This is a genomic window from Nocardia sp. NPDC051832, from assembly GCF_040681285.1.
GTDB lineage: Bacteria > Actinomycetota > Actinomycetes > Mycobacteriales > Mycobacteriaceae > Nocardia.
Genome location: NZ_JBFAYL010000006.1, coordinates 287,104 through 344,774 on the forward strand (window position 1 = coordinate 287,104; position 57,671 = coordinate 344,774).

27 protein-coding genes (2 of these 27 only partly in view) are annotated in these 57,671 nt (G+C 67.1%); 9 read left to right on the forward strand and 18 right to left on the reverse strand.

All coding sequences use genetic code 11. The annotated features are described in order from the left end of the window. A protein-coding gene (locus tag AB0M14_RS33755; protein WP_365002804.1) for a LuxR family transcriptional regulator crosses the window boundary here: on the forward strand, positions 1 to 970 show its final stretch. 1,811 nt of this gene lie to the left of the window's left edge; the window shows 970 of its 2,781 coding nt (coding positions 1,812-2,781); its start codon lies off the left edge, out of view; its stop codon occupies positions 968 to 970. Here the strand turns inward: AB0M14_RS33755 and AB0M14_RS33760 are convergent. The 3 genes from AB0M14_RS33760 to AB0M14_RS33770 are packed head-to-tail and all read right to left on the reverse strand — an operon-like array spanning position 946 to position 11,967. Beyond that, positions 946 to 2,484, reverse strand: a complete 1,539-nt coding sequence (locus AB0M14_RS33760) for a PfaD family polyunsaturated fatty acid/polyketide biosynthesis protein (protein WP_365002807.1) — start codon at positions 2,482 to 2,484, stop codon at positions 946 to 948. The genes AB0M14_RS33755 and AB0M14_RS33760 overlap by 25 nt on opposite strands. After that, complete coding sequence (locus AB0M14_RS33765) at positions 2,481 to 10,775, reverse strand: SDR family NAD(P)-dependent oxidoreductase (RefSeq protein WP_365002810.1); 8,295 nt, start codon at positions 10,773 to 10,775, stop codon at positions 2,481 to 2,483. Before AB0M14_RS33765 ends, AB0M14_RS33760 begins: the two co-directional genes overlap by 4 nt. Before the next feature lie 28 nt (positions 10,776 to 10,803). Then, entirely contained in the window at positions 10,804 to 11,967 is a 1,164-nt protein-coding gene (locus AB0M14_RS33770; RefSeq protein WP_365002813.1) for a pyridoxal phosphate-dependent aminotransferase family protein, read from the reverse strand. A 160-nt stretch (positions 11,968 to 12,127) separates the two neighbouring features. Between AB0M14_RS33770 and AB0M14_RS33775 the strand changes: the two genes are divergently transcribed. After that, positions 12,128 to 12,922: a phytanoyl-CoA dioxygenase family protein gene (locus AB0M14_RS33775; RefSeq protein ID WP_365002816.1), complete on the forward strand. Its 795-nt coding sequence runs from the start codon at positions 12,128 to 12,130 to the stop codon at positions 12,920 to 12,922. A gap of 8 nt (positions 12,923 to 12,930) precedes the next feature. Here the strand turns inward: AB0M14_RS33775 and AB0M14_RS33780 are convergent, their stop codons facing one another. Continuing rightward, positions 12,931 to 14,181 (reverse strand): cation:proton antiporter, encoded by a 1,251-nt coding sequence (locus tag AB0M14_RS33780; protein ID WP_365002819.1) that lies wholly within the window; start codon positions 14,179 to 14,181, stop codon positions 12,931 to 12,933. Between the two features lie 447 nt (positions 14,182 to 14,628). Between AB0M14_RS33780 and AB0M14_RS33785 the strand changes: the two genes are divergently transcribed. Continuing rightward, positions 14,629 to 14,958: a hypothetical protein gene (locus tag AB0M14_RS33785; RefSeq protein ID WP_365002822.1), complete on the forward strand. Its 330-nt coding sequence runs from the start codon at positions 14,629 to 14,631 to the stop codon at positions 14,956 to 14,958. Between the two features lie 24 nt (positions 14,959 to 14,982). Here the strand turns inward: AB0M14_RS33785 and AB0M14_RS33790 are convergent, their stop codons facing one another. After that, positions 14,983 to 17,226, reverse strand: a complete 2,244-nt coding sequence (locus tag AB0M14_RS33790) for an excinuclease ABC subunit UvrA (RefSeq protein ID WP_365002825.1) — start codon at positions 17,224 to 17,226, stop codon at positions 14,983 to 14,985. A 62-nt stretch (positions 17,227 to 17,288) separates the two neighbouring features. Between AB0M14_RS33790 and AB0M14_RS33795 the strand changes: the two genes are divergently transcribed. After that, positions 17,289 to 18,257 carry a YafY family protein gene (locus AB0M14_RS33795; protein WP_365002828.1) on the forward strand — a complete coding sequence of 323 codons (969 nt, stop codon included), beginning with the start codon at positions 17,289 to 17,291 and terminating at the stop codon, positions 18,255 to 18,257. A 14-nt stretch (positions 18,258 to 18,271) separates the two neighbouring features. Here AB0M14_RS33795 and AB0M14_RS33800 read toward each other — a convergent pair whose 3' ends face one another. The 6 genes from AB0M14_RS33800 to AB0M14_RS33825 form a co-directional block, all read right to left on the reverse strand. Beyond that, entirely contained in the window at positions 18,272 to 19,651 is a 1,380-nt protein-coding gene (locus tag AB0M14_RS33800; protein WP_365002830.1) for an alpha/beta hydrolase, read from the reverse strand. 7 nt (positions 19,652 to 19,658) lie between these two features. Further along, positions 19,659 to 20,240 (reverse strand): helix-turn-helix domain-containing protein, encoded by a 582-nt coding sequence (locus tag AB0M14_RS33805; RefSeq protein ID WP_365002832.1) that lies wholly within the window; start codon positions 20,238 to 20,240, stop codon positions 19,659 to 19,661. Positions 20,241 to 20,306: 66 nt separating this feature from the next. Then, entirely contained in the window at positions 20,307 to 21,125 is an 819-nt protein-coding gene (locus tag AB0M14_RS33810; protein ID WP_365002835.1) for an MBL fold metallo-hydrolase, read from the reverse strand. 56 nt (positions 21,126 to 21,181) lie between these two features. Next, complete coding sequence (locus AB0M14_RS33815; protein ID WP_365002838.1) at positions 21,182 to 21,709, reverse strand: hypothetical protein; 528 nt, start codon at positions 21,707 to 21,709, stop codon at positions 21,182 to 21,184. 192 nt (positions 21,710 to 21,901) lie between these two features. After that, a complete protein-coding gene (locus tag AB0M14_RS33820; protein ID WP_365002841.1) occupies positions 21,902 to 22,801 on the reverse strand; it encodes an aminoglycoside phosphotransferase family protein in 900 nt (299 codons plus the stop codon). A gap of 11 nt (positions 22,802 to 22,812) precedes the next feature. After that, complete coding sequence (locus tag AB0M14_RS33825) at positions 22,813 to 24,222, reverse strand: hypothetical protein (RefSeq protein WP_365002844.1); 1,410 nt, start codon at positions 24,220 to 24,222, stop codon at positions 22,813 to 22,815. Between the two features lie 162 nt (positions 24,223 to 24,384). Between AB0M14_RS33825 and AB0M14_RS33830 the strand changes: the two genes are divergently transcribed. The 5 genes from AB0M14_RS33830 (at position 24,385) to AB0M14_RS33850 (ending at position 28,858) form a co-directional block, all read left to right on the forward strand. Next, complete coding sequence (locus tag AB0M14_RS33830) at positions 24,385 to 25,278, forward strand: helix-turn-helix transcriptional regulator (RefSeq protein WP_365002847.1); 894 nt, start codon at positions 24,385 to 24,387, stop codon at positions 25,276 to 25,278. Between the two features lie 33 nt (positions 25,279 to 25,311). Beyond that, complete coding sequence (locus AB0M14_RS33835) at positions 25,312 to 26,136, forward strand: SAM-dependent methyltransferase (RefSeq protein ID WP_365002850.1); 825 nt, start codon at positions 25,312 to 25,314, stop codon at positions 26,134 to 26,136. Between the two features lie 62 nt (positions 26,137 to 26,198). Beyond that, positions 26,199 to 26,621: a hypothetical protein gene (locus tag AB0M14_RS33840; protein ID WP_365002853.1), complete on the forward strand. Its 423-nt coding sequence runs from the start codon at positions 26,199 to 26,201 to the stop codon at positions 26,619 to 26,621. Positions 26,622 to 26,701: 80 nt separating this feature from the next. Beyond that, positions 26,702 to 27,331 carry a DUF5753 domain-containing protein gene (locus tag AB0M14_RS33845; RefSeq protein ID WP_365002856.1) on the forward strand — a complete coding sequence of 210 codons (630 nt, stop codon included), beginning with the start codon at positions 26,702 to 26,704 and terminating at the stop codon, positions 27,329 to 27,331. 162 nt (positions 27,332 to 27,493) lie between these two features. Beyond that, complete coding sequence (locus tag AB0M14_RS33850) at positions 27,494 to 28,858, forward strand: DoxX family protein (protein WP_365002859.1); 1,365 nt, start codon at positions 27,494 to 27,496, stop codon at positions 28,856 to 28,858. Between the two features lie 12 nt (positions 28,859 to 28,870). On the opposite strand, the gene AB0M14_RS33855 is transcribed toward AB0M14_RS33850, so the two are convergent. The 7 genes from AB0M14_RS33855 to AB0M14_RS33885 all read right to left on the reverse strand — a co-directional run. Beyond that, positions 28,871 to 30,061: an NADH:flavin oxidoreductase/NADH oxidase family protein gene (locus AB0M14_RS33855; RefSeq protein WP_365002862.1), complete on the reverse strand. Its 1,191-nt coding sequence runs from the start codon at positions 30,059 to 30,061 to the stop codon at positions 28,871 to 28,873. A gap of 130 nt (positions 30,062 to 30,191) precedes the next feature. Further along, complete coding sequence (locus AB0M14_RS33860) at positions 30,192 to 31,730, reverse strand: NAD(P)/FAD-dependent oxidoreductase (RefSeq protein ID WP_365002865.1); 1,539 nt, start codon at positions 31,728 to 31,730, stop codon at positions 30,192 to 30,194. Positions 31,731 to 31,749: 19 nt separating this feature from the next. Continuing rightward, positions 31,750 to 37,962: an SDR family NAD(P)-dependent oxidoreductase gene (locus tag AB0M14_RS33865; RefSeq protein ID WP_365002868.1), complete on the reverse strand. Its 6,213-nt coding sequence runs from the start codon at positions 37,960 to 37,962 to the stop codon at positions 31,750 to 31,752. Positions 37,963 to 37,973: 11 nt separating this feature from the next. Next, positions 37,974 to 38,930, reverse strand: a complete 957-nt coding sequence (locus AB0M14_RS33870) for a thioesterase domain-containing protein (protein ID WP_365002871.1) — start codon at positions 38,928 to 38,930, stop codon at positions 37,974 to 37,976. Positions 38,931 to 39,364: 434 nt separating this feature from the next. Then, the gene (locus AB0M14_RS33875) at positions 39,365 to 40,756 is read right to left on the reverse strand and encodes a cytochrome P450 (RefSeq protein WP_365002874.1); all 1,392 of its coding nucleotides are present in this window, start codon (positions 40,754 to 40,756) and stop codon (positions 39,365 to 39,367) included. Further along, positions 40,753 to 51,186, reverse strand: a complete 10,434-nt coding sequence (locus tag AB0M14_RS33880) for a type I polyketide synthase (protein ID WP_365002877.1) — start codon at positions 51,184 to 51,186, stop codon at positions 40,753 to 40,755. Before AB0M14_RS33880 ends, AB0M14_RS33875 begins: the two co-directional genes overlap by 4 nt. A gap of 1 nt (position 51,187) precedes the next feature. Then, on the reverse strand, positions 51,188 to 57,671 hold the end of the coding sequence (locus AB0M14_RS33885) for a type I polyketide synthase (protein ID WP_365002880.1). 6,566 nt of this gene lie beyond the right edge of the window; 6,484 of the gene's 13,050 nt are visible here — the last part of the coding sequence; the start codon falls outside the window, past its right edge; it ends in the stop codon at positions 51,188 to 51,190.

The following is a 57,671-nucleotide window of genomic DNA, read 5'->3' on the forward strand; positions in this document are numbered from 1 at the left end:
GCAGTTGGACGCGGCGTACGCGGCCGCCGAGGAATCGGCGCGGCTGGGCCTGGAAACCGGAAATCCGCTGTGGCACTATCGCGGCGCGTCCGTAGTGGCATTCGTGCGGGCGCTGCGGGGTGAGGAGACCGAATGCCGCGAGGCTGCCGCCGCCGCCCGCGACCTGGGCGCAGCGATGGGGAGCACCTCGGGTCGCTATATCGCCGAAGCTCTTGCGACCCTGGAGTTCTCGCTCGGGAACGGCGACGCGGCCCTCGAACACGCCATGGCCGTCGGCGATTTTCAGCAGTGCTCCTCGGCGGTGCTGCTGAGCTTGCCGGTGGCCGTGGATATCGCCGAGGCGCAGCTCAAGGGCGTCGCTCAGTTGCCGCCGGCGCTGGCCGCCGCGCTGGACCGGACCCTGGCCACCGAGATCGCGGCCGAATTGCCCGGGCAGGCCGCGGGATTGGCCCGGCTGCGCGCGCTGGTCTGCGAAGACGCCGACGAGGCCGAGAAACTCTTCGGATACGCCGTCGACTGCTACACCGCCGCCGGCCTGGCGCTCGACGCGGCGCGAACCCTGCTCTCCTGGGGTGAATGGCTGCGCAGGCACGGCCGGCCGGCCGCCGCCCGCACCCGGTTGCGCGCTGCCTGGACCGCTTTGGCGGGGATGGGCGCCCGGCTCTGGGCCGCCCGCGCCCTGGCCGAATTGCGGGCGACAGGTGCGAAGAACCTGCCCACCGCGGCGCCGGACGCCCCGTCGCTGACTCCGCAGGAGTTGCAGGTCGCCTTGACCGTGGCGAACGGGGCGACCAATCGGGAGACCGCCGGGGCGCTGTTCCTGAGTACCAAGACCGTGGAGATGCACCTCACCCAGGTGTATCGCAAGCTCGGCGTGCGCTCCCGCACCGAGTTGGCCCGCAGGTTCGCCGAACGTGGTCCCGCGCACCACATTCGGCGAACCGCTCAGGACAGCGGCGTCGGCCGGTAGTCGGCGTATTCGGACGGGAACCGGGGCCCGGCGCATTCGATCTGATGAATGCGGGTGCTGATCGCGGCGCCGCGCAGGAGGTGATGCGCCACGTCGGTGACGCTCCGATTCTCCGGCGCCGCGAGGTAGGTTCCGCGCACCCACTCGTTGAAGGCCCCCAGCGCGGGCCCGGCCCACACCTGGTAGTCGGCGCGCCGGTCGGGGTCGCCCGCGATCGCCCACCGGGACGACAGTCCCAGATACCACCGGAACATCAGCGCCATCCGGCGCTTCGGATCGTCGACGGCCCGCTGGATCTGCGCGGGGTCACGAGTGCCGAAGAAGGCGACGACCTCGTCCCAGACCTCGCCGACCGGGCGACGGAACACCTTGCGCTCCAGCCAGATCCGGTCCGCGTCGGGCAGATCGTCGATGCCCGGGCAGGTTTCGTAGAGCTGCCGCAGTTTGCGGGCGCGCTGGGGAAACATGGTGCCGCTCTTCAACACCTGCACCTGCGCGCCGAGCTCGAACAGGTAGCCCGAGGGCGCCATGTCGAAATCGCTGATACCGGCGGCGGCGAGCATCCGGCGAGTCACCGCGGCGGTTCCCGCTTCCACACAGGCCTGGTTGACCGACCCGGTCACCACATAGTCCGCGCCGAGCGCGAAGGCCGCCGCGACCGCCTGCGGGGTACCGATGCCGCCGGCCGCGCCCAGCCGGACCGAGGGGAGCTCGGGCCGCTGCCGGCGCACGTCGTCCCGCAGCCGGCGCAGCACCGGCAGCAGCGCCGACAACGGCCGGCGGTCGGTGTGACCGGCGGAGTCCGACTCGACGGTGATGTCGTCGGCCATCGGCATCGCCCGCGACAGGTCCGCCTGCTCGGCGGTCACCTGTCCGCGTGCGACCAGCTCGGCCACCATCGGCTCGGGGGCGGGTAGCAGGAACTGCCGGCAAACCTCGGGCCGGGACACCTTCGCGATCACCCGGTTCGCCGCGTGCGCCCGGCCGCCAGGACTCCGGCGTAGACCGTTGAGGCGGTAGCGCACCAGTTCCGGGGTCAGCTCGAGGTAGGCCGAGGCCTCGACGCAACGCACCCCGTAGCGCAGGCACAGGTCGACGACCGCGCGTTCCAGCGCCGGTTCGTGGGGTGTGTTGAGCAGGTTGACGGCATACGGCGTACCGGGGATCTCGGCCGCCAGCCGTTGCACCGCGGCCTCCACCCGATCCGGCGCGAGACCACCGGCGCCGAATGCCCCGAGGAATCCGGCCCGGGCAGCGGCGACGACCAGCTCCACCGAGGAGATGCCGTTCGCCATGCCGCCGGCCATGTAGGCCGTCCGGACGCCGTGGGCTCGGCGGAAATCGTGCGAGCCCAGGTTCTCCGGCGACAGCGGCCCGGCCGAGGCCAGGACGTGCTGCCCCGGCTCGGGGGCGGCGGTCACGCCGATGCCGCCGGTGTCCCGCACGACATGGACGGGGTGCTCCAGATCGGTCAATAGCCGTTGCACGTCATCGATTTCGATGCTCCGGGTCATGTGCTTTCCTCCCCCACTGCGATATCGGTGAATTCGTAGATGCGCAGGTCGTTGTTCCACAGGTTCGCGTCGGCGATGAGCACGGTGCGTCCCTGCTCGCGCCGGATCTCCTTGACGTGGAAGTCGAAGACGAGTTCGCGGTCGGACGGCAGAATCTGGCCCCGGTAGCGCCAGGTGAACGGGACGTCGACCGGCAGGACGAACTCCGAAGACCCGGGGTCGGCAGGTTCGGTGTGCCGCAAGAAGAGACGCAGCGCTTGCAGAACCGTCTCGACGCCGAGCGAGCCCGGCATGACGGGATCGCCGTGGAAGTGCAGCGGGAAGAACCAGTCACCGGCGTCGATGCGCCGCCGCCCGCGCAGATAGCCCAGCCCGTATCGGCCGCCGTCCCGGACGATCTCGACGTCGTCGATCAGGTCGAATCGGCCCGCGCCGCCGACCGTGATCCGTTCGGCGGTCGCGGCGGCGGTCGTCAACCAGGGCAACACCTTTCGGCCGCCGTCCAAACCGGATTGCTTCGCCAGCGCCTGATCGTTGAAGTACCCGAACAGGGATTCCCCCTCGTAGAACACCGCCCCGTCGGCGGAGAGCCGATAGCGGAAGGACTGGAGAATCGCGCCCGCGGTCCGATGCGTCGACAGCAGCTCGGACTCCTGGCGGATGGTGCGGCCCCGCAGATCGGGCCGGCCGAGCAGGACGGCCCGGCCGTCGAGATTGCGGATCACCAGGTCCTCCTCCGGGGTGAGCAGGCTCGCGCCGAGGTAATAGCCGGTGAGCACCGCGGACTGGAGCGAGGTCTCCATCAGGACGCAATAGGGCATTCCCGGGTTGCCGGTGTAGTACCAGGCGTCCGGCGGCGAGTCGTACTCGGTGATCATCCGCGTCCCGCTCGACTGGCCGTGCGCGCCGGTGAACTCCACCAGGCGGTGCAGAAAACAGAAGTCCCCGTTCGGAATTCGCGGCGCCCGGCGGCCCTGGTAGACGTCGAACTCCGTCCCCATCGCCAGACCCAGGTCGCCCTGCGCCAGATGGGCCATGTGCAGTTCGCCGGCCACGGTCGGTTCGCCGAGGTGGCTGCGCCGCCCCAGAAATCGGCTCGGCCGGCCGTCGCGTTCGATCCGATACGGAGTTCCCGGCTTCTCGCGCACCTGGATGCCGAGGTCGCGCAGGCTCAGGATCGGCATGTCGCCGTCGTAGACGGTGATGTCGGCGATGACGGTGGGTCTGGGCAGCATGGTGATCGAGGTGATCTCGGCGACGTAGCGGAGTTCGCGGTCCGCCGGGGTGACTTGGCCGCGCAGCCGGCAGTGGATGCGGTGTTCGAGCGCCGGCTGGAACTCGGCGTCCGGGAACACCAGATGGAGCCCCAGGTACATGGCGTAGATCTGGATCAGTTGTGCGGCGCCTTCCATCATCATGGTGCCCGGCAGCACCGGGTCGCCGGGGAAGTGGCAGGCGAAGTACCACGCGTCGGGCGTAACCCGTTGCGTCGCAACAAGTCGCCCGAGTCCGGCGGGACCACCGGTCCGGTCGATCTCGTGCACCTGGTCCAGCGCGAGGAGATCGCCGCCGGGCAAACGGATCGACGGGTTGTGGCCGTCGGAGGCGTAAGCCGCCCCGAATACCGTGGCGTCGCCCGCGGTGAGACGTTCGATATCGTTGGGCGACAGGCTGGTTCGCTCGGACCGCGCCAGCGGTGTGAAGGCGGATCCGGTGCTCGGCTCGGGCCGCTCGGCGTCGAGGACGCCCATCGGCTCGGCCAGTTCCGCATCGGTGAACAAGCCCGCACAGCCGTCACGCATCTGGAGAAACAGGGTGTCGCCGCGATAGCCGTCGCACTGGAAGAAGATCAGCGGCAGCGCGCCCTGCCAGACGAACCGGGTGATCTCGACGTGGTAGCGCAACGTCTCACCGGTCCGGGGCAACCCTTCGAAGAAGGTGGCGCTGCCACCCAGCAGCCGGAACCGTCGCTCACCGCCGGTGCGCTCCTCGATCCCCTGGTAGCCGAGCAGGACAAGTGTCGCCTGCGCGATCTCCAGGGTGGGGCCGAAGGACGCCCTGCCGTCCACCGCGAACCAGGCGTCCGCGGGGACGTCGTATTCGACGGTGATGCTTGCTGGTTCGAGTTTCCCGGCCTCGGCGCGCAGTTCGGTGACCCGGGAGATCATCAGGTAGGGCGGGGCGGGGAGGCGCAGCCGGCGGTCCGCGAGTATTCCGGCCGGGCGGGTAACGAGCTCGATTTCCCGGAATACCAGCAGGACGTTGCCGTCGGTATCTCTTGCGATCGCCGAGCACCGCGCGCCGCTTTCTGTGCGCCGGGTGTCCTCGAGCGATACGACGAAAGGGGCGTCGTCGGGCAATGACCGGTGAATCTCGATTTCGCCGATCCTGCTCGGCAAGGTGGCGATGCCCAGGCTGCGATGGGCCCACACCAGGGGAACCTGCAACAGCAGGTCAGCCAGTACGGGACTGTACGTCGATGTGGACCAGCCAGGGATGTTGACATCCTTTAGGGCACAGACGAATACGGTGTCGGTGAGCTGACGGCGGATGCCGCGCAGACCTGGGCCGTGGAACAGTTCACCCGCTGCGTACGGATCGATCGGCTGCCCGCTGTCCCATGGCGGCATGCTGGTGCCGCACGGTTCCGGTGCGGGCTGCTCCCCGATCACAGCCTGATACCGAGGCCGGCCCTGCTCGTCGAGCACGCGCACCTGATCCCCCGAAATCGCCACGGAGAGGGCGGCCGGCTGGTCGCGATCGAACACAACGCCTTTGCACACTGTGAATTCCGTCAGCCGAGCCACTGGCCGCCCCGGCCGGACCTGGCCGACGATATCGAGAATCGCGCCCAGCGCCGCCGAAGCGGGCAGCACCGGCTTCCCGTTCACACAATGATCGGCGAGGATCGGGTCGCGCGCGATCGCGGAAAGATCGCGAACCACCGTTACATCCTTGCCGGACAGACGCTTTGGTCGCGATCCCGACAGCGGAGTGGACGGACCGATCACGCACACGGTGTCGTGACCCCGCTCCCGAGCGAATTGCTCAGCGCACATCCTCGCCCCGACGCCAACCGGAATCAGCGGCACACCACGCGTCTCGAACATCTTGGCCAACTCCGGGGTGACCATGCCTCCGTTCCACGCACCCCAGTTGATCGCCGTAACTCTCGAATCAGGCCGCGCCCGCTTCAACGCAACCGCGACACCGTTCAGCGCCTCATTGGCCACCGCATAGTCGACCTGCCCCTTGTTCCCGAAAAACCCAGCCACAGAAGAGAACAACAAAATGTGCCGCACCCGCTCCTGATCAGTCGCCGCCAGCACCCAATACAGACCGAGCAATTTGGCCCCGAGCACCCGGTCGACATCCCTCGCACGCTTATTGACGATCAACTGATCAGCAAGAACCCCGGCACCGTGCACAATCCCGGTAATCCGCCCCCGATAAGGCCCGAGCACCCCCGCAACCGCTGCCCCATCAGTGACATCAACCCTCAGATAACGAGCCTCAACCCCGATCCGCCCCAACTCCGCCAACGTCCCCGAAATCTCCTCCACCCCAACACTTTCCGACCGCCCCAGCAGCAACACCCCACACCGCCACCGCCGCGCAACCGCAACCGCACACGCCGCGGTCACCCCCCGCCCACCCCCAGTGATCACCAGCAGATCGCCCGCCCCGAACTCCGCGACCTGTGGATCGGCAGCATCACACTCCGCGACCCGCAAGTGAGCCGAGGCGAGCTCCGCGCGGTGCGGATCGGCGGTCCCGTGCGCTGCGGCCGGTGGACTCAGCGGTGGTTCGTCGCTCAGGACATCCGTGTAGCGCGCGCCGGTGCGGTTGTAGCGGACGACGGCGAGATCAGTTCGCGCATCGTGTATTTCGGTTACGGTCAGCTCTGCCGCTGTCGCGGGGTCCATGCCGTGACCGAGTTCGATCGCGCGGCAGAACAGCGCCGGCGCTTCGATCGCCAGGGTCTTCACCAGGCCGCACACACCGCTCAGCGCGGCGGAGGCGAGGTCGGTTCCGGCGGCACTGGTGAGCGTGATGAACGCGGACCTGCCGGTGCGGGCCGCCGATTGCAATGCGCGCTGGGTGCGGGCGGCCAGCAGCACCGCTTCGCGCAGTTGCCTTGCGGCCCCGTGGAAGTCGGCCGGATGACCCGGCACGTACAGGACGAGATCCAGTGTCTCGGGTATCTCCTCGTCCCGGTGGACGGTCCAGCCGTGTGCGGTCAGTACCGCGTCCATCCGCTCGAGCAGGTCCGAACCTTCCCCCGCCAGCAATGCCACCGGCTGCTGGCGGAAGGGCTGGTCCAGACGATCCACCGCGGGAAGCGGGCTCGGTCGCACGTGCCGACGCGCGATACCGAGTCCGCTCTCACCTTTTGGGTGGACATCAGCCTCCTGACCGCCGACTACGAAGTCCACGATGTTGTCCAGGACACGCAGCTCCGCCAGCTCGTCGGCATCCGCGACCGCGGCGGCCGGGAACCGTTCCCGCAACGCCCCCATGATCTCGACCCGCTTGATCGAATCGATCCCGAGATCGGCCTCGATCTCCATATCGCCCTCGAGCGTATCCACCGGGTAACCGGTCTTCGCAGAGACGATTTCAAGCAACTGCCCACGCACAACCGTGGCGTCCATCGCTCCCGAACCAGCCACCGAACCGCCCGATGTCAAGCGCGGTTCCATCCCCGACCCGCGCGGTGGGGGCGACACGCCAAACTCGGCCGTGCCAACCGGCTGAGCAGCATCCGCCGCCGGAGCGACCGCCACTGCGGCGCCTGCCGCGGGAACCATTGCATCCGGAGCGTTCCCACCTGAAGCTACGCCTGCTGATGCAACCACCACTGGACCCCCGACCGCTGAAACAGCCCCTCCCGGCGCGAACACGCCTGGAGCAACAGCCGCCGGAGCAACCCCAGTCGGTGCGAACGGCACCGACCCCTCTGCCACTGGAACCACCCCTGCTGGCGCGAACAAGCCTGGATGCGCCGCCGGAGCAACCTCAGCCGGAGCGACCGCAACCCCTGCCGCGGGATCCACCTTTGCCGGAGTGATCGCGTTGGGAACGACAGTTGGCGACGCTATCGCCGCTGGAGTCACTATTGCCGGAGGCATCATTTCTGGGGCCGTCCTCGGCAGGTAGACCTCGTTCCGGAGGGGCGGCGTCACCATCGCCGGTCCTTCCGATTCGACCGGTGGCAACATGACGCCCGCTTCGAGATGAACCATGCTGCGCACCACCTCGCCGGCCTGGGTGTGGCTGCGTCCGATTGTGCGGCTGTGGTCGGCGATCGCGTTGATGCCGGCGATTACCGAGTCGCGCATGCCGTTTCGGCTTTCGTCGCGCAGGATCGCGACGATCTGCTCGGCCACCCGCGACTGGCTGGCCAGGTACTCGCGGTGGGAGGCCAGGTGTTCGACGGCTATCCGGCGCGCCGAGCTCGCGTCGATCGGCGGTGCCGCGTCAGCGGCGGTGTAGCCGTCGGTCAGTGCTTCTTGGTACGCCCGCTCGCGGTGCGGCGGAACGTGATTGACTCCGGTCAACGTGATCACCATTCCTTTCTTGGTTTTCTGAATGCCCGAATCCGGCTGGGCGGGAGGGAATCCCGTCAGCGGCAGGCCGAGCACGGCCAGCCGGGCGGCGAGCCGTTTGAGGGCGAGATCGCTGTCCTGTCCGGGACCCGGGTCCGCGGCGAGCACGACGACATCGGCGTGGTCGGCGAAGGTCTGGCCGGCCAGACCCGTCAGGACGGATTTGGGCCCGAACTCCACGAAGGTTCGGAAACCCTCGTCATACATTTGCGCCAGTCGCGGTGCGAAGGCCACCGGATGTCGCAATTGCTCGGTGAGCACTCGCCGATTGCGCACCGGGTCCGCGCCGTACTCCGCACCCTCGGTGTCGGCGTAGACCGGGAACCCGAGCTCGCGGATCTCCGTGCCCGCCACAGCCGCCGCGAACTCTTCGGCGGCGTGCTCGACGTACCGGGTGTGGAACGCGGCGGCAACCGGCAATGGTTTGGCGCCAACACCTTTCGCGGCACACCGTGCGATGAACTCGCCCACCGCCGCGCTGCCGCCGCCGACCACCACTTGGTTCGGGGCATTCAGATTGCAGAGGTAGACATCCGTGGCGTCCGCGAGCAGTTCCTCGACCCGTCCCCGATCCGCGTGCACGACCGCCATCGCACCCGGGTCGGACAGTGCTACCGGCCGCCGCGCCATGGCTTCACCCCGCGCCCGGGCCAACCGGAACAGCGCACCGTCATCGAGCCCGCCCGCCGCCCACAGCGCACTCAGTTCGCCGAAACTGTGCCCGAGCGCACCGTCGGGAACGAATCCGAGATCGGCGAGATAGCGGAACTGTCCCGCCGAGATCGCCGCGATGGCCGGTTGCGCGAAGTCCGTGCGGCGCAAGGCATCCGCCTGCGCGGCCCGCGTTTCCTCGTCGAACGCCGAGGGCGGGAACACCACCGGCCCGAGCGGTTCGGCGCCGGCGAACTCGGCCGCGGCGCGGTCGAACGCCGCCTGAACCTGCGGCACGGCCAGCGCGGCGGCCCGGCCCATCCCGGCGTACTGGCTACCCTGACCCGCGAACAGCGCCGCGACCCGTCCGTTCGATCGCGCGCGGCGACGGTAGTACACCCCCGACGGCAGGTCGAACGCCTCGCCCACGGCTTCGGCAGACAGTTTCGCTATCGCCTCGCCCCGCAGCTTCGCCAGTTCACCCGGCCCCCGGGCCACGATCGCCAGCCGCGCGTGCTCCGCGGGGACAGGACCCTCATGCGGAGGACCGTCGAGCGCGGACACCAGTTCTGCCACGTCGCGCGCGTGCCACAGAGAGATCTGAGCCGTCGCATGTCCCGGCCCCGCCGCCGCGCCGTATTCCTCCAGCACGCAATGAAAGTTGGTGCCGCCGAACCCGAACGAGGAGACCCCCGCCCGGCGCACCGGCCGCTGCGGCTGAGCGATCCACGGACTGCTCTCGGTGTTGACATAGAACGGCCCATCCTCGAAGTGCAGTGCCGCCCTGGGCTTTTCCACGTTGATCGTCGGCGGCAGCACCTTGTGATGCAGGCTCAGCGCAAGCTTGATCAAACCGGCCGCACCCGCCGCCGCCTTGGTATGCCCGATCTGGGACTTCACGCTGCCGATCGCGACACTGCGCCGACCGGCGTCCGCGTAGACCGAACGCAGCGCGGTCACCTCGGTCAGGTCCCCGACCGGTGTCCCGGTGCCGTGCGCCTCCAGCAGACCGACCTCGCCCGGACCGAACCCGGCATCCGCGTAGGCCCGCCCCAACGCGACCATCTGTCCTTCCCCACGGGGTGCGTAAATGCTTTTGTGCCGGCCGTCGCTGGAGGAACCGATACCGCGCAGCACGGCATAGATCCGGTCCCCATCGCGTTCGGCATCGGCGAGCCGCTTGAGCGCGAGCATCCCGATCCCCTCACCGATCAGGGTGCCGTCGCCGCCCTCGTCGAACGGCCGGACCCGGCCGCGCTTGGAGAACGCGGGCGTCTTGGAGAAGCACAGGTACATGAGGATCGTGTTGTCGGCGTCGCAGCCACCGGTGATCATCAAATCCGCTCGGCCCGACTGCAGTTCGTCGACCGCCATCCGGACCGCCGCCAGCGAGCTGGCGCAGGCGGCGTCCACCGTGCAGTTGGTGCCGCCGAGATCGAACCGGTTGGCGATGCGCCCGGCGACCACATTGCCGAGCAGCCCGGGGAACGAGTTCTCCTGCCAGGGCGCGAACGCTGCCGCGAACTTCGCGGCGACCGCCTCGGCGTCCTGCCGGGACAGCCCGCACGCGCGGACCGCCTGCTCGACAACCGGAGTCTGGAGACGCGTCGCCAGCGGATAGATGAGCGAATTCGCTCCCGTGACACCGAGAATCACTCCGATGCGCGACCCGTCGAATCGATCGGAGTCCAGACAGCCGGCATCGGCCAGCGTCTGCTTGGCCACCAGCAGGCTGAGCAGTTGCAGCACCCCGGTGACCTCGAGTGTGTTCGGCGGCAGACCGAACTCCAGCGGATCGAACTCGACCGGCGGAATGAATCCGCCACGCTTGCTGTAGGTCTTGTCCGGCGCCGCCGGATCCGGGTCGTAATGATCGGCCACCGACCAGTGCGTGTCCGGGATATCGGTCACCGAGTCCACCCCGGCGACGATGTTGTTCCAGAATTCGTGGACAGTGCGCGCCCCCGGGTACAGCGCCCCCAGCCCGACGATCGCGATGGCCGTCTTTCCAGATTCCGGTGTCGACCGCATCTGTCTCTCCCCTCGTGCGATGAGTTGTTCAGCGGAACAGGTTGTGCGCGGCCGCGACCTCGCGGAGCGCGTCGAGCGCGAAGTCGACGTCCGCGGGCTGCATCGCCGCCGTCAACGTGGCCCGGAATCGGCAGCTGCCTTTCGGGACGCCCGGGAACATGGCGGTGAAGACGTAGACACCGCGGTCGAGCAGGTCCTTGGCCATGCGCAGTGCGGTCATCTCGTCACCGATATGAATGGGCACGATCGGCGTCACGCTGTTCATGACGTCGAATCCGAGGCGGACCAGTCCGGCTTTGAACCGATTCGTGTTGTCCCACAGCTTTTCCAGCCGCCAGGGTTCGCGCTGCACCAGATCCAGCGCCGTCAGCACCCCCGCGATCGTGACCGCGGGCAGGCTGGTGTTGAAGGTGTAGGTGCGCGCCGCGTGCCGGATGTAGTCGATGACATCGGCGTCCCCCGCGACGAACGCGCCGACCCCGGCCAGCGATTTGCTGAACGTCCCCATGACCAGGTCCGGGCGAACGCCGAAATGTTCGCACGCACCCCGGCCGGCGGCGCCCATCACACCGATGCCGTGCGCCTCGTCCACCATCAGCACGGCGTCGTGATCCCCGGCCAGCTTGCTGATCTCCGCGAGCGGGGCGAGGTCGCCGTCCATCGAGTAGACGCCGTCGACCACGATGAAGCGCTTGGCCGCGTCGTGATTGCGCTCGAGAATGCCGGCCAGCTTGCTCGTCGAGTTGTGTGGGAAGAGCTTGACGCGGCCGCCGGACAACCTGCACGCGTCCACGATGCTCATGTGATTGAACTGGTCGGTAATGACCGCCGTTTCGGAGTCGCACATCGCCGAGATCGTGCCGAGGTTGGCCATATAGCCCGAACTGAACGCCACCGCGGCCTCGGTGCCCATCCAGGCCGCCAGCCGCTGTTCCAATTCGAGATGCAGCACCGTCGTCCCGTTGATCAGCCGGGAACCGCAACTGCCCGAACCGAATCGGTCCATCGCGGCCTTCATCGCCTCGGTGATCTCCGGATGCCCCGCCAACCCCAGATAGTTGCTGGTGCTCAACATCAGCACGTCGTCCTGCCCGAGCCGGGCGCGCACGCCCTGCCCGCCGGAGAAGGCCGGCTCGAACGGATAAACCCCACCGTCCCTGATCTGCCGCACCAGCTCCAACATCGGTGACATCGTCTTCTGATATGCCTGCGAAATCATGGCTCCAAGGTTGCCGCCCCCGCGGTAGCGGTCGCTACGGGAGAAACCCTGGGTCTGGGGATTTCAGGGCCCTGACCTGGGCCGGGTCGTCCTTAGGAATCCAGCGGTCCTAATCGGCGGCTAGCGTGGATTCATGACCGATCTGATGAATACCACTACACCGCAGACACTTTCGGCCGAGACGATCGACCGGTACCGGCAGCAGGGCTTCGTGCACATCCCAGGGGTGCTCAGTCAGAACGAGATCGCCGAGTTCCTCGCGGACGCGCAGGATCAACTGCATCGGCACGAGAAGATCTCCTGGGACGAGGAGGGCAACGGCAACGTGATGGACTGGGTGGCCGAACCCGAGGCCAAGAGCGCCGCGATGCGCAGGCTCGCGCTGCACCCCACCATCACGGGGATCGCGGAGAAGCTGGCGGGCCGGCAGCTGCGCCTGTTCAAGAGCGAACTACTGCGCAAGCGCAGCACCGGCGGGACGAAGACCCCACTGCACATCGATGCTCCAGCCTTCCCGATCGGTGGCGACGCGGTGACGTTGACCGCCTGGGTCGCGCTGGTGGATGTGCCGGTCGAACGGGGCTGCATGACCTTCGTACCGGGTTCTCAGGACTGGCCGCACGGAATGGAGCTGTCGTTCGATCCCTTCGAATCCCGCCCCGAGCTGAAGTGGTGGCCACGTGTCACCGTTCCCCTGCGCGCGGGCGACTGCACCTTCCACGACGCCCGGCTCATCCACATGGCGGGCGCCAACGAAACCGACACCGCGCGTATCAGTTTGGCGACGGTGTACATGGACGCCGCCGCGACCTACCACCCGGACCCGAGCCAGCCTTATCAGGACGAAGTCAGCGGTGTCGAGCCCGGTCGGCCATTCGCGACCGACCGCTACCCCCGGGTCGGCGAGATCACCGGGCCGCAGCGCTGACCTGCCGTTCAGCCCCGCTGCATGTCCTGCGGCTGCTCGTCGCGCTTGTCGAGTGAGACAACGATGTCGGCAACCGGTTCCGCGCCCGCGCGGCCCCGTCGTTCCGTCCAGTGCAGGATCGGCTCGACCACCCGCGCGCCGATCGGTCCCACCACGGCCATGATCAGCACGTAGGTCGTTGCCATGGCAGCGAACTCGGCCGGGACCGCGCCCGCGGTCACGGCCAGACCCGCGATGACGATGGAGAACTCGCCGCGCGCGATCAACGCGGTGCCGGCCCGGGCGCGACCGAACTTCGAAGCGCCGGCGCGCTTCGCCGCCCACCAGCCGGTCGCCAGCTTCGTCGCGGTAGTCACCACCGCCAGCACGATGGCCCAGCCCAGCACGGGCGGAATGCTGCGCGGATCGGTACTGAGCCCGAACAGCACGAAGAACATGGCGGCGAACAGATCACGCAGGGGTTCGAGAATCTTGGTCGCGGAATGCGCGGTCGAACCGGAGATCGCGATGCCGAGCAGGAACGCGCCGACCGCCGCCGACACCTGCAGCGACGAGGCGATGCCGGCCACCAGCAGCGCCGAGCCGAGCAGCTTGAGCAGGAAGATCTCCCGATCCTCGCTGTCGACGATCATCGACACGAACCTGCCGTAGCGCAACGCGATCACGAGCACCACGGTGACTGCGGTCAGGGCGATACCCAACGTCTGCAACCCGGCCACGAACCCGACGCCGGCCAGCACCGCGGTGAGCACCGGAAGATACCCGGCCATCACCAGATCCTCGAACACGAGAATCGACAAGATGGTCGGCGTCTCGCGGTTGCCCAGCCGCCCGAGGTCGCCGAGGACCTTCGCGATGATGCCCGAGGACGAGATATAGGTGACGCCCGCCATCGCCACCGCGCCGGTAACGCCCCACCCCAGCATCAGCGCCACAATGACACCCGGCGTGGCGTTCAGCACGATGTCGAGCACACCGGCCGCCCACGAATTCCGCAGCCCGGTAACGAGTTCCTTTGCCGTGTACTCCAACCCGAGCAGCAACAACAGCAGCACGACACCGATTTCACTGGCCAGGTGAATGAAATCATCGACATGATCCAGCTCGACCAACCCACCGGAGCCGAAAACCAAACCGCCGATCAGATACAGCGGAATCGGTGACATACCGATCCTCGCGGCCAACCGCCCCAGCAAACCCAAACCAAAAAAGACCGCGCCCAGCTGTATCAGCGCAAGCGCGGTTTCGTGTGCCACCATCTACTTTCAGCCATCCGTCATAATCTCGGCGGCAGCCGCAAGACCGTCCGCTGTACCTTCTCCGTCGCGTCCAGATTCCAGGTAGAGAGGTACAGCATTGTCGTGTACGCGTGATGCGTGAATGCCATGGGCAGCTCCTTTCGGTTCGATTCGCCATGAAACGGACTCGCGGAGTCAGTTGCCAGCAAGTTCCCGGCTCACCTTGCGAAGGTAATGATTCCGTAAAGAACCCGATATTGCAAACCCATCTACCAGCAGACATGGCCTCTTGCGCAGCCAGATATGTTGTCTCCCAAGGCTTTACATCCTCCTGCCAGACCGTGCCGACTCCCCACGGCTGAGAGCAACGTGCCGCTGTACATCGGTACATTCATAAGCGGTACATCATTCCGTGCGCGACGTTGGAACGAGACAGATCGATGCACGGCACCTCCGAAGGAGAAGATCATGTCTGAGGTTCACGACGTCCGTCCCGGCTTGCGACGAGTCGCAGCGGTCTCGATCACGTGCGCGCTGGCACTGCTACCGGCCCTGGGCGTTCCGGCCCTCGCCCATGCCGATCACGATAACGACGGGCGGGTCGGGGGCGAAACGTCCGAGCGGCGCGGCGGTCACCAGGACCGGCCGGGGTACCACACCCACCTGGGCAAGAACGGCTACGAGATGCACTGGCAGGAAGGGCGCTGGCCGAATACGCGCAGCAAGCAGAGCTTCACGGAGCACGACGGCCACGAAAGCAGTTGGTATATCTGCAAACGCCACGCCGCCTGGTGCTGATCGAGCGCCGGGGACAGCCGGTGCTCAATGCTGTAGTGCGCGGCCGGTTTTCGAATCAGGGAAGGCGGCGAGCTCGTCGGGAGTGCCTTCGAAGACGAGCCGACCGCCGTGGCGTCCGGGACCGGGGCCGAGGTCGATGATGTGGTCGGCGCGGCGGATGACATCGAGATTGTGCTCGATGACGACGAGGGTGTTGCCCTTGTCGACGAGCGTGCCGAGCACGTCGAGGAGGGTGTCGATGTCGGAGAGGTGCAGGCCGGTGGTGGGTTCGTCGAGGATGTAGAGGGTGCTGCCGTTTCGCCGGGTCAGCTCCTTCGCGATTTTGAGGCGCTGGCATTCGCCACCGGAGAGGGTGGTCAGCGACTGGCCGAGCCGCAGATAACCCAGGCCGACTTCCTCCAGGTGCCGCAGTGGCCGTGTGATGGCCGAGTCCTCCAGTCGCGCAGCGGCTTCGGCGATCGTCAGGTCGTCGATGTCGGCGATGGTCAGGCCGTCGACGGTGTACTCGAGCACCTCGGCGGTGAAACGCCGGCCGCCGCAGGTTTCGCACACGCTCTCCTGGCCGTCCATGAAGGCCAGGTCGGTGTAGATGACGCCCAGCCCGCCGCAGGCCGGGCAGGCGCCGGCCGAATTCGCGCTGAAGAGGGTGGGACGCACCCCGTTTCGGGCGGCGAACAGTCGGCGGACGGCGGGCGCGATGCCCGCGTAGGTGATCGGAGTCGAGCGCCGATTCGTGGTGACCGGACGTTGGTCGACGATGGTGGCGGGATACCGATCCGCCAATTCCGCGACCAGGCTGGACTTCCCGGATCCGGCGACGCCGGTGAGCACGGTCAGCACACCCGTCGGCACGTCCACGGTGAGCCCGCGCAGATTGTTGCGAGTGGCGTTGTCGATCCGCAGTTTGCCGGTGGGCGTGCGAGGTGCGCGCGGCGTACGCGGTGCGCGCAGCGCGCGGCCGGTCCGCGTCTCGGCGGTCAGCAGCGCGTCGAAGGGGCCCTCGAACACCACCTCGCCGCCGGCCGTACCCGCCCCCGGCCCGACTTCCACGATCCGGTCGGCGATCCGCAGGACATCGGGATCATGTTCGACGACCAGCACGCTGTTTCCCTTGTCCCGCAATTGTTTCAACAGGTCGGTCAGCGAGCGCACATCGTGTGGATGCAGGCCCATGGTCGGTTCATCGAAGACGTACAGCATTTCGACGAGGCTGCTGCCGAGGTGCCGCACCGTTTTGATGCGCTGCGATTCACCACCGGACAAGGTCCCGGTGGGCCGGGCCAGCGACAGGTAGCCGAGACCGATGGCGGTCAGCGCGGCGAGCCGCTCCCGCAGGGCCGCCACCACCGGTGCGACACTCGGATCCGTCACGCCCGCAATGAGTTCGGCGAGTTCGGCGATCTCCATGCCGCTCATCTCGACAATGGTGTGGTCCAGTACCCGGGCCGAGCGGGCGGCGGCGTGCAGCCGGTCGCCGTGGCAGTCCGGGCAGGTCCGGGAATGCGTGAACTGCCGCAGCACTGCCTGTTTCCGGTCGGAGAGGGAGTCCGAGGTGTGCAGGTAGATCCGTTCGAATCGCTCGATCACGCCCTCGTAGTCCTGGGGTGGCCGCGTGCCCAGCTCCGCCGCGGCGTCCCCGCCGTACAGCAGCGCCTGCCGCTCCCGCTCGGTCCACTCGCGCAGCGGCGTGGTCGCGTCGAAGGATCCGATGTCGGCATACTGCCGATACCAGTATTGGCCGCTGCCGAAACCGGGCAGCCGCACCGCGCCCTGCTCCAGCGATTTGCCCAGATCCAGCACCCGCTCGACGGCCGTGGTCATGGTCTGCCCCAAACCGGAGCAGGTCGGGCACATTCCGGCCGGATCGTTGAAGGAGAAGTAGTTCGACTCCCCCACATGCGGTGTGCTGATCCGCGAGTACAGCAGGCGCAGGTAGCTGTACACATCGGTAATGGTGCCGACCGTGGAGCGGGCGTTGCTGCCGAGCCGCCGCTGGTCGATGACCACGACCGGGGACAGCCCTTCGATGTGGTCCACCTCGGGGCGAGTCCAGCGTGGCAGCCGATTGCGGACGAACGGCGGATAGTTCTCGTTCACCTGGTACCCCGCCTCCGCCGCGATGGTGTCGAAAACCAGCGACGACTTCCCCGATCCGGAGACACCGGCGAAGACCACCAGGCTGTTGCGCGGCACGTCGAGATCGATGCGGCGCAGATTGTTGGTGCGGGCGCCGCGGATGCGGATGGTGCGCTGCTCGGAAGCGGTCATGCACTCGACGCTACCGATAGATGTGGCCGGTTCCTGGCCGCAATTCGAGGCATGATGGAGTGATGGCCGATGTCACCCGCCGCATGCTCGAACTACTGGCCCAGCTCCAGACGGGTCGGCGGTTCAGCGGCGCGGAGCTGGCCGCGCGCCTCGAGATCAGCCCGCGCACGCTGCGCCGCGATGTCGAGCGGCTGCGCGAGTACGGCTATCCGGTCGCCACCCAACCGGGACCCAGCGGTTTCTATCGACTCGCCGCCGGCCAGACCCTGCCACCGCTCGTGCTCGACGACGACGAGGCGGTCGCCACCGTGGTCGGCCTCACCCTGCTCGGCGCCACCGCGCCGCGAGAACCTTTGGACGGCAACGGATTCGCCCCCGCGGCCGACCGCGCCTTCGGCAAACTCGACCAGTTCCTCCCGCATCGCCTGCGCCCCGCCGTCGCCGCGCTGCGCGAAACCATGGAGGCCGCACCGCAAAACGCGCCTACCGTCCGGCCCGAGGCGCTGACCGTCCTCGGCACCGCGGCCGCCCGGCACGAACTCGTCACCTTCGCCTACACCAGCCGATCCGGGCAGACCTCCGACCGCCGCGTCGAGCCCTACCGCGCGGTCCATCTGCATCTACGCTGGTACCTGCTCGCCTGGGACCTCGAGCCCGCCGAGTGGCGCACCTTCCGTCTCGACCGGATCAGCGAGATAACCCGCACCGCAATCCCTTTCACCCCGCGCCCGCTCCCGGCCCGCTCCGGCGCCGACTACCTGCGCGCGGGCCGCACCGCCGCCCGGCACCGTGCCGTCGTCACCATCCACACCGCCGCCGCCACCGTCGCGGACGTCCTGAAATTCCAAGACTGCGAAATCGAATCCCTCGGCCCGGCCCGCTGCCGCCTGACCACCCACGTCGATTCCTTCGAATGGCTGATCCTCCAGGTCGCTCTCACCGGCGCGGACTTCACCATCGACCACCCCACCGAATTCCGGCGCCGCGCGGTGGAACTCGCCCACCGCCTGCACAGAGCGGGCGTGGACTGATCTCGTGGATGCGATTACGGGAGCAGCAGTCCCCAATACGTGGCCCACAGAGCGAATCCGGTTCCGCCGCAGACCAATATCGCCCATCGAGTCCGCGCCCCCCTGGTCGCTCCGGCCAGCGTGCGAGGTCTGCGCACGACGACGAAACCCAGCGCCACCACCGCGCAGACGGCGATCAATTGCAGTGCGAGCCACGGCAGGGTGCGGCCGAACAGCAGGGGCCCGAAAGACGTGCTGCGGGCGATGAGGATGAATCCGAGCTGGGCTATGGCGCCGAGGATTCCGATCGAGGCCGTGACAAGGAGTACTCGCGGAGCGAGCGTCTTCGACGGGCGCCATGCCTTGACGAAGCCGGTCAGGGCGTAGCCCGCGAAGGCGAGCACGATCCCGGCCAGCAGCACCAAGTTCACCGCGGGCGACTCCCACCAGCTCAGCGGCGCGATCTCGCCGACCGGATGCCGTTGTGCCGCAGGTTGATCCGCCCGCGGCGGCGCAGCCGAACCGGGTAGCCCGGCCACCCAGTCACCCATGAGTTCCGCGTAACCCGGCGCCAGGGCGGGCAACCTGTCGAAGCCGTCGGTGGTCTGGTGCGCGGCGTGCTCGGCATGCGGCAGGGTGACCAGCGTGTAGTTCGACTTTCCGACCCGGTCGAACGTGGCCTGGAAACCACGCAAGCTGTCACCCGGCGGGGTCAGCCGATCCAGCTCACCCCAGATGGCCAGCACCGGCTGGGTGATCCGTTCCAGAACCGGAGTCGGATCGTAGTCGGCCTGGGCGAACTGCTCGGCCCCGACCAGCTGGCGAATCCCGTTGCGCGCCAGCACATCGATCATCGATCCACGCACTCCGGCCAGACCGAACCTGGTCTCGTTCGCCCAGTTCTGCTGCGCCGCCGGCGCACCCGAGTTCGCACCGACGGTGATCAGGAAAGCCGCGTCGGCGGACCGCGAAGCCGCCAGCGGCGCGACCCAGCCGCCCTCGGACAACCCCCACAGGCCGACCCGGGCCGGGTCGACCTCCGGCCGATTGCGCAGTGCGGCGACACCGGCCAGCGCGTCCTCGGCGAGTAGCGAGAAGTCGCGGTGCGCGGGCGTATATCCCTCGGTGCGCTTGTCGTAGCGCAGGGCGACGATGCCCGCGCGTGCGAAAGCCTCGGCGACCTGCGTGTACTGCGCAGCCCGGCCCGCACCCGAGCCGTGGACGAGCACGACGCCCGCCCGCCCGGTGGCGCCGGCCGGCGCGTGCACCGTCGCGTTCGTGGTGCTGCCGTCACCACGGGTGACGGTGATGTCCACCGCGGTGGTGCCCGCCTGCGCGGACGCCGACGGCATGCCGGCGCAGACAGCCGCAAACATGGTGGCGCACAGGGCGATACGTCTGACGATCGAAAGCATGGTGGTCCTACTCAGCCGAAGTGGCGCCAGGCGCCGGAAAAGCCAGAAAACGGGTCAGCACGCGCCGGGCGCCCGGCCGGTCCCGGCTATGGGTGGCCTGAAAGTCCTTGAGCAGCCGCAAATAGTCCTCGAAGAACTCCTCCAGTTCCGCGGGCGTCGCATAGACCGCGCCCCGGGAGAACGGCATGACATCCGCCCACTCCCCGAGCTCGGCCCGCTCGGCCTGGAACCGCTGGAACATCTCGACGTCCTCGGCGATGTGCTGCGCGAACAACCCCTCCAGCAGTTCCCGCAACTCCGGCGAGGTTTCCTGATCCATCCGGAACCGCAAGTCCTTCGGCGGCGAACGCCACCACCGCTCTTTCCCCTTGGCCAGCTCCGGCGCCTCCTCGATGAACCCGTGCTCGGCCAGCTGCCGCAAGTGATAGCTGGTAGCCCCGGTGTTCTCCCCCAGCACGGCGCCCAGTGCGGTCGACGTCGCGGGACCGTTCTCGGACAGTGCGCGCAGGATGCGCTGCCGCAGCGGATGCGCGAGCGCGCGGAGCGCGGCGGGATCGGTGATCTGCCTGGGCACTACCTCATCGGCCATAGTTGCAGAATAATCTTTGCAAAGCATTCTTTGCAACTATGATTCTGCAACTACCCGAGCCGCATGTCAGCCGATGGGTGGTGCGAGGTATTCGAGCGCATAACCCGCGCCCGAGGGTGTGATGCGACCGATCCCCGGCGAATCGAGGTGTGCACCGGCGACGAAGTGGTGCGGTCGGGTCAGTTGTTCGAGGAGGGCCGCTCGCGCGGTGCGGGCCTGGGACTGATCGCCGTCGTACTCCCAGGCCACATTCGGCCGATCGAATTGGAGCGCGGGAACGTGCACGGTGTCACCCCACGCGAGCAGCCGGCCGAGGCCGCTGCTGACCTCGTAGACGGTGTGACCGGGCGTGTGCCCCGGCGTCGGAACGGCGGTGAGCCAGTCGTTGATCGCCACCTGCTCGGATACCACCACGACCCGGTCGCGGATCGGCGCGAGCCGCCCCGTGAACACCGAGATGTCCCCCGCGCCGATCCACACGCGCTCTAGTCGGGCGAATGCCTCGGAACCGTCCGGCGCGATCAAGCCGCCCACGTGATCTATATGCCTGTGGGTGATGGCCACATCGGTGATGTGCGCGCGGTCGACCCCCGCTTCAGCCAGGGCATCGTAGATCAAGCCCATGGTGGGGTCGTGCCAAGCGTTGGACCCGCCGGTGTCGACGAGAACCGACCGCGTGCCGTCGGTAACGAAGAAGGCGTTGACCGCCAACCGCAGATTGTCGCCCGTCAGCGGCACGACGGCGGGCAGCTCGGCGAGCGCGCAACCCTCCTCGTCACGCAGACGCGACGGCGGCATGTCGATGTACCCGTCGCGCAACGAAACCACCCGCAGATCGCCGAATTCGAACACGGCGTGGTGCCGGCCACTCGAGATGAACCGCATGAAACCCTCCGTCGTAGCTAGCGCGACGGGCCATTCTCTCAGCACCGCCGAAGGCGTCACTCGGTGGAGCGGATTCCCAGGCGGCCGGCGGGTAGGGCGACGCGCAGGGCCCGGATCTCGTCTACGAGACTGGCGTAGCCTTCCTGGATCTGCGCGAAGCGCAGTGTGGCGTGGTGCTGATCCTGCGCGCTGTCGTTGTGGCGCAAGGTCTGCTGTAGCTGCGCGTAGGTGTCGGCGACGTGGCTGATCACCTCACCGAGGGAGTGGGTGTGGCGGCGGCCGGTCGTCGTGCGCGGGAGGTGGAAGACCGACCATTCGTCGATCAGCCCGATGACCACGGTGATACGGTCGCGCAGACCGGCGTCGTCGAAGTCGGCCGGTCGGCGGATCGGCGCTTCGGACACCGCGTTCAGGGTGGCGTGTAAGTCCGCCAGCTCACGCGCCCAGCCGATCAGCGGGGACGCGCCCTGTAGATTCCCGGCGACGGCCAGAAGTAAGTTCCGTGCTCCCAGGAGACCCTCGGCGGTGTGTGTGCTGTTGTCGGGTGTCATGCGGGCAGTTCCGGTCTGTGTCGTGGCCTTCATTCTCGATCTTCCGGTACTCGCGCGTACAGGGCTGGTCGCTCGCAGGTCGATTCAATCGCTGAATCACCACCGCGGCAATGACATTGGACAGGGCAAAGCAGGGTGCGGACACGGCGGCGGGATGACATCGACCGCGGGATCAGGACATCCCGACTGTCGACCTCGCGGCGAAAAGTGCGACCGGGCTTGACGTCAGGCATAGACCTGCCAAGTCGAGTTCGCCTGCCCGGCACGCAGTGTCGCGAATCGATGCGCGAATTGTGCGGCGACAGTAGGACGGTTGCCCAGGTCGGGCAGGACGCCGGTGACCATCATCAGCTCACGGATCCGCGCCAGCACCGGCCAGCAACTCCGGTTTCGCACATCGCTTCCGTAGGCTCGGACGAACTCGCGATGAAATTCACGCCGCCCGAAACGCACGGCGCCGACCGCCTGCGGCACCAGATCCCAAGCCAGCGGCCCGATTCCGACCTCATCGAGATCGCACAGCACGATCCGACCATCCGCGCGCACCAGCAGATTGCCGGTGTGCGGGTCGCCGTGCACGACTCCTACGGGGAGGTCGGTTTCGCAGTAGCGGTAGGCGTATTCGGCCAGCGCCCACTGCCCGGTCAGCCAGCGCAGGTCCGCGGCCGGCACGGCGGTGACATCCGCGGCCCTGAGGTAGTCGCGGGCGGTCAGGAAGGGATTCCACCGGGGCAGGCCGATGTCGGGCGCCAGCGAGTGCAGCGCCAGCAGCGGGGCCGCCAGATCGGCCGGAGTCCACTCCGGCCGGCGCTCCAGTTCCCGCCAGAAGGTGACCGAATGGCCGCCATCGACGTCCACCGGCTGATCGCAGTCCAGGAGTGCGGCTACGGGCGCGTTTCGCTTGTGCAACCATCGTGCCGTCGCGACCGCGCGATGACCTCGCACCGCCGCGCCCGCACCGCACGCGACGCGCACCACCACGCGCTCCAGCGGCAGCCGGAACACGGCATTGACCGTGTATTTGATCAGCTCGGCGCCCACTGGATTCAAACCCACTCGTGCGCAAGCCAATTCGACGACACGATGCAGATCGGCGATGCGATGGGCCGTGATGTGGGTTGCCACAGCCCCGGGCCCTACGCGGTGGCGAGCTGGTAGTCGGTGGGCGAGCGCCCGGACGCGGTACTCGCGAGCACCCGCCGGATATCGTGGCAGATATCGCGGACGTCGGAGCGCGGCGACGAGAGCGTCGCGACCTCCGCCAAGCGCCCGAGCCGGTCTGCGACTCTACGGCTTTCGACCTTGCTCGTCAGTTTCAGCGAGGCGGTCGCGAAGGACACCGCCTCATCGATCTGACCGAGCCGGAACGCACCGGTCGCGATCGTGATGTTGTCGAACAAGATGCTGCGCTCGGGCCGACCCGACGCGGAAGCCCGCAGCGACGACTGCGCGGCCTCGACGGCGTCGAGGGTGTAGCGCTCGGCCGGTCGGCCGTGCGTCGTCAGCGCGTACTCGTTGAAGATCACCGACTGCATGCCGGTGAATTCACCCGGGCTGAAGAACACCCGGGTCCACGGGTCGATGACCTCGCCGACCCGCCCGATCTCGTCCTCGGCACGGGCCAGCGCGTCGCGCATCCGAAGGGCGTCGCCCATCATGGCGTGCGCCCAGGCCTCATTGGCGTACAGGCGAGCCGACTCACCCCAGCTGGCCGCATCCTGAGCGGGCATCTGCCCGAGCTGGAACATGCGCAGCGCGGTCCGCGGATCCCGCTCGAACAGACTGATCCGGCCCAGGACGTAGAGCGTCGAGGCGACCAGGCTGTCGGCGCCCGCCCGCCGCGCGAAGACGAACGCCATCGTCGCGTACTGGCGAGCGAGGTGCTGGTCACCGACATCGTGGTAAGCCCAGCCGACCAACCGCGCCAAGTCCGCCGAGGCGATGAGCATCGCGTGCTCCTCCGCCTCGTCCGCGCATCGAGCCAGTGGTACGGCGGCCGACCGCAGCAGGTTGGCCGCGGCCTGTGCGACGGCGGAACCGCCGCGGCGTTGATCGATCTCCCGCAATCGGGCGGTGTCGGCACGAACCGACTCCAGACCGGGCAGGGCATTCCGGTCGGGCAGCTCGACGTCGGATCCCTCCGGGGTCGGCAACCAGGGGTTCAGGACCGCGGGCGACCCGACGACGCCCATGGCGAGCGCTTCCAGAAAGGTCGTCTCCGTCGCGCGGGGGGCCGCCGGCGGATCCGGCCGGGCCGGCGAATCCGGTTCCGCCGGTAGGCCTTCCGAGTCCGGCCCGGGCGCTCCGACCGCCGTCAACAGGTGCCGGTAGATCTTGCCCGGCCGCCGGACCTCGCCGAGCTCCCAGCGCGCGATATGCCGTTCCGAGCAGGCGGCGTTGATACCCAGCCGGCGGGCGTGCTCGTTGACCAGCTCGGCGAAATCTCTACGGCTGAGCCGTAATTGGGTGCGCCGATAGGTCCGCAGATGTCGGCCCCAACCCAGCCCGGTGGACCGGTGTCGGCGTTCGGGGGCGGTCGCGTCCATCAGGGACCTCGTCCTTCGTCGGCTCGCTGAAAGCGCTTCTGGCGGTGACGATTCGGCTCGTCGTGCAACGTGTTCACACGATTATCTTGCTGAATAATCTAACCTGATAATCAGATTTTCGATACCCTTGCATCCCGAGGACCGCCCGATACGGTGGGAGCCATGGCGAGAACCGCGCGAAAAGTGCTGCTAGGCCGTGAAATCGACGCCATGCTGCGGCGTGCGCGAACCACGCAGGCGGAGGCAGGCCGGCTGATCGGAGTCAGCCAGTCGCGGATCGCGGCGGCGATCGCCGGCACCGGGAACCTGAGCGCGCAAGCCCTCGACGAACTGGCCCGCAAGCTCGGGATCACCGACGAGACCTACCTGCAGATCCTGCTCGATCTCCAGGTGGACAGCCATCGCCGAGGGTTCTGGAATTCGGGTTACCGGCGCGCCTACATCGAGGAGATCCGGCTATTGGTCGATCTCGAGGACGTGGCGGACCGGCTCCGGGAGACCGGCGCGGAAATCGTGCCCGGCCTGCTCCAGCACCCGAGCTACATTCAGGCCCTGCACGAACCGTTTCAACCCGATCCCGGCGATCCCGACGCGGTGACGGTCGAAGACTACGTGGCAGCCCGCACCGCACGGCAAGAAATCCTGTTCAAGCGTGGCGCGCCCGAGTTCCACGCCATCCTGTCCGAATCCTGCCTGCGCCGGACCTACGGCGGGGACGCGGTCATGCTCGAGCAGATCGGTCACCTCCTAGCCCTGTCCCAGCGCCCGAACATCCAGTTGCAGATCATGCCCTTCACCCATCAAGCACCAGGTGCGGGCATGGAGGACCGCTACATCCTGCTGCGCGCGCCCTCCCCCGGCGCGGCCGGCGACCTCGAAATGGCAGTCGTCGAGGCGCAGGGCGAGATTCGCTACATCGACGACAAAGCCGCCGTCGGCATCCGCGACCGGATCTTCAACCGGCTCGCCATGACGGCGCTGAGCCCCGGCGACTCCCGCCATTTCATGGAACACCTCGTCCGCGGGCTGCGTAGCCGCCCGACCATCCATCCCTAGCTCATCAGCACGCGTATCCGAAGAGGAAAAACGATGTCCAGCAGCGACTTCGAAGCCCGCCCGATCGACACCCACAAGCCCAGCTCCGCGCGCATCTACCATCACATGATCACCGGTGAGGTGATCTTCGAATCGGATCTGCCTTTCATTCACCGCCTCTACGACGAGATCCCGTTCTATCCGCTCTGGGCCCAGCACAATCGGCGATTCCTGGCCCGCGCGGTCCGCTATATGGCGGAGCGGGGAATCCGGCAGTTCCTCGACATCGGATCCGGTTTGCCGACCGGCGGCAACACCCACGAGGTGGCCCGGGAGATCGTCCCGGACGCCCGCGTCGTGTATGTCGACAATGACGAGGAAGCGATCAATCGTGCGCGAGATCTGCTGCGGCAGAACGACATCCTGGACAAGACCACGATGGTCGACGCCGACCTGCGCGATCCGGAACGGATTCTGCGGCACCCGGATACCCAGCGCTTGATCGACTTCTCCGAACCGGTTGGGCTGCTCCTGGTTTCGGTGCTGCCCTGGGTGCCCGAAGCCAACGCGCCGACCAAGCTGATCGCGCAGCTGCGGGAGGCGGTCGTGCCCGGCAGCCACATCGCCATGACCCACGTCTCGCTCGAAGACGCCGGTCCGCGGATCAAAGAGCAGGTCGCCGCGGGCGCCGCGATCTTCAACGGTGCGAGCACCCCGGTCACGCTGCGATCGCGGGCGCAGTTCCAGACCTTCTTCGACGGTTGGGCGATGGTCGAACCCGGTATCACCTACGCCACGGACTGGCATCCCGACCAGGCGGTCGATACCGAGGACTACGCCCGTCCCTGCAACTTCGCCGCTGTCGGAAGTCTTCGGTAGCGGGGAGAAGGCGCCCGGCGGCACCGAGGCCGCCGGGCGCAGTTCGAAAGGATCCAGCCATCATGTCGCCGACACCGACCGCCGGACAATTCCGCAAGGCCAGCGCCAGCTCACCACAACAAGCCTGTGTCATGGTCTTCCGTGACGAGCACCGAACCCTGCTCTGGGATGACAAACTCGCCGATCCCGCCGGTACCTCCGATACCCCGGTACCGCCCGAGCAGTGCTTGACCTTGAACCACGACCAGTTCGAGGCCGTGCAGGCGGCGATCCGCGCGGGCACACCGGTCCGGCGGTTTCTGACGATCATCCGCAAGGCCGACGGGCACTATCTATTCGGCGCATCCCCGCAGGACAGGTCGTCGATCGGAACCGCCGAGCTCTGTTTCGATCACGCCGAATACACGGCGTTCGTGCACGCGGTGTGTCAGCACGAGTTCGACCAGCGGCAACACGAAACAATTCGGCGTTCCTTACAGATGTAATTGCATCTCGTCTCATTCCGAATATTCAAAGCCGTTGTGGCACAATCTGCTACGCGATCATTCCGGTGGCAGGAGGCTCCGTGACGACGGCCGATATCGTGAGTGTTCAGACCGCGGCGGAAAACAGCGCCGAGGATAATCCAGCACACCGCTGGGACACCTATCCGGCAACGGAGGACGCCGCGTCGATGCTGCGTTGCTACACAGCCGGTGTCGTACCCGATCTCTTGCAGACCGCCGCCTACGCACACGCGGTGTCGGCGATAGCTCGTCCCGCATCGACTGCCCGGATCCAACAGCGGGTCGAACACATCATGCGCAGACAGCGGATCCTGGATCGGCCCGATCCGCCGAAACTCTGGGCCGTCATCGAGGAGGCCGTCCTGCGCAGACCATTCGGCGGCACCGAAGTCTGGCGCGACCAACTCGACTTCCTCGCCCGCGCCGCCGACCGCAAACACGTCACCATCCAGATCGTGCCCGACTACGTCGGCGGACCCGCGATCAGCGCCGTCCCCTTCACCCTGCTCCGCTTCGACAGCCCCGACCTCGACGACGTCGTCCACCTGTCGCACGCCACCGATACCCAATTCCTCTGCGAGCGGACGGATCTCGAGGCCTACTACCGGCTCTGGGACCGGCTCTGCGTGCACGCCATGCCGCCCGAGTACACCGGGGAGCTGCTTGCGGCTCGGATCACCGGCCACTGAGACAACCTTCGTCTGCGCGGACCCGCAAACGCGGGAATGCGACGGTGTGTGGAGATTCCGCGGAGATCAGCGGCTGATTCGACGAGCCGTCTTGTGCGCGGAATCCGCACTGCGATTCGATCTGCGGACGGGGAATGGCCCTGGTGGGGAAGGGACCGGCGCATGAGCATTCGAACCATCGAGCAGAGCGTCGATGCCGAGGAGCGGCCGGACAAGGAGCGTTGGCGACCGGCCACCAGGATTCTGGTCCGATTCGGACTGGTGTATTTCGGCCTGTTCGCGCTGCTGTCTCAAGTCATCCTGGAGTTTCCGGGGCTGGCGGTGTGGTGGGGGCCGATCGCCGCGGAATGGCCGCAGCCGGTGGTCGAATGGGTGGGGCGCACGGTTTTCGGCACGGCGGTCGTACACCGGGACTCGGGCAGCGGCGATACGGCTTATGACTGGGTGCTGTCGTTCTGCGTTCTCGTGACGGCGGTGGCCGCCACGGCGATGTGGAGTGTCCTGGACCGCGGCCGCACCGAATACCGCACGGCGGCCGGCTGGCTGCTGGTCTCGCTCCGGGTATGCCTGGCGGGGACGATGCTGAGTTACGGCTTCGTCAAAGCCTTTCCGCTCCAAATGCCGTCGCCGTCACTGACCCGGCTGCTCCAGCCGTTCGGTGATTCCACGCCGATGGGCGTGCTGTGGAGCCAGGTCGGCGTGTCGCCGGTCTACGAGAGCCTGCTCGGGATCGCCGAAATACTCTGCGGCGTACTGCTTCTCGTGCCGCGCACGGCCGTGGCCGGGGCATTGCTGAGCGTGGTCGGCGCGACGCAGGTGTGGATCCTGAACATGACCTACGACGTACCGGTGAAAATTCTGTCGTTCCACGTCCTGCTCATGGCGCTGGTATTGGTCGCTCCCGAGGCGCACCGGATCACGACGGTGCTGCTGGGCGAGGCCGCCGGACCGTCGACCGCCCCGACACCCCGTACCGCCAACGGACGACGGATCGCGGCGCGCCTTCAGGTCGGGCTGCTGATTTGGCTGATCGGAGCGGGCACGGTCAGCAGCGCCGCGTCCTGGCAGCAGCGCGAGTCCAGATCGGAGTTGTACGGGATCTGGGAGGTCAGTGCTTTCCTCCAGGACGGTCAATCGGTACCGGCCGTGCTCGGCGATGAAATTCGCTGGCGTCGAGTGGTCTTCGACCAGCGCACCACCGCGGATGTCCAAACGATGGACGATCGGTTCCGGCCTGTGCGGGCGGAGATCAGCGCCGACACACGGCGACTCACACTGCACTCCTGGAATGCTGCCGAGGCTGTCCTACCGTGGGCGAGCTTCGACGTCGAGCGCGCCGCCCCGAACCAGCTGCGGCTCAACGGCGCAGTGGATGGACATCCGGTAACGATGGAACTGACCCGTTACGAGACGGACCGTTTCACCCTGCGACAAAGCGGATTCCATTGGGTCACCGAGTTTCCCAACAACAGTTGCGTTTCGGGCCGTCCGGCGTGCCCGAGCCCCTCGGCATCGTCGGCGAGGTAGCAGCCCGAGTGCCTAACGGTGGCGGACGGTGCGGCGACGGGCGCGGTAGATGAGGTGATCGGCCATCATCCGGCCCAGTATCGCTCTGGTGATCCGGAAGGTGCCCATGGTCGGATCGGGAGCTAGGCCGCGCCCCATCCGGAACATTTGTGCCATGGCGAAGCCGCCCTCGGCAATGGGATCGGACTTCTTGCTACCCCGCGGTGATACCCAGCCCGCCGAGGTGCCGCGCAGCATCTTGTCGCTGAGCGCGGGGTCCGCGGCGAGCGGACGCCCGAGACCGACGACGTCGACAGCCCGCTCGGCCAGCGCCTGCGCCATCACCGTCGCGGTGCGGAACCCGCCGGTGACCATGAGCGGCACGGTGGTCTCGCGCCGTGCGGTGCGGGCGAAATCGAGAAAATAGGCTTCGCGGTCGCGGGTCCGCTCGGCGGACTCGACCCCCAGCATGGCCTGGGTTTCGTAGGTGCCACCCGAGATCTCGATCAGGTCGATACCCGCGCCCGCCAGCAGCCGCATGACTGCCAGCGCGTCGTCCTCGCCGAAGCCGCCGCGCTGGAAGTCCGCGCTGTTGAGTTTGATCGCTATCGGGAAGTCCGGTCCGACCCGATCGCGGACGGCAACGACGACTTGCCGGGCGAACTCAGCGCGGCGAAGCAACGGACCACCCCACCGGTCGGTGCGCAGATTGGTCAGCGGGGAGAGGAATTGGGCGATCAGGTAACCGTGGGCACCGTGGATCTGGACCCCGGTGAAACCGACCTCGCGAGCCAGCTCGGCGGCACGGGCGTATCGGGCCACGATTCCGATGATTTCGGCGTCGGTCAGCGCGCGGGGCGCGCCGAACCGGCCCATCCGGAAGTTGCGCACAGCGGGAGCCGCCGACGGCCCGACCGGGTTTCGGTTGATCGCACGCGGTGTCTGCCGGCCGGGATGATTGAGTTGCAGCCACAAGTGATTGCCCGCTGCCGTCCCGGCCTCGGCCCAATTCCGGAACGGCTCGAGTGGCACGCCGTCCTCGAGTACGACGTTACGGGCCGCTTCTCTGGACACGTGATCGATCATGACGTTGCCGGTCAGCAGTAGCCCGGAACCGCCGAGCGACCACTGTTCATACAGCCGCGCGAGTTCGGCGCCGGGGGTGAGGTCCCAGTCCGCCATGTGTTCGCTCATCGCGGCCTTGGCCAAGCGGTTCGGCAGCACCGCGCCGCACGGTAGCCGTAGTGGCGTGGCCAACGTGATCGGCGGCTGCTCGGCCGTTGAAGATGCTGTGTGCGTGGACAGTTCGCCCATCATTGCCCCCGTATTGCTCGAAATCGATGGCCGGTGCCCGCTATTTCCGCGGGCCAAGGCGGCTCTGGTTCGCGTCGAAGTGGTAGTCGGAGAACGGGAAATGCCTGCCACGCCACCGTGTTTCGAGAGCACCGGCAGGCCGGAAATACGCCACGTCACCGTGCGAGTTGCGGTAGTAGGTTCGCGTACCCTTGTTCTGCGTCTCGACGTAGTACCGAAGCACCTGACCACGCCGGCGGATCTCGGCATGGTGCGCGGCGTGCGCCTGTTCGCTCACCTCGACAGTCGACGCACGGCGGCGGCGCGCCTCCACTATCGCTCGAATAGCGTGCGAGGCAGTCGTTTCCACCATCCCGTGCCATCCGATATCGGCCATCGTGTACGGTCCGACCAGCATCCAGCGGTTCGGCAGACCGGCCACCGCCACACCCTCATAGGTCTGTACGCCATGGGCTCCGAAGAACCGGCCGAGATCGAATCCGTCCCGCCCGACCACGGCGCCTTCGACGTAACTTTCCGGATCGGTGTACATCTCGTAACCGGTAGCCAGCACGATGATGTCGTATTTGCGCTCGGTGCCATCGGCGGCCAGGATGCCCTGCTCGGTGATCCGCTCGATGTCGTCGGCGACCAGACCGACGTTGTCGCGATTGAACACCGCTGGATATCCGGCCGACAGGGTGACGCGCTTCGCCATGGGTCCATAGTCGGGTGTCAGCGCGGCGGCCGTTTCGGGGTCGTCGATGATCCGCCGGAGATACCGTCGGTAGGCCCGCTTGGCCAAGGAATCGAATGCGGCCATCATCGGTTTCGCCACTGCCAAGGGCATGATCGTGGCCAGTCTGGCAATGGGTTCCAACCCCAGCAACATCATCCCGCGCAGGGCCGCGGCCACGCCTGGCACCCGCAGCGCGGCTTGGAACCAGCGCGGGACCGGCGAGTTGGGTTTGGGCATGCACCACACCGGCGTCCGCTGATAGACATCGAGGTGAGCTACCTCGGGCGCGATCGCGGGCGTGAGTTGCACCGAACTCGCGCCGGTACCGACCACTGCCACGCGCTTACCCGCCAGGTCGAGAGCATGGTCCCAGGTGGCCGGGCGCAGCACCGTGCCGGTGAAATCATCGAGACCGCTGATGCCCTCGGCTTTCGGACGCAGAAAGGCACCGACCGCACTGATCACGAACCTGGCCGTGATGATCTCGTCAGCAGCGGTGTGCAACGTCCATCGACGGTGTTTCTCGTCCCATACTTCGCGGACGATCTCGGTGTGGAACCGCAGATGCCGATAGAGACCGAAGCGGCGCGCGACATCCTGGTGATATGCCTGAACCTCGGCACCTGTCGGGAATGCCGTCGGCCAATCGGCCTTACGAGCGAACGAGTACTGGTAAATGAGCCCGGGTACGTCCACGCTGATCCCCGGATAGGAATTGTCGCGCCAACTGCCGCCGACCTCGCCCGCGCGTTCCAGGATGGTGAACTCTTCGATCCCCGCGCGTTTGAGCAGTACGCCCGCCGCGATACCGCCGGGACCCGCCCCGATCACCACGATCTCGTGATCCGGCTGAGTTGTCATTGTGCTCATCATTACTCTCTCACTGAATAGGTCGGATGCTCAGATGCGTAAGCCATTGGCCGATCAACCGTGCCGTTGCTCCGACCTCGGCACCGCGCAGCGCGACATGCTCCGCATCCACGGTCTGGACCGTCTGCGTGGTTGACCACGCTTCCATCGGCCGGTAATCGATGCCCTGCTGCACCTGGGCCGATCGGGTGCACTCGACGACAAGCGTCGTGCATTCAAGGGGCTTGTGCTCGATCTGCATCGCCAGGTCGAACCACCAGCCGAATGCGGTCAACCGTGTGCTGGCGAGGTCGGGTGTCGTCGCGTCTATTTCGAGCAGATGGCGCCCGCGGCCGTTCAGCTGATATTCATTCGCCACGCGCCCGATAAAGCCGTCGAGGATGACCAGACCCTGCAGCCGGTCATTTCCCTGTTCCACCAACCGAGCTGCCGCCGCGTGGGCTATATTTCCGCCTACCGAGTAACCGCCCAGGACGAATTCGTCCCGGCCCACCGTATCGAGGACCGTCTCGACAATGCTGTCGATAGCGGCATCGAGCGAAGCAGGCAGCGGCTCATCCGGAGCGTATCCCAACAGCGGGATAGCCGAAACACGGCGGTGGCCGCCCAGATCGGCGGCAAGCTCCGTGTACTGAATGGATTCGCCGAGGAATTCCGGGGACGCAATGAATACCAAGTGCGGCAGCACATCCCCGGCACTGTTGCCGGGCGAACCGCCACTGATTCCGATGCCGGTCGACATTCCGCCGGTGAATTGGTCGAACGCCGGACGCAGTTTCGCCGCCGCTCGCAAGAACGCCAAACCGCTGCTGAGCCTATTGCTTTCGATCGCTTGCCGGATGACACCGACCAGACTCTGGTCGGGAGCCACGGGTGCTGCCGCCGGAAGGTCGGTGCCTTCTCGGGTTGCCTCCGGCGACCGCGTCGGCGCGCCCGACGTCGCCCCATGGGACTCGAGTAGTTCGTGCAGTAGGTATCGAGCAAGGGTGGCCGGTGTGGGATGGTCGAAGATCACGGTCGCCGGCAGTCGTAGGCCGGTGAGCGTATTGAGTCGGTTGCGGGCCTCGACCGCGGCCAGCGAATCAAAGCCCAACTCCCGGAAGTTGCCGGCCGGATCGATCGCGTCGGGACCGTCATGGCCGAGCACGATCGCCATCTGTGCTCGCACCACGCCCAGCAGCATCGGCAGTCGCTCGGCTTCCGCCAGCGCTGAAACCCGCTCGCGCACACCTGCCCTCTGCTCCCGCGACAGCTCCGGCACCGAACGACGTCGCGCACTCGAAACCAATTCCCGCAGCATCGGGGTCAATGTCCCCGCCCTGGCCTGCGCATCCAGCGCCGCATGGTGCAGCGGTGCCGCGACCACGCAGGCCCGGTCCTGAACGATCGCAGCGTCGAACATCGCCAGACCTTGCTCCGTCGCGATGGGTGCGAGCCCGGCACGACCCAACCGAGCGGTATCGATATCAGCAAGGCGCTCGGTCATCCCGGTGTCGGAAGCCCACCACCCCCACGCGATCGAAGTCGCGGCCAGTCCACTCGCACGCCGATGCTCGGCCAACCCGTCCAGGAACACATTCGCCGCCGCGTAGTTGCCTTGCCCCGCATTACCCAGCACACCCGCGACCGAGGAATACAGCACGAACAACCCCAGATCCAAATCGCGGGTCAACTCATGCAGATGCCATGCCGCATCAGCCTTGGCCGCCAGCACCGCGTCCATCCGATCCGGTGTCAGTGCGGCGATCATGCCGTCATCGAGCACAGCGGCCGCGTGCACCACACCCGTCAAAGGGAACTGGTCCGGCACCGCCGCCAACGACTCGGCCACACCCTCGCGAGTTGCGACATCACAGGCCACGATCCGCACCTGAGCACCCAGCTCACCCAGCTCCGTCACCAGCAACGGCGCTCCCGGCGCAGCCGCACCACGACGACTCGCCAACACCAGCGACCGCACCCCATGGTTTGTCACCAGATGCCGCGCCACACCCGCACCCAAACCACTGGTGCCGCCGGTAACCAGCACCGTCCCAGCCGACACCACGCCAGTCGCGGCGGGCCTCGACAAGTCGACGGCCGCCGTGCGGGCGATCTTCCCGGTATCTCCGGCTCGAGCGGGTAGCCCGATCAATCGGGCCGCATGGATGACACCAGCACGGATAACAATCTGCGGCTCGCCCGAACTGATCACCGCCGCAAGACTTTCCGCGGTCAGCTCAGCAGTGTCGGTGTCGACCAGCACGATTCGACCCGGAGCCTCCGACTGCGCCGAACGCACCAGACCCCAGACCGCCGATCCTGCCAGATCAGTGACATCTTGCCCGGCCCGGCCGACCGCACCACGAGTAACAACAACCAAAGTGCTTGCCGTGTAACGCAACCCATCAATCCAGGCCTGCAAGACCCGCAACATCTCATGCGTTGCCTCGCGGACACGACTCGGGACATCCGCACCGGCACCGGCCACGCCACGATCGAATACGACGACCGCGGGTACGGGACCTTCCTGGTTCCGCACCCAGCGACCGAATTCTTCACCACTGGTCAAGGTTTCGGCATCAGCGGGCGAGGTAGCCCGCGCCGCTATCGGCGTCCACCGCACTCCATGCAAACCGCCCTGCACCGAGGAAACGTTCAGCTGTGCTGAAGATACCTCCTGCGCAGTCAAGGACTGTGTCGTGAACACCATCCGGCCGGCCGCATCGGCGACCTGGATCGATACTGCACCGATATCGCCAGGCACCGGCGTGATACGCGCCCGCACCAGCGAAACTCCGGTCGCGTGCAAAGCCACCCCCTGCCAGCGGAATGGCAACCTCACCCGCCCCGGGTCGGGATCGACATCGACGAGCTGGCCGTGCAGCACCGACTCCAGCAAGGCCGGATGCAGCCCGTACCGCGACACATCGGTCGACGTCTCGGGCAGCTCTGCCTCCACGAATAGTTCGGCACCACAACGCCATACCGATCGCAATCCCTGAAACGCCGATCCATACTCGGCACCGGCGGCAGCCAACCGGTCATACAGACCAGCCACCGGCACGGAGACCGCGCCATCGGGCGGCCACACCACCGAACCCGGGTCCAGTTCCGGCACGCCCTCGCTACCCAGCACACCCTGTCCGTGCAGCATCCACCCGCAGTCGGCGGCCTCCGCGCGGGAATACACCGACACCGACCGGCAGCCGAGCTCGTCGGCATCGTCCACCACTACCCGCAGCTGCACCCCGGCCTCGTCGGGCAGCACAAGCGGCGTCAGCACTGTGAACTCCCGCAGCAGTGCACAACCCACTTCCGCTGCCGCGTACAACACCAACTCCACGAAAGCGGTCCCTGGGAACAGCACGAACCCGCCGACTCCGTGATCGGCCAGCCACGGATGGGTCGCCGAGCCGACGCGGCCGGTCATCACCACACCGTCCCCGTCCGGGGACACCACCACTGCGCCCAATAACGGATGATCAGCCGCCGATAGCCCCAGCGACGACGCGTCCCCACTGCTCGCGTCGCCATCCAGCCAATACCTGCGCCGCGCAAACGCATACGTCGGCAAAGCCACCCCGCCCGCAGGAGCAGGCCCCAGCAATGCTGCCCAATCCACCTGCACGCCGGACACTTCCAACTGCGCGGCCGACAGCAGGAAAGCGTCCATGCTCCCGTCGTCACGGCGCAGCGAACCCACCACGGTCACCGGGTCGGCAGCCACCCGCAGGTCAACCATCTGCTCGAGACCGATGGTGAGCAACGGATGCGGACTGGCCTCGACGAAGACCCCGTACCCCTCCGCCAGCAGGCCCTGCGCCGCCTGCTGGAAAAGCACCGGTTCCCGTAGATTCCGGAACCAGTAGTCCGCGTCCAACTCGGAGCCGTCCAGCACGGCACCGGTCACGCTGGACCAGAACGCAACTCGTGCCGGTCCGGGCCGAATTCCGGCCAGTGCCATCAGCAGCGGTGCACGGAGCGCATCGACCTGCGGCGAATGCGAGCCGTAGTTCACCGGGATCCGGCGTGCGTGAACATTCTCGCGCGCACAGACTTGCAGGAAATCCTCGAGTTGTGCGGCCGCACCGGACACCACCGTCGCCTGCGGGCCGTTCCTCGCGGCCACCGACAATTCGTCGTACCCGGCCAGTAGCGTGGCGATCTCGTCGGCGGGCAGAGACACCGCCGCCATGCCACCCGGCTCGGTCACCGCGAGCAGGGCGGCCGACCGCAGCACCACGACCCGAGCGGCATCCTCGAGGGACAGCGCTCCGGCCACGCACGCCGCGGCGATCTCGCCTTGGGAATGACCCACCACCGCGTCCGGAACGACGCCGACCGAGCGCCACAGCTCGGCCAGCGACACCAGCACCGCGAACAGCACCGGTTGAACCACGTCGACGCGCTCCAGCGACGGCGCACCTTCCGCACCGGCGAGCACGTCGAACAACGACCACTCCACCAGCGGCGAGAACGCCGCAGCACACTCGGCCATCTTCCGGGCGAACACCGGCGAACAGTCCAGCAGCTCTGTGCCCATGCCCAGCCATTGCGAGCCCTGGCCAGGGAAAACCAGCACGGTTTTGCGTGGCGCTCCGGCTACGCCGGTAACCACGGCAGGCCTCGGAGCCTGCTCCAACAGCGCGGTCAGCCCCTCGAGTAGTTGATCGCGGTCCGCACCTACCACCGCGGCACGGTGGTCGAACCGCGACCGCTGACACGCCAACGACCGCGCCACAGCGTGCACGTCCAGCAGCGGGTCACCGGCCACGAAATCCCGCAGCCGCCGTGCCTGCCCCGCCAACGCCGCCGGTGTCCGGCCCGACACCAGCCAAGCCACCGGGCCAGCCCCGCCACTACCGGCATCGGTCACCGATTCCGGTGCCTGTTCGAGAATCACGTGCGCATTGGTGCCGCTTATACCGAACGCCGACACCGCGGCACGGCGCGGCCGATCGACCACCGGCCAATCACGTTGCGCGGTAAGAAGTTCCACCCGCCCAGCAGTCCAATCAATGTGCGTGGACGGCTCATCCGCATACAAGGTTTTGGGCAGCACCCCGTGCCGCAGGGCCTGCACCATCTTGATCACACCGGCCATGCCGGCCGCCGCCTGAGTGTGCGTGATGTTGGACTTGACCGAACCCAACCACACCGGTTCCAGATCACGATCACGCTGACCATAGGTGGCCAGCAATGCCTGCGCCTCGATCGGATCACCCAAGGTGGTACCGGTACCGTGCGCCTCCACCACATCAACACCGCCCGGGGACAATTCGGCATCGGCCAGCGCCCGCCGAATCACCCGCTGCTGCGACGGACCGTTCGGAGCGGTCAACCCATTCGACGCACCATCCTGATTGATCGCCGAACCACGCACCACCGCCAACACCGCATGCCCATTACGGCGGGCATCGGACAAACGCTCCAGCACAAGCACACCCACGCCCTCACCGAACGCAGTCCCGTCGGCCGCTTCGGCGAACGGCTTACACCGACCATCCGGCGCCAACCCCCGCTGCCGCGAAAACTCCACAAACGTTCCCGCGGTCGCCATCACCGTCACCCCACCCGCCAAGGCCAGCGAACACTCACCCGACCGCAACGCCGCCACCGCCTGATGCAAAGCCACCAAGCTCGACGAACACGCCGTATCCACCGATACCGCAGGCCCTTCCAACCCCAGCACATACGACACCCGACCCGACACCACGCTCAGTGCGGAGCCGGTCATTCGATACCCCTCCGGTCCGTGATCGGCCCCGACGTCGAAGGTGCCGCCATAGGCCTGCCCCATGACACCAGCGAATACGCCGGTGTCACTGCCACGCAGCGAATCCGGCTTGATACCCGCGTGTTCCAACGCCTCCCACACCGTCTCCAACAGCAATCGCTGCTGCGGATCCATCGCCAGCGCCTCACGCGGACTGATCCCGAAGAACTCCGGATCGAAATCGCCCGCCTCGTGGAGAAACCCGCCCTCCCGCACATACGACTTGTCCGCCGACCGATCCCACCCCCGATCGGACGGCCACGCCGAGACCGCGTCCCGGCCCTCGACCACCAGCCGCCACAAATCGTCCGGCGACCCCACACCGCCCGGAAAACGACACCCCATACCCACGATCGCCACCTGCTCCGAGCCCGCCTGCGTCAGCTCCCGCAGCTTGGCCCGGCTTTCCTGCAGCTCGGTTGTGACCCGGCGCAGGAGATGTTGCAGCTTCTGCTGATCGACCATCGCCGAAACCTCTATTCCTGGCTCAACCATTGGTCGACCAGCTGTGCGGTCGTATGCGCCTCGGTGCTGCACAATTCGACATGCTGCGCGTCCATGGTCCGGACCGTCTGTGCTGTCGACCAGCTTTCTATGGGCCACTCGTGGAGGTTGTTCGCCGGTGACGGCTTCGTGCACTTGATGACGAGCGACTTACATTCGACCGGCGGGCACTCCATTTGCTGCAGCAGGTCGATCCAGCACGCGAGCGCGGTCAACCGTTCGCTGGTGAAGCCGGCGAGATCGGGGATCGACGCGTCGGTATCGACCACGGCGTCACGCGCGGTGTCCATTTGGCGCTCATTCGCCTCGGGAGCGATAAAGGAATCGAAGATGATCAATCCCTGCAGCCGGGTATTGCCTTGTTCCAGGAGGCGAGCCGCGGTGGCGTGGGCGAGGTTCCCGCCCCCCGACATGCCACCCACGACGAATTCGTCGTCGCCCACGGTGTCGAGGACGGTCTTGGCGATACTGTCGATGGCGGCGTCGAGCGACTCGGGCAGCGGCTCATCCGGCTCGTAACCCGACAGCGGGACAACCGAGAAACGGCGATGAGCGCCCAGGTGGGCGGCGAGCAGAATGTACTGGATATATCCGCCGAGAAACGCCGGGGTGCAGATCATGACAATGTGCGGCAAGACATCTCCGCCACTGTTGTTGGGCGTGCCGCCGGTGAGTCCGATACTCTTCGGGATTCCCGCCGTGTGCTGATCGAACATCGGGCGAAGTTGCGCGGCCGCGAGGAGCATCTCCATGCCGTCGCTGAACCTGTCGTCCGCGATCGCTTGCCGGAACATGCGTACCAGAGTTGGCTCGGCGGATCGAGCGGCCGCTGCGGTAGGCGTGTGGCCGCCGGTGTTTCGAGGCACATGCAGGGTGTGTCCGCGGATAGCGAGTTGAGGTTCGGCGCTGGCGATCGCGGTGACGGTCATGTTCCGTACTGCCATGAGTCCCATCAGATCTCCGAGACCTTTGTCGGCGGAGTCGGTGTCGACGAGCACGATCCGCCCCGGATGCTCGGATTGCGCCGACGCCACCAGCTCCCATATCGCCGATCCCACCGGGTGCACGACCTCGTCGGTCGATACCGCGGTCGCGCCGCGCGTCAGTACCAGGAATGGGCTGGAATCGAAGCGTCGTTGTCCGGACCAGGACCGCAGAGCCGCTGACACTTTCGCTGTCATGGCCGGTGTATCCGTTGGTAGCGAGCCGGATTCGTCTCTACGGCAGTCCAGGACCATGACCTGGGCCGTGTCACTGTCGGGCCCATTCAGCGCTTCTGCCCAGTCGCAGGGCGCCACCTCGGGCAACGACGCGGGAGTGGGAATGATGGACCACTCGACTCGATGATGCTGCTTCATTTCTGTCATTTCTCAACGCTTCCGTGTAGTCGCCGTATGTTCAGCCGATAGGGCGCGGGCCGAATAGTTCCGTGTTCGTTGATCACCAAAGGTGCACCATCAGTGGTCAATTCGAAATCCGACAGGATTCGAGCGATCAGCAATGTGGCTTGCTGGAACGCGAACTGACGACCGATGCAGCTGCGCGGCCCGACGCCCCAGGGCTGGAAGAATCGCTCAGGATTGGCCCGGAGCCGGTCGGGTTCGAAGCGATACGGATCGAAGGCGCCGGCGTCCGGACCCCATACTTCTCGGTCCCGCTGCGCGGCCAGAGCCAGGACGAAAACCGTTTGCCCGGCAGGAATCCGATAACCACCGAGATTTTGGTCGCTGCGAGCTTTCCGGAGGTAGCCGGGTACCGGTGGCCACAATCTCAGGCACTCGTTGAGGACGTGCCGAACCAGCCGCATCCCGGTGACAGCCTGGTAATCGAACCCTCCGCGCGCGGATATCCCGGCGCGCAGCTCGTCCTGCAGCTGCCGGTCGGCGGCGATGAAATGCAACGCCACCTCCAGCAACGCTGCCGTGGTCTCGGCCCCGGCGACCAGGAAGGTCAACAGTTGCGCGCGTAGATTTTCCGGAGGCAACCGTTGACCGGTCTCGGGATCGCGCACTGTGAGCATCAGGTTGAGCAGGTCTTCGTCGTCCGTCGGATGCTGTACCCGATCGGCGACGATATCGTCCGCGAATCCGTTCAGCAGCTTGATATGGCGGCGCACCGTGGGCTCACGTTGCCACCTGCGGAGGATGCCGATCCCGGGTAACTGACTGCCGGCGTCCGCGGTCATTCGCAGCATGGCCGCCATGGCATCGAAGAACGCACGAGACGCGGCGCCGTCGGCGGTAGCACCGAAAAGCCCCAGATTCCGGCCGAATCCGGCACGGCCGATAGCTTCCCCCGTAGCGCGTGTCATGGCCGAATGCACGTCGACGACACCACAACCGCCGGACCATTCCGCCACGAGATCATCCGCCATCCACTGCATCGCGTGGTGATAGCGGCGCATCGCCGTCTGCGTGAATGCCGGCGTGAAGATGCGGTGTGCTTGCCCCCATAGCGGATCACTGGATTCTGCCGTGAACAGGCTACGTGGCATGAATCGCCGAAGTTCGGTCACCGGACCGTACAACTCCCGTTCCCAGTGCTGCTCGTCCGAACACTGCGCAGCGAGCCGGCCGCCCGCGGCATAGATGAAGTGCAACCCGACGACCTTGCGTTCGTAGATAGGACCGAGCGACGCGGCCAATGCCATCTCGTTCTGCAACGGGCGACGGCGGTCGATATTGCGGATATCGCCCAATAGCGGCACGCGGCCGGGCACGTGCGGGATACCCCGCCGAATCAGCGATGTCGTCATGAGATGCCGAATTCATCCGAAAGCAGGTCCAGCAACGATTCATCACTCATGGCCATGATGTCCTCCGACCGGCTCCGATCTTCATTCGCCCGACTGGCGATGCGGGTCACGTTCAATAATTTCGAGTAGAATTCGTCGCTGAGCGTCTTGCTGTCGACCATCTCCATGACCTCTTTTTCCAGGCGCGCCAAAGCGTCGGAAATACCGGTGTCGGTGAGCTGGGCAAGGATGTGCCCGGTTACCGCGTCCGTTGTCGGATAGTCGAAGATCAGGGTCGCGGGCAACCGCAACCCGGTAACGGCATTCAAACGGTTGCGAGTCTCGACCGCGGTCAAAGAGTCGAATCCCAGGTCCCGGAAGTTGCGGTCCGCATCGATGGCCGCACCACTGTCGTGTCCCAGCACGGCCGCGATCTGACCGCGAACCGCGTCCAGGACCACCGCTTGTTGTTCGGCCGGCGCCAGCCCCGCCAGCCGCTGCCGCAAACCCACCGTGCCCGGCGTGCTGCCGCGGCTGGTCGCGAGCATCCCCTCCAGCAACGGAGCCAGCGTGCCCGCGCGTGCACCGGCGGCCAGCACAGCCGTGTCCACCCTGGCAGCGACCACACCCGCATGTTGTTGGGCCACAGCGGCGTCGAACATCGCCAATCCCTGTTCGTCCGACATCGCCAGCACCCCAACACGACCCATCCGCGCGCTATCGGCATCGTCGAGATGTCCGGTCATCCCGGTGCCGGTCGCCCACAAGCCCCATGCGATCGACACCGCGGCCTGTCCACCGAGACGGCGGTGTTCGGCAAGCCCGTCCAGGAACGCGTTCGCCGCCGCGTAATTGCCCTGCCCAGCGGTGCCCAGCACACCCGCGACCGAGGAAAACAACACGAACAACGCCGGATCCAGCTCGCGGGTCAACTCGTGCAGATGCCATGCCGCGTCGGCCTTGGCCGCCAGCACCGCATCCACCCGATCCGGAGTCAACGACACCACCAGACCGTCGTCGAGCACACCCGCGGTATGCACCACACCGGTCAGCGGCGCCTCCTCGGGAACCGCGGCCAGCAACTCCACCACCGCCCCCCGATCCGACACATCACACGCCGCCACCCGCACCCGCGCACCCAACCCGGTCAACTCCGCGACCAACTCCGTCGCTCCCGGCGCCGCCGGACCACGACGACTGGCCAACACCAGCGACCGCACTCCGTACTCGGTCACCAGATGCCGCGCCAGCATCGACCCCAATCCACCGGTACCACCGGTGATCAACACCGTGCCCGCCGAAACCGCCGACACCACACCCGAATCCACCCCGGCCTCCCCCATCGGGAGCCGGACCAGTCGAGCGGAATGCAACACCCCGGAACGGATCATGACCTGCGGTTCACCACACGCCAGCACGCCGGCCAGATTCTCGACCGGGCGGCCGACGGGCAGGTCGGTGTCGACGAGCACGATCCGGCCCGGATCTTCCGATTGCGCCGAACGCACCAACCCCCACAGCGCCGCCCCGGCCAAATCCTCGACCCGCGCACCGTCCGGCGCGACCGCCCCACCGGTCAGCACCACCAATGTGCTTGCGGTGAAACGTGATTCGTTCAGCCAGCCCTGCAACAAGCCCAGCATGCCCGCGACCGCCCGGCGCACACGCCCCGGCATGCCGACATCGCCTGCGGTGCGGTCACGGAGGTCGAACACCACAACCGGTGGTACCGATGCGGTCTCGTCCCTGATCCAGGACCGGAAGTCCGCGACCGCGGTGAACACCCGCGATACCGGCACCGAGGCCCGGGTAGTGGTCTGGGTCGGGGTCCATCGCACGGCGCACAGCCGGTCGCGAGCGGTGGCTGTGCCCAACTGTCCGGCGGACAGCGGCCGTGAGGTCAACGACCCGACCGTCAGCAGGGGGTGTCCGGTGCTGTCGGTGATCTGTATCGCGACCGCACCCGTACCGGTCGGTGAGATCCGGGCCCGCACCGTGGATGCGCCGACCGCGTGCAAGGTCACCTCCGACCATGCGAACGGCAACATCACCCCGGTATCGACACCGGAATCGGTTTCCACCGCAGCCAGCACCGCGGCATGCAACACCGAATCCAACAGCGCCGGATGCAACCCGAACTCCGCGGCATCGCGCACCGAATCCGGCAACGACGCCTCGACGAACAACTCCTGACCATGCCGCCACAACGACCGCAACCCCTGGAAAGCCGGTCCGTAGTCATATCCCAGATCGGCCAGCACCGAATACATTCCGTCCACCGCCACCGGCACCACATCACGCGGCGGCCACACCGCGGGCACCTCCGGCACCGGACCGGCGATCACCGAGCTCGAGGAAAATGCGCCCCGCCGGTCGAGTATCGCCTCGGCATGCGTGACCCACTCCGCCTCCGGATCCTGCGCAGCACGGGAATACACCACCACCCTGCGCGCACCGTCTCCCTGCCCATCGGGTCCATCGACCACGATCTGCAACTGCACCGGGGTCTCGGCGGTCAACACCAACGGAGTCGTCACCGTCAACTCCCGCAGCACCGGGCACCCGACCTCCGCGCCCGCGCGCATCGCCAACTCCACGAACCCGGTCCCGGGGAACAACACCGTGCCGCCGACCGCGTGATCGACCAGCCACGGTTGCGTCGCCGGGGACAACTGCCCGGTCAACACCACCCCGCCCGAATCCGCCGACGCCAGCACCGCCCCCAGCAACGGATGCCCGGCCCCCGACAGACCCAAGGACGCCGCATCGGTGACCCCCGACGAGGTCAGCCAATACCGCCGCCGCGCAAAGGCATAACCCGGCAACTCCACCCGCCTGCCACGACCTGGCGACATCGCGTCCCACACCGCATCCACACCGGCGACGGCCAAGCGAGCCATCGAGCGCGTGAACGCGAGAACACTGTCCTCGTCGCGCTGCAACGAACCGACGATCACCGGTTCATGGCCACCGTCGGACGCCGAAGCGGCACAGATCTGTTCGAGGTCGACGCCCAGCAGCGGATGCGGGCTCGCCTCGACGAACACGCGGTAGCCGTCACGGCGCAAGGCCTGCACCGCCTGCTCGAAACACACCGTGTCCCGCAGGTTCCGGTACCAGTAGTCCGCATCCAACTCGGTCGGATCCAGGACCGTGCCGGTCACCGTCGAGTAGAACGCCGCCCGCGAAGATGCCGGCTCGAGCGACGATCCGGTCCGGGTGGGTGATCCGGTTTCGAGTACCCGCATCAGGTGCTCACGGAGCTGGTCGACCTGGGGTGAATGCGAGGCGTAATCCACTGCCACCCGCCGGGCACGGATGTCACGGCGTTCGCACTCGCTCAGCAGCGACTCCACCTGCTCGATCGCACCGGATACCACCGTCGATCCCGGGCCGTTGACCACGGCGATCGCCAGCCCGTCGAACCCTTCGATCAGCTCCCGCACCCGATCCAGGGCCGCGAACACCGACACCATCGCACCCTGACCTGCCAGCACCGTCAACGCCGCCGACCGGCCGATCACGATCCGGGCGGCCTCCTCGAGCGACAAACCGCCCGCGACATGGGCGGCGGCGATCTCTCCCTGCGAATGACCCACCACCGCATCGGGAACGAGGCCGACCGAACGCCACAACTCCGCCAGCGACACCAGCACCGCGAACAAGACCGGCTGCACGATCTCGACCTGCTCGAGCCACCCCGCATCATCGGTAGCGAGCACATCGAGCAGCGACCAATCCACCCACGGGGCGAACGCCCGATCGCACTCGGTCATCTTCTGCGCGAACACCGGGAACCGGGCCGACAGTCCCCGGCCCATCCCCAGCCACTGCGCGCCCTGGCCCGGAAACACCAGCACCGTCTTGCCGGGTCCACGGGCGGTCCCCGACACCACACCAGCGCCGGTCAGCCCCAGGGCCACCGCGTCCAAGCCCGCCAGCAACGCCGCCCGGTCCCCGCCCACGACCACCGCGCGCTGCTCGAACCGCGACCGACCGGCCAACGTCGCCGCCACATCCACCGGATCCGCCTCGGGACGCTCGCGCAGATAGTGCGACAAGCGATTCGCCTGCCCCGCCAACGCCTCCGGCGTCCGGCCCGACACCAGCCACACCACCGGCCCGTCCGCGCAGGCGTCGGTGCCGGGGTCGGGGTCGGTCACCGATTCCGGTGCCTGTTCGAGGATTACGTGCGCATTGGTGCCGCTGATACCGAACGCCGATACCGCGGCGCGGCGTGGCCGATCGACCACCGGCCAATCACGTTGCGCGGTAAGCAGTTCCACCCGTCCCGTGGTCCAATCCACATGGGTGGACGGCATATCCACATGGAGCGTCTCGGGCAGGATTCCGCGCCGCAGCGCCTGCACCATCTTGATCACACCGGCCACACCCGCGGCCGCCTGAGTATGCCCGATATTGGATTTGATCGAACCCAGCGATACCGGCCGATCCGCAGGCCGATCCTGCCCATAGGTGGCCAGCAATGCCTGCGCCTCGATCGGATCACCCAAGGTGGTACCGGTGCCGTGCGCTTCCACGACATCGACCTCCGCCGGGGACAACCCGGCGTTGGCCAGTGCCCGCCGAATCACCCGCTGCTGCGAAGGACCGTTCGGCGCGGTCAACCCATTCGACGCACCATCCTGATTGATCGCCGAACCACGCACCACCGCCAACACCGCATGCCCATTACGTCGGGCATCGGACAACCGTTCCAGCACAAGCACACCCGAGCCTTCACCGAAACCGGTCCCGTCGGCCGCTTCGGCGAACGGCTTACACCGACCATCCGGCGCCAACCCCCGCTGCCGCGAAAACTCCACAAACGTTCCCGGGGTCGCCATCACAGTGACACCACCGGCCAAAGCCAGCGAACACTCCCCCGACCGCAACGCTGCCACCGCCTGATGCAACGCCACCAGACCCGACGAACACGCCGTATCCACCGATACCGCAGGCCCTTCCAACCCCAGCACATACGACACCCGGCCCGACACGATAGCGCCGGCGTTTTCGCTCTCCGGGTAGTCGTGATACATCGCGCCGACATACACGCCGGTGTCGCTGCCCCGCAGCGTCGCAGGCCGAATCCCGGCGTGTTCGAGTGCCTCCCACACGGTTTCCAGCAGAATCCGCTGCTGCGGATCCATCGCGATCGCCTCACGCGGGCTGATCCCGAAGAAGTCGGCGTCGAATTCGGCTGCGTCGTAAAGGAATCCGCCCTCGTTCGAGTACGACTTACCCGCCGCACCGGGCACGGGATCGAAAATCCCGCCCCAACCACGATCGGTCGGGAACGTCGAGATCACGTCACGACCGTCGATCACCAACCGCCACAACTCCTCCGGAGAGGACACCCCGCCGGGGAACCGGCAACCCATCCCCACGATTGCCACCGGCTCCGAGGACAACACCGGCGACATCGATGCCGAGATCGGCGCATCGCCGGCTGGGCCGGACAACTCCCCATCGATGAACTGGCTGAGCGCCTTCGGCGTCGGATAGTCGAACACCAGGGTGGCGGGTAGTCGCAACCCGGTCCGAGCCGAAAGTCCGTTGCGCAACTCCAGTGCGGTGAGGGAATCGAATCCCAGGTTTCGGAAGGCAGTATCCACATCGATGGCGGCGATCGAATCGTGCTTGAGGACCGCCACTATCTCGCGTCGAACCAGGTCTTGGATGATCCGGCTCCGCTCGACCGCCGACGCGGCGCGAAGGCTGTCAGCCAGTCCGTGCTCACCGTGGGCAGCAGTGCCTGCCGCCCGGAGCGGCATCGACACCAAGCGCCGAAACAGCGGCGCCAGCGTCCCCGCGCGAGCCTTGTCACGAAGCGAGGGCAGGTGCCAGCGCACCGGAAGAACATGGGCCCGATCCGCGCCGAGCGCCAGGTCGAACAATGCCAATCCCGCATCGGTGTCGAGCGGCGACACACCACTTTCCGCCATGCGAGCGACATCCGTGTCCTCGAGCGAACCGGTCAGACCGCTGCGCTCCGCCCAGAATCCCCAGCCCAGGGAGATCGCGGGCAACCCTTGCGCTCGACGGAGGTGCGCAAGCCCATCGAGGAAGGCATTCGCAGCCGCGTAGTTACCCTGACCGGCTCCACCGAGGACCGCGGCGACAGAGGAGAACAGCACGAAGGCCGACAACCCGAGATCCATGGTCAACTCGTGCAGATTCCATGCCCCGTCGGCCTTGGCGGCCAGTACGGTCCGGAACCGTTCCGGCGTAAGGGATTCGACCACTCCGTCGTCCAATACCGCGGCGGCATGCATGACCGCCGACAGTGGTTTGTCTCGCGGAATCGCTGCCAGCAGATCCCGCAATGCTTGCCGGTCGGCGATGTCGCAGGCCGCCACCGTCACCGCGACACCGTGGGCGGACAGCTCCGTGACGAACTCTGCGGCACCGTCGGCGTTCATTCCCCGGCGACTCACCAATAACAGGTTCCGCACACCGTGCGCATCGACCAGGTGCCGCGCGACCGCGCGGCCCAAGGTTCCGGTAGCGCCGGTGATCAGTACGGTGCCGTCGGCCGGGAACGTTGCGACGGCCTCGGTGCCGGCCGTGCGGGTCAGGCGAAGCGCATGCAAAGCACCATCGCGTACGGCCACGACCGGCTCACCGGTGGCGAAGATCGCGGGCAGGAGGTCGGTCACGGCCCCCGGTTCAGTGGAGCTGTCACTGTCGACCAGGACGATCCGGTCCGGGTGCTCGGTTTGCGCGGACCGGACCAGGCCCCACACCGCCGCTGCCGCAGGGTCTCCCGCCGCCGAATCCAGGGTTACCGCACCGCGCGTCACGACGACGAGGCGTGATTCGTTCCCTTGCTCATCGGCCAGCCAGCGTTGCAGGTCACGCAGCACGTCCGACACGGCAGCCTGGACGCGCTCCGGCATGTCGCCCTCGCCCACCGGACAGTTGACGAATGTCACGCTGTCCGAGAGCTGGGCCGCCCCGGCGGCCCGCACCTGTTCCCAGCCGAGCTCGAACAGGGCATCAGCACGCTGCACGCCGAGGGGCCGCAGCGTGAGGGAACCGACCGACAGCACACCTCGACCGGTTCCGTCGGCGACCTGGAGTGCCACCGACTCGGTCCCCAGCGGAGTGATCCGCACCCGGAGAGCGCTCGGCGATGCGGCGGTCGACCGCACATCACTCCACGAGAACGGCACCATGCCACCGTTGCGCTGGCCCAGCGCGTGGAGAGCCGCATCGAGCAGCGCGGGATGCAGCCCGAACCATCGTGCTTGATCCACCAATGGCTCGGGTAGGGCGACTTCCGCGAACAGTTCCGCACCGCGCAGCCACACCGCCCGCAGACCGCGGAAGGCGGGGCCGTACTCCATGCCGTGGGTGGCGAGATCGTCGTACCAGTGCGAGAGGTCGAGTTCCCGCGCCCCTTGCGGTGGCCACTCGGACAGGTCGGCGACCACGCCACCGCCTGCGGACGGGACGAGTGTCCCGCTGGCATGCAAGACCCAATCAGCATCAGAGTCATGGGAGTACAGATGGAGCGACTGACGCCCGTTCTCGTCCGACTGCCCTCGATGAACCTGAACCTCGACAGTGCCCTCGCCGGGCAGGGTCAACGGAATGTGCAAGGTGAGTTCCTCGAGCAGACACTCCTCTCCGCAGACCATTTCGAGCAAGGCCGTTCCAGGGACGACATGCTCACCCCGAACCCGATGATCAGCCAGCCAGCTGTGCGTTCCTACCGACAGTCGCCCGCGCTGGATGCTCCCCTCGCTCGACGCGAGGACGACCGGAGCACCCAAGAGTGGCCGCGGTACATCCAGCCAGTACCGCCGGCGCTGGAAGGGATAGGTGGGCAAATCGACGAGGCGCGCGCCGGTGTCCTCGAAGAGCGGCCGCCAGTCGACGGCTACACCCCCGGTGTACAGCGCCGACATAGCTTGCAGGAACTGCACGAAGTCGCCCTCGTCGCGCCGCAAGGTCCCTTGTGTGACAACGTCGCTCACGGTTTCTTGAATCGCGGGGATGAGCACCGGATGCGGGCTCACCTCGAGAAAAGTCCGCCGACCACTCTCGGCCAACGTGCGGATCGTCTCGGCCAGCCGGACCGGCTGCCGAAGATTTCGGTACCAGTACTCGGCATCCACCGCGGACCCGTCGAGACGGCCGCCGGTGACCGTGGAGAAGAAGTCGATGTCGCCGGTACTCGGCGAGATGTCGCGACCGGCCGCGAGCACCTGCGCACGGATCGCCTCGACCTGGACCGAATGAGAGGCATAGTCCACGGGGAGGATTCGAGCCCGCACGCCCAGCCGTTCGCACTCGGCCACGTAGGAGTGCACGGCTTCCACAGCACCCGAGACCACGACCGAAGCGGGACCGTTCATCGCTGCCACGCCGACCCCGTCCCAGGCGATATCCGCGGCAGCCAGACCGATCGAAGCCATGGCACCACGGCCGGACAGGCCGTCCGCAATCGCCTTGCTACGCAACACGATCAAACGAAGCGAGTCTTCGAGCGACAACAGCCCCGCCACACACGCGGCAGCAATCTCCCCCTGGGAGTGCCCGACCACAGCGGACGGTGTGACACCCATCGACCGCCAGAGCGCCGCCAACGACACCATCACCGCGCACAGCACCGGCTGTACGACATCGACACGCGCCAGCAGCTGTTCATCCGCCAACGCCTCCCGGAGCGACCAATCCACCAGCCCGGCGAATACTTGCTCGCACTCGGCCATTCGAGCGCCGAACACCGGCATGGACTCCCACAGGCCGAGCGCCATGCCCACCCATTGGGAGCCTTGCCCGGGGAAGACCCAGACCACCGAATCCGTGGTGGCGGCGGTCGATACCGGAAGGAATCCGTCGGCAAGTGCGCGCAGCCCGGTCATGATCTCGGTACGGCCCGAACCTTGCACTACTGCACGACATTCCAGTGCCGGGCGGAGCGCGCTGGAGTAAGCGATATCGAGGGTCGAAACGGGGGAATCCCGCTCGATCCGATCGAGCAGTCGCACAGCCTGCGCGCGCACAGCAGCAGCCGACCGACCCGACACCACGACCGGGACGTGCGTGCGGACACGACCACCGGCATCAGCCTCCGCTGCTACGGGGACCTCTTCCAGAATGACGTGCGCATTGGTCCCGCTGATGCCGAACGAGGAGACCCCGGCCCGGCGCAGCCGGCCCTGCTCCGGCCAGGCGATCATCTCGGTGGCCAACCGCAGGGGACTCGCATTCCACTCGAGATGTGTTGTCGGCCGGTCGATGTGCAGGGTGGGTGGGATCGTGCGATGTCGCATCGCCATGACCATCTTGATCACGCCCGCGACACCGGAAGCCGCCTGGGTATGGCCGATATTGGACTTCACCGATCCCAGCCACAGCGGCTGATCGGCAGCGCGACCCGCACCGTATGCCTCGTCGAGGGCATGCAATTCGATCGGATCGCCCAGCGGAGTGCCCGTCCCGTGCGCTTCGATCAGGTCGATATCGGTGGGTCGCAGGCCCGCGGCGGACAGCGCCGCGCGGATGACCTGCACCTGGGACGGCCCGTTCGGCGCGGTGAGGCCGCTGCTCGCGCCGTCCTGGTTGATCGCGGATCCGCGCACCACCGCGAGGACCGGGTGTCCGAGTCGCCGCGCATCCGAAAGCCGTTCCAGGACAAGCACACCGACGCCTTCGGCCCAACCGGTGCCATCCGCCTCGGCGGCGAACGCCTTGCAACGGCCGTCCGGTGACAACCCGCCCTGACGCGAGAACTCCAGGAAAACATCGGGCGTCGACATCACGGTGACACCACCGGCCAGCGCCATGCCGCACTCCCCCGACCGCAGCGCTTGCGCCGCCAAGTGCAGGCCGACCAGCGAGGACGAGCAAGCGGTATCGACCGTGACCGCCGGACCCTTCAAGCCTAGGAAATAGGAGACTCGACCGGACGCCACGCTGGGCAGGCTGCCGGTGAGGAGTTGTCCGGCGAAGTCGCCGGAGTCATCGAGAAGTCGTGAACCGTAGTCGTTGTACATGACGCCGAGGTAGACACCCGTGCGGCTGCCCGCGAGCGACAGCGGATCGACACCCGCGCGCTCCAGCGCCTCCCAGGACACCTCGAGCAGCAATCGCTGCTGCGGATCCGTCGCCAACGCCTCCCGTGGGGACATGCCGAAATGGCCGGCATCGAATTCCGCTGCCTCGTACAGGAAACCGCCGGTAGTAGTGGTACTGCGCAGGAGCGCCTCGGGATCCCAGCCGCGGTCCGTGGGAAAGTGTCCGACCGCATCCGCCCGGCCGGTCACCAGCTGCCACAAATCGTCCGGCGAGGACACCCCGCCCGGATAGCGGCAGCCCATTCCGATGATGGCGATGGGCTCGGCGGCTACCGATTCCAGTTCGGCTATCCGACGCCGCGCACGTTTCAGCTCGGAGGTGGCGCGCTTGAGGTAGTCGAGGAGCTGTTCATCACTCATGTCAGGGCTTCTCCAGCGCTCCGTCGATCATGGCAAAGAGGTCTTCCGCTGTCGCGTCGGCAAGCTCTCGGTCGTCGTCCGAACCCTCCGGATCGGATAGGGACAAGCCGGACAACATTTCCCGCAGCCGGACCGCGATCGCGGTGCGCAGCTGAGCGTCGTCCACCGATCGCAGCGTGGTCTCCAGGCGGTCCAGCTGCGTGACAATCGGTGGCGGGCTGGGTGTTTCGCGGTCCGCGATCCGTTCCAGGAGATGCGCCGCCAGGGCGGACAGCGTCGGGAAGTCGAACATCACGGTGACGCTCAGCGCGAGGCCGGTAGCGGCGATGACGCGGTTGCGCAGCTCGAGGGCGGTGAGCGAGTCCAGGCCCAACTCCAGGAAGCCGCGGTCCACTGGCACCGAGTCGGGCTCGCGATGTCCCAGCACCTCCGCGATCTCGGTGCGCAACAGGTGCCGGACGGCCATCTCGCGTTCGTACGTCGGCAGCGTGCTCAGGCGCTCCCGTAACGTCTGCGAACTGTCGTCGGGACGGTGCTCCAAGCGCCGAATTCGTTTGGGAAGCAGGCTGTGCAGCAGGGCCGGCGCCGCTTCGGCTGCCAGGCCGGCCAGGTCGAGGCGCATCGGCAGCAAGTGGGGCGATTCGGCGGCGAGTCCGGCGTCCAGCAGAGCCAAGCCTTCTTCGGTCCGCAGTGCTCGCAGTCCCCACCGTGCAAGTCGTCGCAGCTCGGTGTCGCCCAGCCGCCCGGTGATTCCGCTCTGCTGCTCCCACAGACCCCAACCCAGTGATACCGCGGGCAGTCCGCGGTATCGGCGGTGGTGCGCCAACGCATCCAAGAAGGCGTTCGCCGCGGCGTATGCGGCCTGTCCGGCAGTGCCCATCGTTGCCGCAACGGAGGAAAACAGCACGAAGGTCGAAAGATTCGCGTCGCGGGTCAGCTCGTGCAGGGTCCATGCGGCGTCCATCTTGGTAGCCAGCACCGCACGCAATCGTTCCGGTGTCAGCGCGGAAAACACCGCGTCATCGACGACGCCGGCAGCATGGATCACCGCACCCAGCGGGCGGGCGGCCGGGAGGGCCGACACCACCTTTTCCAGTGCTGCCCGGTCGGCGACATCACAGGCCACGACATCGACAGTGGCGCCTGCTGCGGTGAGTTCCGCGGTCAGGGCAGCCACACCGGGAGCGTCCGGGCCTCGTCTGCTGAGCAGCAGCAGGTGGCGGGCCCGGTGGCGGTTCACCAGGTGCCGGGCGATTTCGGCACCGAGTCCGCCGGTTCCCCCGGTGATCAGCACGGTGCCGTCCGGATCGAATACGTCCGCCTCGGGTGCGATACCCCGTGTTCGGGACAGACCGGGAGTAAGCAGCTTCCCATCGCGAACTGCGATCTGGTCTCGGCCGGTCGCGAGCACGGCAGCGAGGAGTGCGTCCGTATCCCCCGTTTCGTCTATGTCCACCAAGACGATTCGGCCAGGATTCTCGGTCTGCGCCGACCGGACCAGTCCCCAGACAGTCGCACCCGCCAGGTCTATGTCGTGTCCCTCCGCTACCGCCATCGCGCGGCGAGTCAGCACAACCAAACGGCCGTCACCTGCTGTCGCCAGAAACTTCTGGACCTGTCCCAGCACGGACTCGGCGACGGCGTGCACCATCTCGACGCCTGCCGAACGAGCCGGCTTCGCTACCGAAATGAGCACCGCGGGACTCGTTTCGGCTGGTATCGCCGGGTCTATCTCCGACCAGTCGACTTGGAACATCATCGATTCGAGCGGGGCCGCCGCCAGCGGTCGAAGCGTCAGCGAATCGACGGACATCCACGAAACGCCGTTGTCATCAGCAAGATTCAATGCCACGGCATCCTCGCCGAGAGCGGTGATGCGCACACGCAACCGATGGACCGGAGTAGCCACGGCCCGCACGCCACTGAAGGAGAACGGCAGGACAGGGCCTCTTGTGACGGCCAGCACATGCAGTGCCGCATCCACCAAGGCCGAGCGTGCTCCCGAGACGCCGGTCCCTTCGCGCAGCTCTACTTCGACGAACAGCTCTGTTCCGCGACGCCAAGCGGCGCGCGCATTGCGGAATCCGGGACCGTATTCCAAGCCGACCGCGGCGAGTTCGTCGTACCACGGTGCGACATCCAGGGTTTCGGCCTCGGCCGGCGGCCATTGCGCAAGATCGGCGACGTCGGCCTTCGGAGGTGCGGCGGCCAAGAGCCCGGTGGCATGCAATTGCCACTCGCTGTCGGTACGGGCATGCAGCCGCACAGAGCGCCGACCGAACTCGTCGGGATCTCCTACCGCGACCTGGATTTCGGTTTCGTCGCCGTCTGGAACGACGACGGGGCTCAGCACGGTCAGCTCATCCACGACCTCGGCTCCGACCGCAGCGCCCGCCTGGAACGCCATCTCCAGCAACGCGGTTCCCGGCACGATCACCTGGTGCCGCACTCGATGGTCGGACAGCCACGGATGTGTCCGTATCGACAATCGCCCGGTGAGCAGGACACCCAGCCCCTCGGCCGGTTCCACCACGGTGGTCAATAGTGGGTGCTCGGCACTGGCATCGAGCCAGTACCGCGCACGCTCGAACGGGTAGGTCGGCAGGTCCACTCGCCGAGCACCGGTGCCGGCGAATACCGTGGACCAATCCACCTCCACACCACTGACATGCATTCGACCCAGCGCGGATACCAGCGCTTCGATCTCGGGCTGCCCGCGCCGCATGGTCGGTACGAGCAGGGCGTCGGCGGATTCCGGGAGACACTCCTCGATCATCGGAGTGAGCACCGAATCGGGACCGATCTCTACGAACCGGGTGACGCCCTCGCCGGCCAGAAAGGCGGCGGTGTCGGCCCATCGCACGGTGTCACGCACATGGCGCACCCAGTATTCGGGCTGCTGCGGTGCCGCGGCCACGAGCGCCAGGACCGGCTCAGCGAAGTCGAGGTTCGCCACGATCGAACGGAACTGCGGCAGCATCGGTTCCATCAACGGGGAGTGGAAAGCGTGTGAGACGCGTAGCTGCCGAGTTCTGCTTCCCCGAGCCGCGACTTGGCCGGCCACCGCACGCACATGGTCCTCGGTGCCCGCGACGACCACTGATGATGGGCTGTTGACGGCAGCCAAGGAGACCGAGTCCTGATATCCGGCCAGGAGCGGCGCTACCTCTGCTTCCGTGCCATGGATGGCAACCATGGCTCCACCGGCAGGCAACGCCTGCATCAGTCGACCGCGCGCCGCCACCAGGGTGCAGGCGTCCGGCAGCGAGATCACACCGGCCACGTGGGCCGCCGCGATCTCGCCGATCGAATGTCCGGCCACGAAATCCGGCCGCACACCCAAGGATTCGAGCAGCCGGAACATAGCCACCTCGAACGCGAACAGCGCCGGTTGCGTCCACTCGGTCTCATCGAGCAGGTCGGCCTCCGCGGCCATGACCTCGCGCAGCGACCGGTCGAGATGCTGATCGAACTCCGCGCATACCTCGTTCAGCACGCTGTCGAACACCGGGAACAGTGCCGCCAGATCCTGGCCCATGCCCACCCGCTGCGAGCCCTGACCGGTGAAGACGAACGCGGTCTTACCCCGATCCCGCACGCCTGACGCGACTTTCGTCGCTGCCATGCCGGCCGCGACCGAAGTCAGTTCCCGACGCAGTTCGTCGGTATTCGCCGCGATGACGGCCGCACGATGCTCGAGATGTGACCGAGTGGTTGCGGCGGAGAACGCGACATCCACTGCCGAATGGTCGTCGAGGGCCGACACTATTTGCTTGGCCTGCCTGCGCACTGCCGTGGGAGTCCGGCCGGAGAGCAGCAGGGGAACCGGGATTGATGCTCGTGGCGTTTCTTCCGGCGGCGGGGCAATGGCTGGTTCTTCGAGGATCACGTGCGCGTTGGTGCCGCTGATACCGAAGGACGAGACGCCCGCCCGCCGGGGCCGGTCGACGGCAGGCCAGTCGCGGTCGGCGGTGAGCAGCTGGACCGCACCGGAGGACCAATCCACGTGGGGTGACGGCTCGGTCACGTGCAGTGTCTTCGGTAGCCGACCGTGCGACATCGCCATGATCATCTTGATCACGCCCCCGACACCCGCGGCGGCCTGGGCGTGCCCGATGTTGGATTTGAGCGAGCCCAGCCACAGCGGTTCGCCGGCTGGGCGATCCTGTCCGTAGGTCGCCAATATCGCCTGCGCTTCCACGGGGTCACCCAACGGCGTCCCGGTCCCGTGGGCTTCGACCACGTCGACGCCGGAGGAGGACAGTCCCGCACTGCGGAGGGCCTGCCGGATCACCTGTTCCTGCGCGGGGCCGTTCGGTGCGGTGAGTCCGTTGCTGGATCCGTCTTGATTGACCGCGCTGCCGCGCAGGACCGCGAGGATGCGGTGTCCGTTGCGTCGCGCATCCGACATCCGCGCCAGCACGAGCAGACCCGCGCCCTCGGCCCAGCCGGTACCGTCCGCGGAGGCCGAGAACGCCTTGCACCGCCCATCGACGGAAAGCGCCCGCTGCCTGGAGAACTCCACGAAGGTGGTGGGAGTGGCCATCACGGTCGCCCCGCCCGCCAGGGCGAGGGTACATTCCCCTGCCCGCAGCGCCTGTGCGGCCAAATGCAGCGCCACCAGCGACGACGAGCACGCCGTGTCCAGCGAAACCGCCGGGCCTTTCAGTCCCAGGCAATAGGCAATCCGTCCGGACACGACACTCGGGGCGCTGCCGAGGAACAGATACCCTTCCAGCGCACCAGGATTCTCGAGCGCTCGCGTCGCGTAATCGCTGTACATGACGCCGGTGAACACACCGGTATCGCTACCGCGTATCGAGGTCGGCGGAATTCCCGCGTGTTCCAGTGCCTCCCAGGCCACCTCGAGGAGCAAGCGCTGCTGCGGGTCGGTCGCCAGCGCCTCCCTCGGCGACATCCCGAAGAAGTCGGCGTCGAAGTCTGCGGCGTTGTCGAGGAATCCCCCGAATCGCGTGGAGCTACGCTCCGCCGCCGCAGGATCAGGGTCGTACAGACCATCGACATCCCAGCCACGGTCCCGGGGGAACTCCGCCACTACGTCGACACCATCGGCAACGAGCCGCCACAAATCCTCCGGCGAGCCAACGCCTCCCGGATAACGGCAGCTCATGCCGACAATCACAATCGGATCTTCGTCGTGGCGGGTCACTGTTGGCACCGCCGTCGGAGCCGGTGCGGTACCGAATAGCCGGCCGGTCAGAAAGGTGGCGAGTTCCTCGGGTGTCGGATGGTCGAATACGAGGGTGGGCGGCAGCCGAAGGTCGGTAGCCACGGCGAGCGCGTTGCGGAGTTCCACTGCGGTCAACGAGTCGAAGCCCAGGTCGCGGAACGCGCGGTCCGGGTCGATCGCGATCTCGTCGCCATAACCCAGCACCGTGGCGACTTGGGCCTGCACTAGACGTCGCATCTCAGCGGTCCGGTCTCGTTCGGCCACACTGTGCCACCGATCTCGAGCCGTGCCCGTCGCCGGAGTGGGTGCGGACGAATGACGTTGGCCCACGGAATAGTTGAGGCGCGCAGCCGAGATATGTGCCGGAAGAACATGGGCGCGCCCGAGCCCCAAGGCCAGATCGAACATCCGCACGCCTGCCTCCGCCGAGATCGGCCGCAGACCGCGCGCCGCCAGCCTGCGGCGGTCGGCCACCGTCAGCGCGGCGGTCATGCCCGCGACGTCCTCCCACGGACCCCACCCCAGCGAGACCGCCGCCAGGCCCTGCGCGCGCCGCTGCTGGGCTAGCGCGTCGAGAACCGCGTTCGCCGCGGCATAACCTGCCTGACCCGCGGTACCCAAGCTGGCCGCCACCGAGGAGAACAGCACGAAACCGGACAGGTCCAGGTCCTTGGTCAGTTCATGGAGGTGCCAGGCGGAATCCACCTTCGCGGCCAGTACCGACTCCACGGAATCCATGGTCAGCGCGGTGAATACGGCGTCGTCGAGCACGCCCGCGGCATGCACGACAGCCCGCAATGGTGCCTGCGCCGGGACTTCTGCCAGAACCGCCGCCACCGCGCTTCGGTCGGCCAGGTCCGCTGCCAGCACGCTGACCGACGCGCCCAACCCGCGCAGCTCCGTGACCAGCTCGCTCGCGCCTGGGGCAGCACCACCACGTCGGCTTACCAGCAACAGACTGCGTACCCCGTGCCGAGCCACCAGATGCCGGGCGAGCACGGCGCCCAGCGCACCGGTGCCCCCGGTGATCAGGACTGTCCCCTCTGGACCGAAAACCTCGGCAGCCGAACGCGTTTCCGGGGCCGGGGCGAGTCGCGGCGCGGACATCCGACTCGCCCGGATCACGACTTCGGACTCACCGGTGGCGAGCACAGCGGACAGCAGGTCCTCGACCCCCTCCGGATCATCGGTGTCCACGAGGACGACCCGGCCCGGATTCTCGGTTTGGGCGGAGCGCAGCATTCCCGATACCGCCGCGCCTGCCAGATCATGGCCGTCGAGGGCCTGGTTGGTG

Excerpts from the sequence above, each read along its gene's own strand:
- AB0M14_RS33760 (WP_365002807.1), bottom strand. The coding sequence starts at position 2,484 with ATGACCCGGAGCATCGAAATCGATGACGTGCAACGGCTATTGACCGAT.
- AB0M14_RS33765 (WP_365002810.1), bottom strand. The coding sequence starts at position 10,775 with ATGCGGTCGACACCGGAATCTGGAAAGACGGCCATCGCGATCGTCGGG.
- AB0M14_RS33770 (WP_365002813.1), bottom strand. The coding sequence starts at position 11,967 with ATGTCACCGATGTTGGAGCTGGTGCGGCAGATCAGGGACGGTGGGGTT.
- AB0M14_RS33775 (WP_365002816.1), top strand. The coding sequence starts at position 12,128 with ATGACCGATCTGATGAATACCACTACACCGCAGACACTTTCGGCCGAG.
- AB0M14_RS33780 (WP_365002819.1), bottom strand. The coding sequence starts at position 14,181 with ATGGTGGCACACGAAACCGCGCTTGCGCTGATACAGCTGGGCGCGGTC.
- AB0M14_RS33785 (WP_365002822.1), top strand. The coding sequence starts at position 14,629 with ATGTCTGAGGTTCACGACGTCCGTCCCGGCTTGCGACGAGTCGCAGCG.
- AB0M14_RS33790 (WP_365002825.1), bottom strand. The coding sequence starts at position 17,226 with ATGACCGCTTCCGAGCAGCGCACCATCCGCATCCGCGGCGCCCGCACC.
- AB0M14_RS33795 (WP_365002828.1), top strand. The coding sequence starts at position 17,289 with ATGGCCGATGTCACCCGCCGCATGCTCGAACTACTGGCCCAGCTCCAG.
- AB0M14_RS33800 (WP_365002830.1), bottom strand. The coding sequence starts at position 19,651 with ATGCTTTCGATCGTCAGACGTATCGCCCTGTGCGCCACCATGTTTGCG.
- AB0M14_RS33805 (WP_365002832.1), bottom strand. The coding sequence starts at position 20,240 with ATGGCCGATGAGGTAGTGCCCAGGCAGATCACCGATCCCGCCGCGCTC.
- AB0M14_RS33810 (WP_365002835.1), bottom strand. The coding sequence starts at position 21,125 with ATGCGGTTCATCTCGAGTGGCCGGCACCACGCCGTGTTCGAATTCGGC.
- AB0M14_RS33815 (WP_365002838.1), bottom strand. The coding sequence starts at position 21,709 with ATGAAGGCCACGACACAGACCGGAACTGCCCGCATGACACCCGACAAC.
- AB0M14_RS33825 (WP_365002844.1), bottom strand. The coding sequence starts at position 24,222 with ATGGACGCGACCGCCCCCGAACGCCGACACCGGTCCACCGGGCTGGGT.
- AB0M14_RS33830 (WP_365002847.1), top strand. The coding sequence starts at position 24,385 with ATGGCGAGAACCGCGCGAAAAGTGCTGCTAGGCCGTGAAATCGACGCC.
- AB0M14_RS33835 (WP_365002850.1), top strand. The coding sequence starts at position 25,312 with ATGTCCAGCAGCGACTTCGAAGCCCGCCCGATCGACACCCACAAGCCC.
- AB0M14_RS33840 (WP_365002853.1), top strand. The coding sequence starts at position 26,199 with ATGTCGCCGACACCGACCGCCGGACAATTCCGCAAGGCCAGCGCCAGC.
- AB0M14_RS33850 (WP_365002859.1), top strand. The coding sequence starts at position 27,494 with ATGAGCATTCGAACCATCGAGCAGAGCGTCGATGCCGAGGAGCGGCCG.
- AB0M14_RS33860 (WP_365002865.1), bottom strand. The coding sequence starts at position 31,730 with ATGACAACTCAGCCGGATCACGAGATCGTGGTGATCGGGGCGGGTCCC.
- AB0M14_RS33865 (WP_365002868.1), bottom strand. The coding sequence starts at position 37,962 with ATGGTCGATCAGCAGAAGCTGCAACATCTCCTGCGCCGGGTCACAACC.
- AB0M14_RS33870 (WP_365002871.1), bottom strand. The coding sequence starts at position 38,930 with ATGACCGTCACCGCGATCGCCAGCGCCGAACCTCAACTCGCTATCCGC.
- AB0M14_RS33875 (WP_365002874.1), bottom strand. The coding sequence starts at position 40,756 with ATGACGACATCGCTGATTCGGCGGGGTATCCCGCACGTGCCCGGCCGC.
- AB0M14_RS33880 (WP_365002877.1), bottom strand. The coding sequence starts at position 51,186 with ATGAGTGATGAACAGCTCCTCGACTACCTCAAGCGCGCCACCTCCGAG.